This window comes from Sphaerisporangium aureirubrum, assembly GCF_042658925.1.
In the GTDB taxonomy this organism is placed as follows: domain Bacteria; phylum Actinomycetota; class Actinomycetes; order Streptosporangiales; family Streptosporangiaceae; genus Sphaerisporangium; species Sphaerisporangium aureirubrum.
This window is the reverse complement of the sequence record NZ_JBHSRF010000079.1, coordinates 1-42888: the sequence shown is the minus strand read 5'-3', so window position 1 is coordinate 42888 and position 42888 is coordinate 1. Positions and strand designations below refer to the sequence as shown.

At 71.9% G+C, this 42888-nt stretch carries 32 protein-coding genes; 16 read left to right on the top strand and 16 right to left on the bottom strand.

Annotation, left to right across the window (positions count from 1 at the left end; genetic code table 11):
• Window positions 1-109 precede the first annotated feature (109 nt).
• On the top strand, window positions 110-1240 hold the full coding sequence (locus ACFP1K_RS33880; RefSeq protein ID WP_380761141.1) for an MBL fold metallo-hydrolase: 1131 nt from the start codon (window positions 110-112) through the stop codon (window positions 1238-1240).
• 30 nt (window positions 1241-1270) lie between these two features.
• On the opposite strand, the gene nhaA is transcribed toward ACFP1K_RS33880, so the two are convergent.
• A complete protein-coding gene (gene nhaA, locus ACFP1K_RS33875; protein WP_380761139.1) occupies window positions 1271-2566 on the bottom strand; it encodes a Na+/H+ antiporter NhaA in 1296 nt (431 codons plus the stop codon).
• A 109-nt stretch (window positions 2567-2675) separates the two neighbouring features.
• Window positions 2676-3050, bottom strand: coding sequence for a DoxX family protein (locus ACFP1K_RS33870; RefSeq protein WP_380761137.1), 375 nt, complete (start codon window positions 3048-3050; stop codon window positions 2676-2678).
• A gap of 120 nt (window positions 3051-3170) precedes the next feature.
• Between ACFP1K_RS33870 and ACFP1K_RS33865 the strand changes: the two genes are divergently transcribed.
• Window positions 3171-3665, top strand: coding sequence for a MarR family winged helix-turn-helix transcriptional regulator (locus ACFP1K_RS33865; protein WP_380761135.1), 495 nt, complete (start codon window positions 3171-3173; stop codon window positions 3663-3665).
• A gap of 7 nt (window positions 3666-3672) precedes the next feature.
• Here the strand turns inward: ACFP1K_RS33865 and ACFP1K_RS33860 are convergent, their stop codons facing one another.
• Window positions 3673-4176 (bottom strand): hypothetical protein, encoded by a 504-nt coding sequence (locus ACFP1K_RS33860; protein WP_380761133.1) that lies wholly within the window; start codon window positions 4174-4176, stop codon window positions 3673-3675.
• A 204-nt stretch (window positions 4177-4380) separates the two neighbouring features.
• On the opposite strand from ACFP1K_RS33860, the gene ACFP1K_RS33855 reads away from it, so the two are divergent.
• The 6 genes from ACFP1K_RS33855 to ACFP1K_RS33830 all read left to right on the top strand — a co-directional run bounded on the left by ACFP1K_RS33855 (window position 4381) and on the right by ACFP1K_RS33830 (window position 18540).
• Window positions 4381-4800: a hypothetical protein gene (locus ACFP1K_RS33855; RefSeq protein ID WP_380761131.1), complete on the top strand. Its 420-nt coding sequence runs from the start codon at window positions 4381-4383 to the stop codon at window positions 4798-4800.
• A 718-nt stretch (window positions 4801-5518) separates the two neighbouring features.
• Window positions 5519-6463, top strand: coding sequence for a hypothetical protein (locus ACFP1K_RS33850; RefSeq protein ID WP_380761129.1), 945 nt, complete (start codon window positions 5519-5521; stop codon window positions 6461-6463).
• A 70-nt stretch (window positions 6464-6533) separates the two neighbouring features.
• Window positions 6534-15578, top strand: coding sequence for a DUF7927 domain-containing protein (locus ACFP1K_RS33845; RefSeq protein WP_380761127.1), 9045 nt, complete (start codon window positions 6534-6536; stop codon window positions 15576-15578).
• Window positions 15579-15723: 145 nt separating this feature from the next.
• Window positions 15724-16245: a hypothetical protein gene (locus tag ACFP1K_RS33840; protein ID WP_380761125.1), complete on the top strand. Its 522-nt coding sequence runs from the start codon at window positions 15724-15726 to the stop codon at window positions 16243-16245.
• Window positions 16246-16416: 171 nt separating this feature from the next.
• A complete protein-coding gene (locus tag ACFP1K_RS33835) occupies window positions 16417-17061 on the top strand; it encodes a hypothetical protein (protein WP_380761123.1) in 645 nt (214 codons plus the stop codon).
• A gap of 426 nt (window positions 17062-17487) precedes the next feature.
• Complete coding sequence (locus ACFP1K_RS33830) at window positions 17488-18540, top strand: alkaline phosphatase family protein (protein ID WP_380761121.1); 1053 nt, start codon at window positions 17488-17490, stop codon at window positions 18538-18540.
• 6 nt (window positions 18541-18546) lie between these two features.
• Here ACFP1K_RS33830 and ACFP1K_RS33825 read toward each other — a convergent pair whose 3' ends face one another.
• From ACFP1K_RS33825 to ACFP1K_RS33810, 4 genes are read right to left on the bottom strand one after another with little or no spacing between them, the layout of a single operon-like run.
• A complete protein-coding gene (locus ACFP1K_RS33825; RefSeq protein WP_380761119.1) occupies window positions 18547-19752 on the bottom strand; it encodes an MFS transporter in 1206 nt (401 codons plus the stop codon).
• On the bottom strand, window positions 19724-21607 hold the full coding sequence (locus tag ACFP1K_RS33820; protein WP_380761117.1) for a DUF4910 domain-containing protein: 1884 nt from the start codon (window positions 21605-21607) through the stop codon (window positions 19724-19726). Before ACFP1K_RS33820 ends, ACFP1K_RS33825 begins: the two co-directional genes overlap by 29 nt.
• Window positions 21604-23436, bottom strand: a complete 1833-nt coding sequence (locus ACFP1K_RS33815; protein ID WP_380761115.1) for an aminotransferase class I/II-fold pyridoxal phosphate-dependent enzyme — start codon at window positions 23434-23436, stop codon at window positions 21604-21606. Before ACFP1K_RS33815 ends, ACFP1K_RS33820 begins: the two co-directional genes overlap by 4 nt.
• On the bottom strand, window positions 23433-24569 hold the full coding sequence (locus ACFP1K_RS33810; protein ID WP_380761113.1) for a hypothetical protein: 1137 nt from the start codon (window positions 24567-24569) through the stop codon (window positions 23433-23435). Before ACFP1K_RS33810 ends, ACFP1K_RS33815 begins: the two co-directional genes overlap by 4 nt.
• Window positions 24570-24867: 298 nt before the next feature.
• On the opposite strand from ACFP1K_RS33810, the gene ACFP1K_RS33805 reads away from it, so the two are divergent.
• On the top strand, window positions 24868-25767 hold the full coding sequence (locus tag ACFP1K_RS33805; RefSeq protein WP_380761111.1) for a GNAT family N-acetyltransferase: 900 nt from the start codon (window positions 24868-24870) through the stop codon (window positions 25765-25767).
• On the top strand, window positions 25764-26906 hold the full coding sequence (locus tag ACFP1K_RS33800) for a GNAT family N-acetyltransferase (protein WP_380761109.1): 1143 nt from the start codon (window positions 25764-25766) through the stop codon (window positions 26904-26906). Before ACFP1K_RS33805 ends, ACFP1K_RS33800 begins: the two co-directional genes overlap by 4 nt.
• Window positions 26907-26915: 9 nt before the next feature.
• Here ACFP1K_RS33800 and ACFP1K_RS33795 read toward each other — a convergent pair whose 3' ends face one another.
• The 3 genes from ACFP1K_RS33795 to ACFP1K_RS33785 all read right to left on the bottom strand — a co-directional run bounded on the left by ACFP1K_RS33795 (window position 26916) and on the right by ACFP1K_RS33785 (window position 30916).
• Window positions 26916-27782, bottom strand: coding sequence for a nucleoside-diphosphate kinase (locus ACFP1K_RS33795; protein WP_380761107.1), 867 nt, complete (start codon window positions 27780-27782; stop codon window positions 26916-26918).
• A 631-nt stretch (window positions 27783-28413) separates the two neighbouring features.
• Window positions 28414-29640 carry a M16 family metallopeptidase gene (locus tag ACFP1K_RS33790; RefSeq protein WP_380761105.1) on the bottom strand — a complete coding sequence of 409 codons (1227 nt, stop codon included), beginning with the start codon at window positions 29638-29640 and terminating at the stop codon, window positions 28414-28416.
• Window positions 29641-29689: 49 nt separating this feature from the next.
• Window positions 29690-30916 (bottom strand): nucleotidyltransferase family protein, encoded by a 1227-nt coding sequence (locus tag ACFP1K_RS33785; protein WP_380761103.1) that lies wholly within the window; start codon window positions 30914-30916, stop codon window positions 29690-29692.
• Window positions 30917-31076: 160 nt separating this feature from the next.
• On the opposite strand from ACFP1K_RS33785, the gene ACFP1K_RS33780 reads away from it, so the two are divergent.
• Both ACFP1K_RS33780 and ACFP1K_RS33775 read left to right on the top strand, forming a co-directional pair.
• Window positions 31077-33215 (top strand): nuclease-related domain-containing DEAD/DEAH box helicase, encoded by a 2139-nt coding sequence (locus tag ACFP1K_RS33780; protein ID WP_380761101.1) that lies wholly within the window; start codon window positions 31077-31079, stop codon window positions 33213-33215.
• A 53-nt stretch (window positions 33216-33268) separates the two neighbouring features.
• Entirely contained in the window at window positions 33269-33919 is a 651-nt protein-coding gene (locus ACFP1K_RS33775; protein ID WP_380761099.1) for a pentapeptide repeat-containing protein, read from the top strand.
• 27 nt (window positions 33920-33946) lie between these two features.
• Here ACFP1K_RS33775 and ACFP1K_RS33770 read toward each other — a convergent pair whose 3' ends face one another.
• Window positions 33947-35722: a thiamine pyrophosphate-dependent enzyme gene (locus ACFP1K_RS33770; RefSeq protein WP_380761097.1), complete on the bottom strand. Its 1776-nt coding sequence runs from the start codon at window positions 35720-35722 to the stop codon at window positions 33947-33949.
• 64 nt (window positions 35723-35786) lie between these two features.
• Window positions 35787-36014: a hypothetical protein gene (locus ACFP1K_RS33765; protein WP_380761095.1), complete on the bottom strand. Its 228-nt coding sequence runs from the start codon at window positions 36012-36014 to the stop codon at window positions 35787-35789.
• Between the two features lie 284 nt (window positions 36015-36298).
• Here ACFP1K_RS33765 and ACFP1K_RS33760 point away from each other — a divergent pair, with 284 nt between their 5' ends.
• A complete protein-coding gene (locus ACFP1K_RS33760; protein ID WP_380761093.1) occupies window positions 36299-36748 on the top strand; it encodes an SPW repeat protein in 450 nt (149 codons plus the stop codon).
• Between the two features lie 63 nt (window positions 36749-36811).
• Here ACFP1K_RS33760 and ACFP1K_RS33755 read toward each other — a convergent pair whose 3' ends face one another.
• Window positions 36812-37165 carry a helix-turn-helix transcriptional regulator gene (locus tag ACFP1K_RS33755; RefSeq protein ID WP_380761091.1) on the bottom strand — a complete coding sequence of 118 codons (354 nt, stop codon included), beginning with the start codon at window positions 37163-37165 and terminating at the stop codon, window positions 36812-36814.
• Between the two features lie 178 nt (window positions 37166-37343).
• On the opposite strand from ACFP1K_RS33755, the gene ACFP1K_RS33750 reads away from it, so the two are divergent.
• Both ACFP1K_RS33750 and ACFP1K_RS33745 read left to right on the top strand, forming a co-directional pair.
• Entirely contained in the window at window positions 37344-37679 is a 336-nt protein-coding gene (locus ACFP1K_RS33750) for an STAS domain-containing protein (protein WP_380761089.1), read from the top strand.
• A gap of 77 nt (window positions 37680-37756) precedes the next feature.
• Window positions 37757-38785 carry an alpha/beta hydrolase gene (locus ACFP1K_RS33745; RefSeq protein ID WP_380761087.1) on the top strand — a complete coding sequence of 343 codons (1029 nt, stop codon included), beginning with the start codon at window positions 37757-37759 and terminating at the stop codon, window positions 38783-38785.
• Window positions 38786-38845: 60 nt separating this feature from the next.
• Here ACFP1K_RS33745 and ACFP1K_RS33740 read toward each other — a convergent pair whose 3' ends face one another.
• The 3 genes from ACFP1K_RS33740 to ACFP1K_RS33730 all read right to left on the bottom strand — a co-directional run bounded on the left by ACFP1K_RS33740 (window position 38846) and on the right by ACFP1K_RS33730 (window position 40749).
• Window positions 38846-39160 (bottom strand): antibiotic biosynthesis monooxygenase, encoded by a 315-nt coding sequence (locus tag ACFP1K_RS33740; protein WP_380761085.1) that lies wholly within the window; start codon window positions 39158-39160, stop codon window positions 38846-38848.
• 93 nt (window positions 39161-39253) lie between these two features.
• Complete coding sequence (locus ACFP1K_RS33735; protein WP_380761083.1) at window positions 39254-39919, bottom strand: 4'-phosphopantetheinyl transferase family protein; 666 nt, start codon at window positions 39917-39919, stop codon at window positions 39254-39256.
• Complete coding sequence (locus ACFP1K_RS33730; RefSeq protein ID WP_380761143.1) at window positions 39916-40749, bottom strand: metallophosphoesterase family protein; 834 nt, start codon at window positions 40747-40749, stop codon at window positions 39916-39918. Before ACFP1K_RS33730 ends, ACFP1K_RS33735 begins: the two co-directional genes overlap by 4 nt.
• A gap of 90 nt (window positions 40750-40839) precedes the next feature.
• Between ACFP1K_RS33730 and ACFP1K_RS33725 the strand changes: the two genes are divergently transcribed.
• Window positions 40840-42483: an ABC-F family ATP-binding cassette domain-containing protein gene (locus tag ACFP1K_RS33725; protein ID WP_380761081.1), complete on the top strand. Its 1644-nt coding sequence runs from the start codon at window positions 40840-40842 to the stop codon at window positions 42481-42483.
• Window positions 42484-42888: the final 405 nt, after the last annotated feature.

The window sequence follows — 42888 nt, the reverse complement described above, 5'->3', positions numbered from 1 at the left end:
GGGGCGTCGGGGGATAAACCGAGATCTATCGTGTATGTATCTCCTCAGGGGGCATTCGCCGGGTCGGTGGTGGTTCTTACGGGAGCGGACTGCGCGGAGGGTGGGGCGGATGGCGGGGAGACGGGTTCTGCGGCGGGTGCTGGCCGGAGGGGCTTTGCTGGCGGCCGGGTGGGTGTTGCGGGATGTGCCCGCGGAGCTGGGGGTGCGGCCGCTCAAGGCCGGTGGGGCGCGGGCCGAGCGGATGCGGGGGTCGGGGCTGTTCGCGGACGGGGTGTTCGTCAATCCGATGCCGGGGACCACGCGCGCGCCTTCGAAGCCGCCGCCGCGGTTTCTGCGGGATCTGATCATGGATCGGGAGATCCGCCGTCCGGGTGGGACGATACCGCTGCGTGCGCCGTCGTTCGTGGCGGGCGCGGGAGCGGGAGCGGCGGGGCTTCGGGCGGTGTGGCTCGGGCACGCGTCCACGCTTGTGGAGATCGAGGGGCGGAACGTGCTCTTCGATCCGGTCTGGAGCAGGCGGCCGTCGCCCACGCAGCTGGTGGGGCCGAAGCGGCTGCATCCGATGCCGGTGGGGATCGAGGAACTGCCGGAGATCGACGCGATCGTCATCTCGCACGACCATTACGACCATCTGGACCTCACGACGGTGCGGGCGCTGACCCGGGTCAGTGAGGCGCCGTTCCTGGTGCCGCTCGGGATCGGGGCGCACCTGGACCGGTGGGGGGTGCCGCCGGAGCGGGTGGTCGAGCTGGACTGGGAGGAGCAGGCGCACGTCGCCGGGCTGCGGTTCACGGCCACGGCCGCGCGGCACTTCTCGGGGCGGGCGTTCACCCGCAACGACACCCTGTGGGGCTCGTGGGCGGTGGCCGGGGCCGAACGGCGCGTCTTCTACGCGGGGGACTCCGGATACTTCGACGGCTACGCCCGCATCGGCGCCGACCACGGCCCGTTCGACCTGACCATCATGCCCATCGGCGCCTACAGCCCCGCCTGGCCGGACATCCACATGGACCCCGAGGAGGCGGTCAACGCCCACCTCGACCTCGGCGGCGGGGCATTGCTCCCCGTCCACTGGGGCACGTTCACCCTGGCCCTGCACCCCTGGAGCGAGCCCCCGGACCGCCTGTGGCGCGAGGCCAAGGCCCGCGACGTACGCGTCGTGGTGCCGCGACCGGGGGAGACGGTCGACCTGGACGACGCCCCCCTGGTCGACGGCTGGTGGCAGACGCTGGGCGGCTGACCGCGGCTCTTTCCGGCGAGCGCGAAGTCGTCACTCGTATACGTCGGGCACGTCGTCACGGTTCTCGTCGGCGGTCTCGGCGGCGTGGATCCGCCGGTAGGCGCGGTCGCGCAGGCGGAGGACGACGGCGGCCAGCAGTGCCGCGGTCAGGGAGCCGGCCAGGATCGCCACCTTGACGTGGGTGGCGCGGTCACCGCCGGTCCCGAAGGCCAGTTCCCCGATGAGCAGGGACACGGTGAACCCGATGCCCGACAAGATCGCGATCCCGGCCACGTCCACCCAGGCCAGGCCCTCGCCCAGGGTGGCGCGGGTGAAGCGGGCGACCAGCCAGGTCGCGGCCACGATGCCGATGGGCTTGCCGAGCACGAGCCCGACGAGGATGCCTGCCGAGACCGGGTCGGACAGCGCGGTGGCCAGCCCGTCCAGCCCGCCGAGGGTCACCCCGGCGGTCAGCAGGGCGAAGACGGGCACGGCGACCGCGGCGGAGATCGGCCGGAATCGGTGCTCGAAGTGCTCGGCCAGGCCGGGGCCCGTCCCGGGGCCGCCGGTCCGCCGGCGGTGGAGCACGGGCACGGTGGAGGCGAGCAGCACCCCGGCGACGGTCGCGTGCACTCCCGAGGCGTGCACCAGTGTCCACGTCGCGGCGGCCAGTGGCAGCAGCAGCCACCACGCGCGCACCCGGTACCGCACCAGGACGGCGAAGATCGCCAGCGGGACCAGCGCGGCCAGCAGCGGCAGTACCGACAGGTGGGTGGTGTAGAAGACGGCGATGATGACGATGGCCAGCAGGTCGTCGACCACGGCGAGGGTGAGCAGGAACGTGCGCAGCGCCGCCGGCAGGTGCCGGCCGATGACCGCGAGCACGGCCAGCGCGAACGCGATGTCGGTGGCCGTGGGTATCGCCCACCCCCTGGCCGCGCCTCCGCCGGCGCCGGAGGTGACGAGCAGGTAGAGGATGGCGGGGACGGCGACGCCGCCGAGCGCCGTGGCGACCGGTACCGCGGCGCGTCGCACCTCGCGGAGGTCGCCGGCGACGAACTCGCGTTTGAGTTCGAGCCCGGCGACGAAGAAGAAGATCGCCAGCAGCCCGTCGGCGGCCCACGTCGCGAGGTCCAGCTCCAGGTGCAGCGCCCGGGGCCCGATCCGGAACGAGCGGACCGCCTCGTAGGCCGCGGCCCAGGGGGAGTTGGCCCATGCCATCGCCAACGCGGCGCCGGCCAGCAGCAACGCCCCGCCGACGGTTTCCAGCCGCAGGATGTCCGCGACGCGGCGGGCCTCCGCCCACGACATGCGGTCGAACAGCCGTGGGTTCGCGGCGCCGCTCATGTGTGCTCCAGGTTCGAGGCTCGTCGGACACTGCCGACCAGCCTTCCCGGCGCACCGGTACCCACCTTACGGGTGGTTCCACCCGCACCCGGTGGCCGGGATGCTGCTCCTAGAAGGCGTAGTCGCCGAAGCGTCCCCAGGCCACGAACACGCAGAGCACGAGGAGCACGATGTTGAAGGCGACCACCGGGTACTCCTTGCGGCGCGCGTGGACGAACACCGCGCCGACCATGGTCAGGGCCAGGCCGACCGCGGCCAGCGGGACGAGCACGGGTGCGATGCCGGTGATGGCCGGCAGGACCAGCCCGAGGCCGCCGAGGGCGTCCACGGCGCCGATGGCCTTGACCGCGCCGGGGGAGAAGTCCTCGACCCAGCCGAGGCCGGAGGCGGCGAGCTTCTCCTTGGGCTGGATCATCTTCATCACGCCGGCGGCGATGAACAGGAGGGCGAGCAGGCCGGCGACGACCCATAGGGCGATGTTCATCGATATCCGTTTCTTGCTGTTTTGAGTTGAAGGTTCAAGCGCAATCTAGAGGGATGCGACTTGAAGCGTCAAGTCATCAGGACCGCGCGTCACTTGACGGTTCAAGCTAAACTGGAACGCATGGAGGACGCGCCCCCCCAGCCGCGCTGGCTGAACACCGAGGAGATGGACACCTGGCTGGCGCTGGTCGGCGTCATCGTCAGACTGCCCGCCGCACTCGACGGGCAGCTGCAGCGCGACGCGGGCATCAGCCACTTCGAGTACCAGGTGCTGTCCGGCCTGTCGATGAGCCCCGAGCGCACGCTGCGCATGAGCGACCTGGCGACCCTGGCCGAGGGCTCACTGTCCCGGCTGTCCCACACGGTCAGCCGTCTGGAGAGACGCGGCTGGGTCCGCCGCACCCCCGACCCCGACGACGGCCGCTACACCCTGGCCGTCCTCACCGACGACGGCTGGGCCAAGGTGGTGGCCGCCGCCCCCGGCCACGTCGAGGCCGTCCGCACCTACGTCCTGGACTCGCTCACCAAGGCCCAGGCCCGCCAGCTACGCGACATCGGCCACCGCATCATCCACTCCGTCGACCCCGGCGGCATCTGTCCCAGCTCGTGCCCCTGACTCCGGCTCAGTTGGTGCAGAGGGCGTTCGCGGTGACGTTGTAGATGTACCAGGCCCCACCCGGCGCGATGTACACGGTCGAATAGGAGTAGCTCCACCCGGTGCAGGCCACCCCGGCGGCCAGCACGGCGGACCGCGCCGCCGCCGCGCCGTTGCTCTGCGCCGCCGACGACGAGCTCCCGCCCCCCTGCGCGGTGGCCGACCGCGGCACGGTGTACGGCGACGGTGGCGGCGGCGCGCACCACCCCGAGGCCGTGGCGTTGTAGACGTACGCCGACCCGTCCGGCGCCGTGTACACATGAGTGGTCGTCGTCGTGACCGACGGGCACACCTCCCCCGCCGCCGCGGCCTGGCTGTTCAACGCCGCCCGAGCGTTGCCGGCCGCATTGGCCGCCCCCGCCGAATGCGACGGCCCCGACCCACTGCTCGACGCCGTCCGATAGGTGTCGGCGTGCGCCACCGCGGGACTCAGCCCCACCCCCAGCACCAGAGCGGCCAGGACCGCCGTCACCCGTCGTGCCGTCCCCAGAGACCAAGAGCCTTCGCGGTGGTCCATCACCACTCCTTTGCCCGTTTGGCGTCACCATAGGCGGCCCACCACGGCCGCACCAGCATGGGTGAACACCAGGGCACTCCGACGCCGATAGCCCCTCTGAGCTGCTGAAAGTTTCAGCACCCGGCACCCCGATGGCGCGGTCCCCGTCCCGATCCAGCATTGATCGTCCCCGAATATCGCGTCGCGGACCCAGTGGAGACGATCAGCGGATGCCGCAGTCCGTGGGGCAGGGTGTTGTCAGGAATCCGCGCGGGGCGTGCGGCGCTTTTTGCGGGTGGCCATTCTCAGGAGGATTCCGCCGGTGAGCAGGGTCAGGGATCCGGCGCTTATCAGGATGCCGAGTCGCTGGGAGTCGACGCCGGTGAAGGGGAGTTCAACGCTTTCGGCGGGTTTCTGGGGGACGGCGGGGTGGGCGGGCGGGACGGCGGATTCACCGGTCTTTCTGGATTTCCCGGCCGAGGTGTTTGTGTGGTCGTTTCTGTGGTGGCCGTGGCCGGTGGAGTGGCCGTATTCCTCGACGCCGAAGAAGGAGCCGCCGATTACCTCGTGAATACGCTCGCGGCTTCGGCCGTGGTGTGATCCATGGGTCTTTTCCGTACCTGTGCCGGTGCCGGCCGACGGGGAATGGGGGACGGGGGCGGGAGCGGGGGAGGGGGTGGACGGAGGGAGCACCTGGACGCTGATGCCGATGGAGGTGGCCGGGGATTCGGTCTGGTGGGGGACGGGGACGCGGCGCCGAGCGTGTGCGTCGCGGCTGGTGAGACCGGGTGCGGTGGCGGGAGTGGCGGTGAGGGTGGGGGTCGTGGTGGCGGCGAGGGCGGGGGCGGTGGTGAGGGCGCCGCAGGCGCACAGGATGGCGCTGCCTATGAGGGTGGGTGCGAGGCGCTTGAACACTGATGTCCCCCGAAGCTGAAAATAAAGCAGGTTGACCGGCAGGCGACCGTTCCTTGTGGTATCTCGCATTTACCCGTTTCTCGGTCGGTATCACGGCATGATCGACCTCGGCCTGACCGGTGCGCGGCGTCACCCGAGGCCCGGGTATGCCGCCGGTTGAACACATCGTCATGATGTCTAGGAAATCGACGAGGTTAGACGGCCAATGTGGCGGATGTCGCGTTCGGGGTCGTTGTAGAGAAATGTACGTGAGTAGAGTTCTGCTTGGGGAATGGCTGACGAAGTCTTTCGGGTGGTCATTCTTGACACTCCTGGTGATCGGTCAGAGGCTTTCCGCAATTGATCATCAGAGGTGGCGGGGATATATGTGGATAAAAGTACGGCGATTCGGGCGGGCGCCGCGATGACCGGTGCCGTGGTCCGCCGGGTCCGCCGCGGGGCGGGGCTCCTCGGCGTCCTGTGCGTCCTGCTCGGGTCGGTGCCGGCGGGGCGGGCCGAGTCCGCGCCGTCGCCGTCCGGCTTCTCGTTGCAGGTCAGCCCGACCCGGCTGGAGATCCCGGCGGGTACGGTGACCACCAGCCGGTACTTCTTGCTCACCAACCGGGGGAACACCTCGTTCGAGGTGACCGTCGAGAAGGCCGACTTCGTCGCCGACGAGCGCGGGGCGATGAGCTTCCTCCCCGGGGCGCCGTACGCCGCGTCGGAGTGGGTGACCGTCCGCCCGAAGGGCCTGCGGTTGAAGGCGGGGGAGTCGCGCAAGGTGCTGGTACGGCTGGAGGTGCCGGCCGCCCCGGAGCCCGGCGATCACCAGCTCGCGGTGCTTTTCAAGGTGCCGGCCGGCCGGACTGCCGCCAATATCCGAATTAACCGGACAATCGCCACCCCCATTTTCATCACCGTCCCCGGCCCCGTCGACGACTCGGTCGCGGTGACCGACCTGCGTGCCCCTGGCTTCACGCTGGGCGGGCCGGTGGACATCACCACCCGGATCCGTGACTTCGGCACGATTCACCGCGACTTCCGCGGCACCGGGCGGCTGCGCGTCCGGGTCGGCGGCGACGAGGTCCAGTTTCCCGACTTCACCGTGCTGCGCGGCTCCACCCGCGAGGTCGGCGCCCGCTGGAACCCTCCGCTGATCTGCGTCTGCCACGCGACGGTGTCCGTGCCAGGTCCCGGCGGCGGCACACACGCCTCCACACGGATCGTCGTCCTCCCGTTGCACCTGTTGGCGATCCCCCTCGCCGCGCTCACGGCGCTGTCGCCCATCTGGTTCCTGCGGCGCCGTCGCCGGGCAAGAGTGCCCGCCGCCGCCGCTCCCGGCGGCGTTGAGGACGGTCATCATTCCTAGGCGACATCTCCCCGGTACCGGAACCGGGCGCGGCCTCGCGCCGTTCGCACGGGCGTCCCTGCCGCGCCGAGTGGCGGCACGGCTGGCACTGACCGGCCTGCTCTGCGCCACGCTCACCGCCTTCCCGGTGGCGGAGCGGCCCGCGCACGCGGCGGGCACCACGTTGTTCCTGCAGTCCTTCGCGGAGAACACCGTCGATCCGGCGTACCCGGTCAGCATCCCCGCGTTGCCGAGTGGCGCGTCCGGAACCAACACCGTGTGCCTGACCGCCCGGGGCAACAACAGCCTCACGGGCCTGCACAGCTGCCCGACCAACACCGACGCCCCCGGTCAGGGGGCGCTCCGGCTGACCGCGACGTCCACCTTCCAGGAGGGCGGCCTCTTCGGCGCCACCAGCGTCCCTACCGTCCAGGGCCTGGACGTGACGTTCACCGCCTACCAGTACGGGGGAACCGCGGCCGACGGCATGGCCTTCGTGGCCGCGGCGGTGGACCCGGCCAACCCGCTGCCACCGGCCACCATCGGCCAGCCCGGCGGGGCACTCGGGTACACCTCCACCCGCCAGGGCAATCTGGCGGGTCTCGCCAACGCCTATCTCGGCGTCGGACTCGACGTGTTCGGCAACTTCAGCAGCAACACCTACGAGGGGGCCGCCTGCGTCGACCCGCCGTACATCTCCAGCGGCGGAAGGGTGCCCGGCCAGGTGGTGATCCGCGGCCCGGGTCAGGGCACCACGGGGTACTGCGCGGTCAACAGCACCGCCACCACGACCTCGTCCCCGGCGGTCGCGCTCCGCGGCACCAACCGGAGCAACTCCGCCGTACCGGTCGAAGTCGTGATCAATCCCACGGTGGCCAGCTTCGTCACGGCTTCCGGCGTCACGGTCGCCGCGGGCACCTACAAGGTGGTCTTCACCCCGGTCGGCGGCTCGCCGCGGACGCTGCAGGGCACGCTGCCCACCGTCCCGGCCGGCATGTACCCCTCGCCGAGCTGGCTCAACGCCGGCGGCATCCCGCGCCAGCTGGCCTTCGGCTGGGTCGGGTCCACCGGCTCCGTCACCGACTTCCACGAGGTCGCCAACGCCAAGGTGGTCACCTTCAGCGCCGTCCCGCAGCTCGATGTCGCCCAGACCAGCTACAACGGCTCCGCACCCCAGCCGGGTGACCCGGTGAACTACGTCGTCTCGCCGAGGGTGCTGGCCACGGGCGCCAACGAGACCCAGCCGATCTCTGTCACCGAGACGGTGCCCGCCGGGGTCGTCCCGGTCGGCGCGTTCGGCACCGGCTGGGTGTGCGGGGCTCCGTCCGGGCAGAAGATCACCTGTACCAACAGCAGCACGCCGTTCGTGGCCGGGGTGTCGCTGCCGCCCATCAACGTCGTGGGCATCGTCACCGGCAGCAGCGTCACGCCAGCGCTGATCCAGGGGTCGTCCACCGTGACGGCCTCGTCCGTCGACGCCAACCCGGGCATCGCGACGACCACGACGGCGGGCACGGTGCCGGCGACCCCGACCGGCATCACCCTGAGCACCACGTCCAGCACGATCGCCGGGGGCGTCCCCGTCACCGTCAGCGGGACCAACCTTTCGGGCGCGACCGCGATCGAGATCGGCACCACCGCCGAGCAGCAGGCCGGCACGCCGGTCGTGCTGCTGCCCTGCCCGTCCGGTCCGGCGGCCGGGTGTTTCACCGTCAACGGCGACGGATCCCTGCAGATCTCCTCGATGCCGTCCCGCGCGTCGGCCGCGACGGTGACCGTGACGGTGGTGACGCGGGGCGTCGCGGGCGCGGCGGCGTACGTCTACACCGACAAGCCCGCCACCCCGGCCGCGCCCACCGCCACCGCGGGCGTCAGCAGCGCCACGGTGACCTGGACGGCCCCGGCGAGCAACGGCAGCCCCATCACGAGCTACATCGTGACGCCCATCCGCAACGGCGTCGCGCAGGCGCCGCAGACCTTCGACGCCTCCACCACGACCCGCACGCTGACCGGGCTGACCGTGGGGGCGACCTACAGGTTCACCGTCGCCGCAGTGAACGCGATCGGCACGAGCACGACCAGCCCGCAGTCCAACGCGGTGGTGCCCTACACCGTGCCGGGGCAGCCGACCGGCGTCTCGGCCGTCGCCAAGGACCTGTCGGCGGCGCTGACCTGGACGGCGCCCGCCAACGGCAGCAGCCCCATCACGAGCTACATCGTCACGCCCTACATCGGCGGCGTGGCGCAGACCCCGCAGACCTTCACCGGCACCGGGACCACCGCGACCGTCACCGGCCTGACGGCGGGCACCGCTTACACGTTCACCGTGACCGCGGTGAACGCCGCCGGCCCCGGCCCCGCCTCCGCGCAGTCGGCCGCGGTCACGCCCAACGCTTTGCCGGCCCTGACCTTCCCGCCGCCGCCGGGCGGCCAGGTGGGCGTGCCGTACAGCGACCAGCTGACCCGCAGCGGCGGCACCACGCCGATCGTGTGGTCGGTCAGCGCGGGCAGTCTGCCGCCGGGCCTGACCCTGAACGCCTCCACCGGCCTGCTGTCCGGCACACCCACCACCAGCGGCACCTATTCGTTCACCGTCCGGATCGTCGACGCGGAAGGCAACAGCGACACCAGGCCGGTGACGCTGGTCATCGTGGCGAGCCCGACGCTGACCTTCCCGCCGCCCCCGGCCGGGCAGCAGGGGGTGCCCTACAGCACTCAGCTCACCGTGAACGGGGGCACCGCGCCGTTCGTGTGGTCGGTCAGCGCGGGCAGTCTGCCGCCGGGCTTGACCCTGAACGCCTCAACCGGCCTGCTTTCCGGCACGCCCACGACCCTCGGCAGCTATCCGTTCACCGTCCAGGTCACCGACGCCAACAACCAGAGCGCCACCAGGCCGGTGACCCTCGTCATCGGGGCCGGGCCGATCGTCATCACCAAGACGGCGAACACGACGGCCGCCACACCCGGTTCGACGCTCACCTACACGATCACCGTCGCCAACACCGGCACCACTCCCTTCACCGGCGTCACCTTCACCGACCCGCTGACCGACGTGCTGGACGACGCCACCTACAACGGCGACGTCTCCGCGACCTCCGGGACGGCGGCCTTCAGCAGCCCGGACATCACCTGGACCGGTGACCTGGCGGCGGGCGTGACCGCGACGATCACGTATTCGCTGACCGTCAAGCCGGTGGGCTCGGGCAACGGCACCATGGTCAACACGGTCGCCTCCACCACGCTCGGCACCGACTGCGCGGCGGGCAGCACCGACACGCGGTGCAAGGCGACGGTCCAGCTGCTCGCCCTGACGATCGTCAAGACGGCGGACGCCCCGGCCGCCACGCCAGGCACCGTCGTGCAGTACACCGTCACGGTCACCAACAGCGGCGAGTCGGCGTACGCCGCCGCGGCGTTCACCGACTCGCTGGCCGGCTTGCTGGACGACGCGACGTACAACGGCGACGCCACGGCGACCTCGGGCGCGGTGGTGTTCACCAGCCCCGATGTGAGCTGGACCGGCGCCTTGGCGGTCGGCGGTTCGGCCACGATCCGCTACTCGGTGACGGTGCGCGATCCCGATCCGGGGGACAAGACCCTGACCAACGCGGTCACCTCGGCCACCCCGGGGAACAACTGCCCGGCGGGCGGGAGCGACCCGCGGTGCACGGCCACGGTGACCGCCCTGATCCCTCAGCTGACGATCACCAGCACCACCGACAAGAGCACGGCGGTCCCCACCGATGTGGTGCGGTACACCGTGACGGTGGAGAACACCGGGCAGGTGGCGTACACCGGTGCGAACTTCACCTTTGCCCTGGCCGACGCGCTGGACAACGCGACGTACAACAACGACGCGGTGACCAGCTCGGGGGGCCTGACCTTCAACCTCGACGGCACGGTCACCTGGCAGGGTGATTTGGCGATCGGGGAGACGGCGACGCTGACCGCCACGGTGACGGTGAACAACCCGGCCACCGGCGGCCCCACGATGACCAGCTCGATCACCTCCACCACCCCGGGCAACAACTGCCCGGTGGGCGGGAGCGCTCCGGCCTGCTTCACCACCGTGACCATCCTGCAGCCGGAACTGACCATCACCACCACCGCCGACGCGGCGACCATCACGCCGGGCGGGACGCTGACCTACACCGTGCTCATCGCCAACACCGGCCCCACCGCCTACACCGGGGCGAGCGTCGTCACCTCGCTGCAAGGTGTGCTGACCGACGTGGTGTACGGCGGCGACGCCACCGCGACCGCCGGGACGGTGAGCTACACCGCGCCGAACCTGACCTGGACCGGCGACCTGGCGATCGGGGCCACCGCGACCGTGACCTACACCGTGACGGTGCGCGACCCCGACCCCGGGGACAAGGTGCTGATCACCAGGAGCAGTTCGTCCGTGCTGGGAAGCACCTGCCCGACCGGCTCCAGCAATCCCGGATGCACCGCCGTGGTGATCGTCCTGGTGCCGCAGCTCACCATCACCACCGGCGCCGGCGCCGCGAGCGCCGTGCAGGGCGGCACGGTGACCTACACCGTCACCATCGCCAACGCCGGCGAGACTCCCTACACCGGCGCGACGGTGACCACCTCACTGGCCGGGGCGCTGGACGACGCGACGTACGGCGGCGACGCCGGCGCCACCAGCGGCAGCGTGTCCTACACCGCGCCGAACCTGACCTGGACCGGCGACCTGGCCCCCGGCGCCACCGCCACCGTCACCTACACCATGACCGTCCGGAACCCCGACCCAGGCGACGGCCTGATCACCTCCGCCGCCGTCTCCGGCGTCCCGGGCAGCACCTGTCCGGTCGGCGGCACCGACCCGCGCTGCGTCACCACGGTCCGGCTGACCCGGGTCCAGCTCAGCCAGAGCTACGCCGAGTCCACCACCACACCCGGCTCGGTGATCCACCTGTCCGCCACGTTCGTCAACACCGGCCAGACGCCGTACAGCGGGATGAGCGTGTCCGCCAGCAGCCTCGACACGGTGGACGACGCCACCCCCAGCGGCGACCAGGTCGCCAGCTCGGGCACGCTGGTGCTGACCCCCACGGGCATCACCTGGACCGGCGACATCCCGGTCGGTGGCAACGTCACCATCACCGGAACCCTCACCGTGAAGAACCCCGACCCGGGGAACAAGGTGATCACCGGCACGCTGGTCTCGTCCGCCCCCGGCAACAACTGCCCGTCCGGCGGCACCGACCCCCTGTGCACCGCCCGGGTGGAGGTGCTCATCCCGGGGCTCTCCTTCACGGTGACCGCGGACACCGCCACCCAGGTCCCCGGCGGCACCGTCGGCTACACGATCACCGTGAGCAACACCGGGCAGACGCCGTACACCGGCGCGACGATGACCGACGACCTGGCCACGGTGCTGCTGGACTCCACCTACAACGCTGACGCGGCGGCGACCGCCGGCGCCGTCTCCTACTCGGGCACGGTGCTGACCTGGACCGGCGACCTGGCGGTGGGCGCCACGGCGACCATCACCTACAGCGTCACCGTGCTCGATCCGGATCCCGGCGGCAAGTCGCTGGTCACCACGGTCGTCTCCACCGCGGTGGGCAGCACCTGCCCGCCCGCCAGCGGCAACGCGGCGTGCACGTCGGTGGTGGCCGTGCTCACCCCGGCGCTGACCATCGTCAAGACCACCGACCGGGCGACCGCCGTGGCGGGGGAGACCATCGCCTACACGGTCACGGTCACCAACACCGGGCAGACCCCGTACACCGGCGCGACGCTGACCGACGACCTGACCGCCGTGCTGGACGACGCCGCCTACAACGGCGACGCACTCGCGACCGACGGCACGGTCGGCTTCACCACGCCGAATCTCACCTGGACCGGGGATCTCGGCCTCGGCGCGTCGGCCACCATCACCTACACGGCCACGCTGGACAACCCGTCGACCGGTGACGATCAGCTGGTCAACACGGTCACCTCGCCCACCTCCGGCAACAACTGCCCGCCCTCCTCGACCGACGCGCGGTGCGCCGCGACGGTGACCGTCACCCAGGCCACCCTCCTGACGTTCACCAAGTCCGCCCCGGCCGCCTCCACCGTGCGGAGCGGGGTGGTCACCTACACCGTCACCGTCGCCAACGCGGCGGCGACCCCCTACCTCGGGGCGACGTTCACCGACCCGCTCGGAGACGTCCTGGACGACGCGGTGTACGGCGAGGACGCGTCCGCCACCTCCGGCACCGTCTCCTACACCGCGCCGAACCTCACCTGGACGGGTGACGTGCCGGCCACCGGGTCGGTCACCGTGACGTACTCGGTCACCGTCAACGCCGCGGACACCGGTGACGACGAGCTGACCAACACGCTGACCTCCACGTCCCCGGACAGCAACTGCCTGAGCGGGAGCACCGACCCCCGCTGCGCGGTCACGGTCACCGTGTCCGGCCTGACCATCGTCAACAACTCGGACGCCGCCACGACGACGCCGGGTGCGACGGTGCGGTTCACCGCCACCTTCACCAACACCGGCCAGACGCCGTACTTCGGGATCAGCGTGTCCTTCGTCGCCGCGGACCTGCTGGACGATGTCACGCCCAACGGCGACGAGGCCGCGACCTCCGGGGTGATGTCGATCGGACCGGCCGGGCTGACGTGGACCGGGGACATCGCGCCGGGCGCCACGGTCACGCTGTCGTCTTCGTTCACGGTCCACGACCCCGACACCGGGAACCACGACATCGTCTCCGGGACCGTCTCCGACACGCCGGGCAGCAATTGCCCGACCGGCGGCACCGACCCGCAGTGCGTCATCAACGTGCCGGTGCTGATCCCCGAGCTCACCCTCGGCAAGAGCGCGAGCGCGGCGGTCACGGTGCCCGGCGGGACGGTGACCTACACGATCCTGGTGCGGAACACCGGGGAGACGCCGTACACCGGGATCACCGTCACCGACCCGCTGACGGGTGTGCTGGACGACGCGGTGTACAACGACGACGCCACCGCGACCAGCGGGGTCATGTCGTACGCGAGCCCGGTGCTGAGCTGGACCGGTGACGTCGCGGTCGGCGCCGTGGTGACCATCACGTACTCGGTCACCGTGCGCCGCCCGGATCCCGGCGACAAGCTGCTGGTCAACACGCTGTCGTCCACGGCGCCGGGGAGCCTGTGCGCGCTGGAGGGGAGTGTCTCCGCGTGCACCGCCCAGGTCGGCGTGCTCACCCCCGCGCTGACGATCGTCAAGACACCGGGCGCGGCCACGACGACACCGGGGGCCACCGTGACGTACACCATCACGGTCACCAACAGCGGGCAGACCTCCTACACGGGCGCGACGCTGACCGACGACCTGACCGGGGTGCTGGACGACGCCGTCTACAACGGCGACGCCACCGCGACCAGCGGCACCGTCGGCTTCACCTCGCCCGGCCTCACCTGGACCGGGAACCTCGGCCTCGGGGCGTCGGCCGTCATCACCTACACCGTGACGGTGCGGTCGCCGGACCCCGGGGACGAGATCATGACCAACCTGGTCACCTCGGCCACCGTCGGCGCCAACTGCCTCACGGGCGGCACCGACACCCGGTGCGCCGCCACCGTCCGGGTCGCGGTGCTGACGATCACCAGCGTCACCGACAGGAGCACGACGTTCCCCACCGATGTGGTGCGGTACACGGTGACGGTGGTGAACGACGGGCAGGTGCCGTACCCCGACGCGAACTTCACCTTCGGACTGGCCGGGTCGCTGGACAACGCGACGTACAACAACGACGCGTTGACCAGCTCGGGAGGCCTGACCTTCAATCCCGACGGCACGGTCCTCTGGCAGGGCGCCGTACCGGTGGGCGGGACGGTGACGCTGAGCGCGTCGGTGACGGTGAACAACCCGCCGACCGGCGGGGACACCATGACCAGCTCGATCACCTCCACCACCCCGGGCGGCAACTGCCCGGTGGGCGGCACCGACCCGGCCTGTAGTACCACCGTGACGATCCTGATCCCGCAGCTGACCATCACGAACACCGCCGACGCGGCCACCACGACGCCGGGCGGTACGGTCGCCTACACCCTCGTCATCACCAATACCGGGGAGATGCCGTACACCGGGATCAGCGTGGTCGACTCGCTGCAAGGTGTGCTGCCCGACTCGGTGTACAACGGCGACGCCACCGCCACGTCCGGCTCGGTGTCCTACACCGAGCCGAACCTGACCTGGACCGGCGATCTGGCGGTCGGGGCGAGCGCGACCGTGACCTACACGATCACCGTGCGAGACCCCGACCTCGCGGACAAGGTGATGATCAACGTCGCGACGTCAGGCGCGCTCGGCAGCACCTGCCCGACCGGCTCGCCGGGGGCCGGATGCACGGCCGTGGTGCTGGTCCTGGTGCCGCAGCTCACCATCACCGTCGGCGCCGACGCCACCAGCGTCGTGGCCGCCGGCACGGTCCGCTACACCGTGGTCGTGGCCAACACCGGCCAGACGCCGTACACCGGGGCGGTCGTGACGACCTCGCTGGCCGGGGTGCTGGACGACGCGGTGTACAACGGCGACGCCACCGCCACCGCCGGCGCGGTGAGCTACACCGAGCCGGACCTGACCTGGACCGGCGACCTGGCCCTCGGCGCCGTCGCCACCATCTCCTACACCGTCACCGTCCGCAATCCCGACCCGGGAAGCGGGACGCTGACCACCACCGTCGTCTCGGCCGTGCCTGGCAGTACCTGCCCGATCGGTGGCACCGACCCGAACTGCTCGAACTCGGTCACCGCCGTGGCGCAGGCGATCGAGCTGAGCGCGCTCACCGACTCGTTCACGCTCACCGGGCCGCCGGATACCACTGTCCAAGCCGGCGGCGCGGTGATCGTGACGGTCGTCACCAACAGCCCGAACGGCTACACGGTGACGGTGAGCCCCTCCACGGCGGAGCTCACCGCACCCGGCATCGCGGCCACCATCCCGGTCGCCAACCTGAAGGTCCGTAAGGCGGGCACCACGGTGTTCCAGCCGCTGTCGGCGACCACGCCGGTGCTGGTCCACCAGCAGATCATCCCGTCGGCGGCGAACGGGGACGTGCTCGTCAATGACTTTGAGGTGGATATTCCCTATGTCCCATCCGGCAGGTATTCGGGAGTCATTGACTATATTGCCAGCACGCAATGACCGATAATTCCGTCACTTTGCGGGCTCGGGAAATCGGCCAAGATGGGCATTCCGCTTAAAATCCTTGGTGTGCATATTCAGGAGGTTTATCGGGTGGAAAAGCTGGCGATCATCGTGACGAGTTGGTATCGAAACGGGGGGCAATATGTCCAATATCAGATATCCGCGGATCGCGTTCGCGGCATTCGTGCTGACGGCCGGCGGGATGCTCGGACCGGGGGCGCCGGCCGCGCAGGCGGACACCGACACCGGGTCCACGACCGTGAACGTCGAGGTCACCTCGTCGATCACGCTGACGGATCTCACCCCGGAGATCACGCTGACCGGCGCGCCGGGCGAGGTTCCCACGGCCCAGGTGACGATGGTGGTGACCACCAACAACTTCGCCGGATACAACGTCACGGTCGTACCGCGCACGGCCAACCTGACCCCGGCCATCGTCGGGAACACCGACGTCATCCCGGCGTCGAGCCTGCAGGTCTCCGGCCCGGCGCAGACGGGGGCGTTCGTCAACCTCACCCCCGGAACCCCGTTGGTGGTGGCCACCAGCGACGACCCGTCGCCCGCGGGCGGGGACAGCATCACCAACAACTACCGGATCACCGTTCCGTACGTGCGTCCGGACGTCTACAGCGGCATTCTCGACTATGTCGTCACCACTCTGTAGCCGAGATCCCCGCACGGTTTGACACCCAACGAGGATCGGCGGATTCCTGCGGACGTCGCGGCGTGGTGGAGCTGGCCAAAAACCATATGCCGGCTCACCCACGTTCACCGACCGGTCGTCGTACCGGAATCACCCGCCCGCCGGACATCGCCCAGCCGAGGGAACACGCTCATGACCTTCAGCCACACCCCTGTGACGACACCCCTGTCCTCGCTCGCCACGGCCGCGCTGGCCGCCGCCCTGGTGGCGGCCGCCGCCGTGCCGGTGGCCGCGCGCGCCGCCGATCCCGGGCCCGACGCGCCGGAGCGGCCGTACGCGCTGAACATCGCCATCGGCAACGGCCACCAGGCGGTCAAGCGCGGCGACCGCCTCGTCTACACCATCGACGTCGGGAACAGCGGGGCGCACGGCACGCCGTCCCTGCTGCTCAGCCAGACCCTGCCGCCCGGCCTGGCGTTCGTCTCGGCCAAGCCCGAGGGCAAGGTGTCCGGCGGACGAATCTCCTGGCGGCGCACACTGCCCGCGGGCGGATCCGGCCGGTACAGCGTGGTGACCCGCGTGGAGCGGGTGCCCGAGCCCGCCCGGCGCCTGGCCGTCGTCGCCTGCGCCGCGCTCAAGACCGGCCGGCGCCCTCTCGTCTGCGCGACCGACTCCGACGTGCTGCCCGCCGCGGCGCCCGCGGCCGCCGAGACGAGCGCGCCGGGCCAGAGCCTGTGGTACGTGGGCGCCGCCCTCGCCCTGCTGCTGATGGCCTCGCTCGGGCTGCGCCTGCGGCGGCGTGCGCGGCGCGGGCAGGGCGGCGTCGCCGCCGGCTGAACCGGGACACGCAGGCCGGGGGGCATTTTATTCGAGCGTGCGGGGCGGCCGGTTGTTTCATGGTTGACGGCTATCTAGGCATATTTTACGCTATGTTAGCGTTTCGCTAGCGCTGCCGTATATTCCCACGACAGGAGGCTCTAATGACGCCCGAACTGACGCGGACTACGACCGAAACCCCCGTTATGCTCACGCCCGAATTCGTCCAGAAGATGCTGGTGGCCCGGCAGGCCGTCCAGGTCGCGAAGTTCCGTACCACCTGCACCGACTGCGTGCCGAACTACTGATCGACAGTGGTCCTCACCCGGTTGGTCAATGGTTTCCGGCACGGCACCAAAATCGGGTTTTCGGGACCTATCTGGTACACGGGTGAATGACAGCGGGATGGTGTCCGGGGGTGCTGTCCGACCGCATCCCCGGCTATCATTGGGCGCCGTCCCCGGGCACATTCTGGCGGCGCTCGACCGCGCGAACCGCGGCGTCGTCGTGCTCGCGGTGGACGGCCTGTCCTTGCGCGTCGCGACCGACGTGTGGACGTCCGCTCACGTCGCCGCCCTCACCTCGACCTTCCCCAGCACCTCCGCCACGGCGTGGATGACCGCCGTCACCGGCGCGACGGTGCCCGAGCACCTGGTCGTCGGCGCGGTCTACCGTTCCCCCGCCGCGGACGCGATCGTCAACGTGATCACGGGGGACCCCCTGCGGGCCGGGCCCTCCGACGCCCTGCGCGCCCTGCCCACCGTGTTCCAGGCCGCCGCCGCCCGCGCGCGCGCCCTCGTCGTCGGACGGGAACTGGAGACACTCGGCGGCCCCTGGGTGACCGCCCTGCTGCGCGGCGCCGAGAGGGGGCCGAAACCCGACCCCCGCGCGCTGGACGCCGAGGCGGACGACCCGGCGGAACTCGCTGAGGCCGTGGCCCGCGACGTCGAGGACGCCCTGGCCGCCCACCGGGGCGACGAGCCGTTGCTGCTGTGGGTCTACGTCAACCTCGACCTGCACCTGCACCGCCACGGGTACGACGACCGCGCCGTCGACGCCGTACGTTCCCTGGGGCGGCACGCCAGGGCCTGGGCGGCCCGCGGCTGGACCGTGCTCGCGCACTCCGACCACGGCCACGTCAGGTGCGAACCGGACCCCGCGCTGCACGACGCGTGGGCCCGGGTGGACACCCCCGAGCTGTGCGCGCTGCCCGGCGGCGGCGCCGGACGGGTGCGATGGCTGTACCCCCGGGAGGGGCGCCGCGCCGAGGCCGCGGAACGGCTGCGGGACGGGCTGGGCGGCCACGCCATGGTCGTGGACGCGGAGGACCTGCCCGGCCTCGGCCTGATGGACCTCACGCCTGACGTGCGCGAGCGCGTCGGCGGCGTCGTCGCCATCGCGACCTCGCCCCGCTTCCCGCTGCCCGTGCCCGGCCTCGCGTACGAGCACGGGGCGCTCACCGAGGACGAGATGATGGTGCCGCTCGCCACCTGGGGCTGACCGGCGTCAGGCCGTCACGGGCACCCTGCGGCGCGGCGCCAGCACGAACACCGCCACCACCGTGAACGCCAGCGCGCTGAACGCGTACACCAGGCGGTACTCCACGAATTGAATGATGAACGACCCGAGCGCCAGCGACAGGACGAACGGGATGTCGATCAGCGCGTCCATCGCGGTCAGCGCCCGCCCCTGGAGGGCCCCCTCGGTGCGGCGCTGCACCAGCGTGGTGGTGGCCACCATGAAGACCGGGATGGACACCCCGACGAGCACCCCGGCGGCGCACATGCCCACCTCGCTGGTCGGGATGACCAGCAACAGGCCCACGGCGCTGAACAGGAACCCGATCGCGGCCGTGCGCCGCTCGCCGAACCGCCGGATGAGCGTGCCCACCATGAGGCCGCCCGCGATGGACCCCGCGCCCTGGAAGGCGGAGATCACGCCGATGAACGCCGAGGAGCGGTTCAGCCCCTGGTCGACGGCCGCGAACATCGCCGGGTTGATCAGGCCCGCCGCGCCGAGGGACAGCCCGAGCGCGATCACCGCGCCGCGCAGATCGGCGGTGCCGAGCACGTGCCGCACGCCCGCCGTCAGGTCCCGCCACAGATGGGTGGGCTCCCCGTCCCGCGACCGCACCAGGTCCGGCGTGCGCCGCAGCATCAGCAGTATCAGCACCGACACCAGGAACGTCCCGGCGTCCAGCAGGGCCACCGCGCCGAGCCCGACCGTCACGAAGATCCCCGCGCCGAGCAGCGGCCCGAGGATCCGCAACCCCTGCGCGAGCGACCCGAACAACCCGTTGGCGTCGCCCAGCAGCTCCGCGGGCACCATCGAGTGGACGAGCCCGCCCCGCGCCGCGTTGAAGATCGCGTTGGAGATGCCGTACCCCAGCGTCACCGCGAAGACGATCCACAGGTCGCCCTCGTCCCGCACCAGCAGCAGGCACAGCACCAGCGCCGCCGCCACCAGGTCGTTGACGATCAGCGTGGTCCGCCGCGGGAAGCGGTCCACCAGCAGCCCCGTCAGCGGCGCCAGCAGCGACGGCACCGACAGCAGCACGAACACGACACCCGCCAGGGCGTCGGAACCGGTCAGCTCCTTCACCCAGATGGCGAGCACGACCAGCAGCGCCCGGTCCCCGAACATGTTGATCGCCTGACCCGCGAACAACAACATGAACTTCGGATCACGCATGAGCCGGCGCATCGGGCGCATCGGCACCTCCTTCGGCAGCGCCGGTGGCGTCGGCGATCGGACTGACATCCCCGGGGGCGGTCGCCGGGTCGGGAGTGGCGGACTCCCCGGCCCAACCGGCCGCCACCAGCAGGTCCAGGAACTCCTCGGCGAAGGCGGCGTCCACCGGGATCCCCGAGGCGAGCTCCGCGTGCCGCGCCACCCCGGCCCGGTCCCGCACCCCGTCGACGGCGTGCGCGAGGGCCAGCATGAGCGCGTACCCCCGGGACCGGTCGGCGGCGAGCCGCGCGTCCACCCACCGCCGCCCCGCCTCCCCGGCGGCCTCGGCGAACCCCCGCACGTTGAACGGACCCGGCCAGCACCGCCACACGCGGCCCCCTCCGGCCGCGGGGGGCTCGCCGTACGGGAGCCGGGTGCCGATGTGCGCGGCGAGGTCCTCGACCCAGCGGCGGGTGTCCGTGCTTCCCGCCTCCCCGCACAGGTCGTCCAGCCACCCGAGCGCGGCGATCCCCACCTCCGCGCGGTGCCGCAGCAGGGCGGGGGAGGCGGGAAGGCATTCGAGCAGCCGGGCCGCCGTCCACTGGACCGCGATGGTCTCCAGCTCCGGCCGGTCGGCGGGGGTGGCGCCGCTGAGCACGGCGGCCATGGTGGCGGCGACCGTCCCGGTGCGGCGCAGCTCGGCGGGGTCGACCTTGTCCAGGGTGTCGGCCGAGCTGTGGTTGAACCGGTCGGGCCAGTGCCCGAGCGTCACCACGGGTGTGCCGATGGACCGGTCGGCCAGAAGACTGTGATCGGAGGCCCCCGCGAACGGCGTGGCACGCCAGGTCCAGGTGTCGCAGGGCACCGTCCCCGCGTACGAGCGCGACGCCTGGGGCAGCGACGCCACCACGTGCTCGGCGAGCGCGCTCACGAACCCGGGCAGGTGGTCCGGGCACCGCTCCACGATGAGCGGGCCGCCGCACAGGCGCTGGTCCTCCCCGGCCATGTCCACGTTCACCGCGGCGAACGGCGCCCCGGCGGCGATGTCGTGCAGATAGGCGGCCGTCCCGGTGAACTCGGGCCCCCACAGGAACCGCACGCCCCGCCGCCTGCGGACCCCGGCCGGGGCGCCGGCCAGCACCCGGGCCGTCCCGAGCAGCGCCGCCACCCCGCTGGCGTTGTCGTTGGCGCTCGGCCGCGGATGGCACAGGTGGGCGCTCAGCAGGATCTCGTCCGCCTCGTCCCCGGGCAGCACCCCCGTCACCACCGGCATGGTCGCCCCGGGCTCCGCCGTGACGGTCACCCGCGCCCGGCCCCGCGCCATCAGCCGCGCCCCCACCCCGCGCGGCACGCTGAACGCGAAAAGCGGCCCTCCCGCCCGTAACTCCACCCGCCCTGTGCCGCCGCCCGGCGAGACCTGCTCGGTGACCACCCCCACGGCCCCGCGGCTCTCGGCCAGTTCCAGAACGTACCCGAGCCCCACCTCCGGCTCGTCGTGCACGACCAGCGTCCCGGGCCGCGCCTCGGCGGCCCGCACCACAGCCACTTCCACCCCGCCGTCCCCGGTCCCCGCCGAGTAGGCCCCGAGCGTGAACGGCTCCTCCGGGTACCGGACCGCGGCCCCCGCGCCCACCTCGGACAGCACCGCCCGCACCGGGGTCCAGCCCGTCGGCGCGCGGAACGACCACCACCGCCGCTCCCCGTCGGCGGGGAACTCGTGCACCCGCACGTCCTTGAGCCCGGCCTCCTCGGCCCGCCCGGCGACGTACGCGGCGGCCGCCGCGATCCCGGCGGACGCCTGGTACCTGTCGAACCCGCACACCGCCGCGACATCTGCCATGGCGGCGTCGACGTCGAAACCGGAGTGCACCCGGCGGACGACGTTCCGAACGCTCACCGGCCCCCCAGGGCCACGACGGCGGCCCGGCGTCTCGCGCTCAACGGCACACTGATCCGGGTCAGCGCCGCCGCGGTGCCGCCGCCCGCCCCGGGGGCGCCGGACAGCGCGCGGATCGGCTTGCCGGTGATGCCCGGCGGCGGGTCGCCTTCGACGGTCACCCAGGGGAGGGCGGGGTCGCCGGGGTTCACCGTGCGGCCGAGGTGGCGAAGGACGGTGACCAGCTCGGGTTTGGCGGTCTCCAGGGCGGCGCGCAGCGGGGCGAGCACGTCGCCCCGGGCCAGCAGGTGGAGGGCCACCTCGAAGGACAGCGACGAGATCGCGAGGGGCGGGGCGAGCCGCCGGAGCGAAGGTGCCGCGCCGGGGGAGCAGACGGCGAAGCCCGCGCGCAGGCCGCCGGAGCAGTAGCCCTTGGACAGGCTGCGCAGGACGACCAGGCCGGGGACGTGGGCCGTGAGGGGGACGGCGCTGGCGCCGGGCCCCGCGTAGGCGGCGCACGCCTCGTCCAGCACCAGGAGGGCGCCCGCCCGGTGGGCGGCGTGCGCGAGTTCCGCGACGCGATCGGCCGGGAGCAGGTCGCCGAGCACGCCGGGGCGTTCGACGAGGACCAGGGACGGCCGCTCGGCCGCGACGACCTCGGCGGCGTCGCCGGCGGCCGGGTCGAAGATCCGCAGGGTGGCCCCCTGGCGGGCGGCCCAGCCGGGGAGGTCGGGGTGGGCGTACCGGGTGCACAGGACGGTCCCGGGGCCGGCGAGCGCGCTCAGCGTGTGCAGCAGGCCGGTCGTGCCCGCTCCGGCCACCACGCGGTCCGGGGCGATCTCGGTCCCGAAATGCCGGGAAAGGGCGGGTGCGGCACGTTCCCCGCCGTAGGGGTCGCGCAGGGCGTAGTCGCGCGCGAGGTCCAGGACGCCCCATCCGGTGCCGGGCTGCGCGCCGGGCTCGGTGCCCGCCGGGGGGATGCCGGTGACCTCCGTCCAGGCCTCGATGAGGATGTGGCGCACGAAGTCGACCTCGTCGGGGGCCGAGCGAAGGTCGATGGGCGCCGGCGAGGGCCGCGTGTGGTCCAGGACGGCGGGCTGGGGGAGGGGGCGGCGGTGGGCCAGGAACTGGACGTAGCGGGTGTCCAGCCCGACGGGGGCGTCGGGGGTGAAGTCGGCGTCGGCGCGCAGGACGTCGAAGCCGGACTCCGCCAGCAGGGACGCCACCTCGGGCGGGCGGTACAGGCGGACGTCGTCGCGCAGGCGGGCCACGGCGCCGCCGGGGTAGGTGACGCGCAGCTCGCCGCGGCTGCGGCCGGACAGCGTGTCGTAGGTGCGCAGGAAGTCGAAGACCGTGCCCTCGGCCTCGAAGCGGGCGGTGGGCTGGTAGCGCCGCAGGATGGCGTCCACATTGGAGTGGTCGAGGACCAGCAGGCCGCCGGGCACGAGCAGATCCCGCACCCGGCGCAGCAGGCGCGCCTGCTCGGCGTCCTGCCCCCAGCCGAACGCCTGGAGGCAGATCACGGCGTCGACCTCGGGAAGGTCGGCGTGCCCGAGCAGGTCGGCCTCGACGAGCCGCAGCGGCACCCCGGCCTCCGCCGCCGTCTCGGCGGCGCGGTCCAGCGCCCAGCGGCACACGTCGACGCCGGTCACCTCGTAGCCGTGCTCGGCCAGCGGGACCGCGTGCCGTCCGACGCCGCAGCCGAGGTCGAGCACCCGGCGGCCGGGGGCGTGCGCCTCCAGGGTTTTGAGCAGGTACGCCACCTCACCGGCCGTGCGCTCGGCGGTGTACTCGTGCCGGGCGAAGCTCCAGAAGTCGGCGGTGAAGTAGTCGGCGTACCAAGCTGTCACGAGAATTCCTGGCGGCCGAAGAAGTCGCACACGTCGCACAGGTCGGCCGGGTTCGGCACGCCTTCCTGAAGGATGTAGACCCCTTCGCACACGCGGCACTTCTGCTCCACCAGCGGGAACATGTAGCGCTGCATGTTGGCGAACGACTCGAACAGGTAGTAGTCGATTCCCGGCCACAGCCCGTACAGGTGGTCGGCCATGGCGTACGCCATCGACCGCTCCTGCGGCCCGGTGGTGAACCGGCCGGGCGTGCCCTGGCGGTTGAGCTCGGGCGCGACCAGCTCCAGGTAGAGCATGAGCTCCTTCTTGGTGACGCGGTACAGCGGGAAGATGTACCGCAGCCCGCCGAGCTCGCGCACCGGGATGCCGCCCATGCGGTACCCGCTGGTCAGCCAGGTGACCATGCTCGCCACCAGGTCGTCGGCGTTGAAGCCGAACGCCACGGTGCCCGCGCCGATCTCCTGGGCGTGGTTCTCCAGCATGCGCCGCAGCACCTGGTGGCCGACCACCATGTTGAGGTGGCGCATCTCGCCGGACACGACGCTGTTCATGGCCTCCACGAACGGCTTGCGCATCCGGAAGACCCGCTCGATGTCGTCGGCGGTGACGATGACCTGGTCGATGCCGAGGCCGGCCGCCGAGGCGCGGGCCGCGGCGAACGTCGCGGGCTCCTCCCAGTCGGGCAGCCCGGTGATGGTCACCGAGGTCATGTTGAACTTGGGCAGGCGCTCCCCGGTGCGCTCCAGCAGCTTGAGGAACGCCACACTGTCACGGCCGCCGGACAACCCGATCACCACCGAGTCGCCGGCGCGCAGCACGCCGTTGCTGAGGACGCTCTGCACGAACGCCTCCTCGCAGTACCGCACGAAGCCCTCGGCGTCGAACTGCTCGACGCGCTGCTCCAGCTGTCCGTTGACGTCGAACAGCACGGTCTTGGCGTAGATCGGGTCGGAGGTTCCGTAGACGGTGCGGGCGGGACGCCGGGTCACGTCCAGGTCGTAGTGGCGCACCTGGCGGATCTCGATGACGTCGTCCGGGCCGACGGTGGTGGTCTCCTCGGGGACGATCTTCCCGTTGACCGTGGTGAGCACGGCGTTGACCGGAATGCCGTGCGCGGTCAGGACCTCGGTCAACGGTCGGCCGGGTGTCGCGTCCAACGTCTCAGAACCACCGACTTTGTTGTGGAAGACGACGTGGGCCACGACTTTTCTCCCTCGCTAGGGCGGCGACTTCCGCTTAGTATGGGGTCATTTACGGCATTCGCGTCAAGCGTTGGTAGTACCTGAGCGTCGGCCGCGTGAATCTCGGGGGTATGCGTTGAGCTCATCTTTGACGGTCGACGTTCACAAGTCCATCGATGCCGTTGACTCCACCGAATGGGATGAGGTTGTATCGGAGTCTGGCGCGCCCGTTTTTTATCAGGCGCACTATTTGCGTGCGTATGAGCGATTCCCGCTGACCGATGTGGAGTCCTTCTCCTATTTCGTGGTCCGCGACCAGGGCCGCGCCGTGGCGGTGCTGCCCGTCTCCCTGCTGCGCGGCCTGGACCCTCTGCGGCAGTTACGCACCTGCTATCCCCTGAGCGGCGAGGAGCGCGGCCTGCTCAGCCACGTGTGGCACTGCTACGACGCCTGGGTCCCCGGGGCGTCCAGGCCCGAGCACGTCGCGGCGGTGACCGGCGCGATGCGCGAGCTGGCCGCCGAGCTCGGCGCCGCGTGGTACGGCTTCGTCAACGTGCCGTCCGGGTCGTGGCTGGGCGAGACCCTCATGGCCGAGGGGTTCCCCGCCCGGCACATCGAGGACCGCTACCAGGTCGACCTGCGCGGCATGAGCCACGCGGACGAGTTCGTCGCCGGGGCCTCGCCGAGGGGGCGCAAGAACTACCGCCGCAACGGGCGCCGGGCGGCCGACGCGGGGGTGAGCATCCGGGTCGCGCCTCCCTCCGAGACCGACCTCGCGGAGATCACGCAGCTGTGCGCGACCACCGCCGACCGGCACGGCACCGGCTCCTACTACCCCGCCGAGCTGTTCACCGGCTTCGTCACCGCGCTCGGCGACGCCGCCTGCGTCATCGAGGTCCGGGAGGGGCAACGGCTGGTGGGGGTGGCGGTCTCCTTACGGGAGCGCACGCGGTTCCACGCCTGGGCCTGCGGGGTGGACTACGAGGTCGGCGGCAACTACAGCCCCTACCCGCTGCTGTACACCACCTCGGTCGCCCAGGCGCTCGCCGAGGGACGCGACACCCTGGAGGGCGGCCGGGGCAACCACGCCTTCAAGCTGAGGCACGGCCTCACCCCGCTCGCGCTCGACGCCTGCCTGCTGCCCGTATGAGCCACGCGACCGGCACGGCCCGCACGGCACGGGTGTTCGACGCGGTGCCCGGCCGCCCGCCGGAGTGGCCGGAGCTCGCCGCCGACGGCCCGATCTTCGCCACCGAACGCTGGCTCACCGCCATGCGCGGCCGGATTCCCGGCACGGCGTACACCTTCGTGCTCCGCGAGTCCGGCGCCCCGCGCCTGGCCCTGTACGGCACCGTGATCACCGGCGGCGGCCGCGACGAGGTCTTCACCCTGCCGTACGTCCTCACCGGCTCCCCCCGCGAACTCCCGCTCTCCGACGCCACCCGCGCGGCCCGCGCCGCCATGGCCCCGCCACCCGAGGACGGCTGGTATCCCCATCTGGTCGTCATGCTGCCCGGGTACGAGTGCCACCCGCTCGGCCCGCTGGCGGGGGACCGGGGCGCCCTGGACGAGCTGACGGGCGCGATCACCGCCTGGGCGGCGGACCGGTCGCTGCGCGCCGTGGCGTTCCTGTACACCCCGCCCTCGGCGATGCCGCTCCAGGACGTGCTGGCGGGCCGGGGCTTCCACCGCGTCCCGCTGGCGTACTCGTGCGAGCTGGACCCGCCGGGGGACGGCTTCGGCGACTACCTGTCGGCTCTGCCCCGCAAGCGGCGCACCGAGGCCCGCAGGGAGATGCGGCGGCTCGCCGAGGCCGGCGTCACCGTGCGCGCCGTGCAGGTGGACCGGCCGCCGGCCGACGTGGTGGACCTCAAGTGCGGGCACTCCGCCAAGTACAACGGCGCGCCCGCCGACCCGGCCACGGTGCGCGCCCGGCTGGAGGGCCTGTGCGCGGGCTCGGCCCTGCTGTTCCGCGCGGAGATCGCCGGGACCCTCGTCGGCTACGCGCTCTTCATCGGGCACGCCGGCGTCTGGTACTGCGTGAGCACCGCCATGGACTACGACCGCCCCGACGCCCGGCACACCTACTTCGCCACGGTCTTCTACGAGCCCGCGCGGCTCGCGTACGAGTCGGGCGTCCGGCGCCTGCACTACGGCCAGGGAAGCTGGCGCGCCAAGACGTCCCGCGGCTGCCGCGCGGTCGAGCTGCCGGGCTGGGTGCTGCCCCTGGACTCCCGCCTCGCGGCGCCGGTCGCCGAGATCGCCCGCACCACCGTTCTGGCGCCGTAGCTCAGAGGCTCAGGACGTGCGGCGCAGCGGGGGGAAGATCATGGAGGTCTGGAGGACCACGTGTTCCCAGCGGTCCAGGGTGAGGCCGTACACCGCCATGCGGGCCGCCGCCTGCTTGAGGTCGGTCTTCGGATGGTCGGGGAGGAACTCGCAGGCCATCAGCTCCGCGAGCGGGTGGGCCTCGCCGCCGGGGAGCAGTGCGGCGAGCTCGGCGCCGGCGCCGGGGCGGGGGTCGGCGACCAGGCCGGGGGCCAGTTTGCGGCCGAGGACGCTCAGCTCGGGCCACACGGCGGCGATCAGCTTGGAGCGCAGGCCGATCAGCACGTCGTCGTACTCGCGCGTCTCCCTGGGGATGCCCGCCTGGAGCAGGCCCACGAGGTCGCGCAGCTCGGCGAGGCCGCCGGAAAGCGGCCGGCCCAGCTCGGGGCCGAAGAACACCGACGCCTCGTGCTGGGAGTCCTCGGGGCTGTCGGAGGTGTGCACGATGTCGAGCATCACGTTGATGCCGCGTAGGTCGCGGCGGATGGTGCCGGGCGCGGCCTCCGCGGGGTCGCTGGCCCCCTTCAGGGCGCGCAGGCGCGTGTGGCCGGTCCCGGGGGCGTCAGCCGCCCGCCTGTCCTCTACCAGCAGGGCGATGGTCGGTCCCAGGTCGAACACAAGATCGACCTGCCGGTAGAAGTAGGCCTTCCAGACGGAAGTGATGTTGCGTTCCTGCCACGCGTCCTGGCCGGGTGGCCGGTGCCACAGCACCTCGTACCGGATCGGCGAGAAGCCGTGCCGGTCAAGCATGTCCAGGACGGGGGAGCAGAGGTGACGTTCGAGTGCGTCCGGCGGGAAAAGTACGAGAACGGTCCGCTGCCAGTCGATCGTCGTCACCCATCGCTCCCTTTGTCGTTCGTTGTCAGCGCTTGCGCGTACGGATGCGCGGCCTGCGGGCCGCCCTGCCCCTACGGTCCATCGTTACTTGCCGGACCTGCGGACGGTGGGACGGCGGAGGAGACGGCGTGCGCGGTCCATGGTCATCCCTTCTTGGTGTTGCTGATCCGGGGGCGGCGCAGTGCGACGCGTGCACGATCCATGATCAACCCTTCTTCACCTTGGGACGGCGCATGGCGTGGTGTTTTCTGTCCACTATTACCCCTTTTTCGGTCGGCGTAATTTGGGGCGGCGTAACTGTTGCAGGCCGCGGTCCATGGTCAGCCGTTCTTGGGCTTGCGGATTTTCGGACGGCGCAGGCCGACGTAACCGCGGTTCATGCTCTACCCCTTCTTGGGCTTGGACAATTTCGGACGCCGGGACGCGAGTGCGTGACGGTCCATTTTCCACCTCTACTTCGTCTTGGCGATCTTCGGACGGCGCAGTGCCCTCTTGTGACGGTCCATGCTCACCCCCTGCGTGAACCCGTTGATCCCGAGCCCCAGGTGAACAGCAAGGCTCGGGCGTGCCGCCATTCCTCGTACACCCGGCGAATGGCGCTATTTACTGAGTTTTCGGGGCGAGTACCTGATTAGTCAATACCGGCGACCGTCACGACCAACGGGTCGAGCGCCGTCCGCAGACAGGACAGCACTTCATCGGGGGTCACGGCACGGATCGCGTTCACCTGACCACCGAGTGTCCAGGTGGGGTGCCCGGGGATCAGGCCGTAGCGGCCGTAGAACAGCGCCTCCTCAAGGGACTGCTCGATCTCCAGCTGGAGCAGTCCCGCCGTGCGCCGCGTGGCCACGGCGACCTCCTCGGCCGTCCAGCCGCGCTCGGCCCGCTCCCGCAGCAGGGACGTGCCGAGTGCCACCACCTCCTCGGCGTGCTCGGGCGCGGTGGCCACGAACGCCCGCCACACGCCCGTGTCGCGGTAGGCGTTGGTGAAGCCCCACATGTCGTACGCGAGCCCCCGCCGGTTCCTGATCTCCTCGAACAGCAGCGCCGAGCTGGCCCCGGCGACCAGGTCCATCAGCACCTGCCACGCGGGCAGCAGCGGGTGGCCGTACGGCACGGCGGGCCCGCCGAGCACCACCCCTGCCGAGTCGTTGTTCAGCGCCAGGTCGCGCCGCCCGCCGTGCACCCGCGGCGTCGCCCCGTGCCCGGCCGGTTCCAGCGAGGGGGGCAGCGTGCTGAGCGGTCCCGCCTCCAGCACCTTGAGCACGGCCTCGGGGGTCACGTCGCCGCACACGATCACGCCGGCCGACCCGGCGCGCACCCACCGCTCGTGGTAGCTCTTCAGGTCGGCGAGGCTCACCCCTCCGACGCTGTCCGCCGTGCCGCCGACCGGGCGGGCGAGCGGGTGGCCGGCGAAGGCGACGTCGTAGAAGACGTCGTGCACCACGTCGAACGGGTCGCCCGCCGCCAGCCGCAGCTCCTCCTGCACGACCTTGCGCTCGGTGTCCAGCACCTCCTCGGTCATCCCGGGAGCCGCCAGCGCGCGAGCCAGGATCTCCAGCGCGGTCAGCGCCTCGGGGGAGGGCACCCGGGCGTACAGCACCAGGTGGTCCCTGCTGGTGATCGCGTTGGCCTCCCCGCCGAGCCCCTCCAGCAGGTCCACCGGCCGCCCGTCGCCGGGCAGCGGCGCCTGCATCAGGATGTGCTCCAGCAGGTGCGTGCCGCCCGCCACCCGCTCCGATTCGTACCGCGACCCGGTGAGCAGCCACACCGTCACCGTCGTCGCGGTGGCCCCGGGCCGTCCGAGCACCCAGACGGGCACCCCGTTCCCCAGCCTGGCCCGCACCGGCTCCCTCATCGGCCCTCGCTCTCCAGGACGGCCGGCCCCCTCGGGCCCGCCGATCTCGCTACGTCCCCGGTTCGTCCTCCACCGGGCCGTCGTCGCCGCCCCTGGCGACCCTGGCCGCTTCGGTGTCCCCGACGTCGCCGGTGGCCTTGGCGCCCTCCAGTGCCGACTCGTCGATCTCGTCGCCGTGCACGAGGACGAAGCTCCCGACCGGGGTGTCGGCCCACAGCGTGCCGCCGCGCTCGTACAGGGTGGCGCGCTCGGCGAGCCGTCCGGTCTCCACCGGCAGGGCGAACAGCAGCAGGCCCGCCCGGAGCGCGGCGCGGGCGTCCAGCCTGCGCTCGGCCAGGCCCCAGGCCCGCCGGGACAGCACCCCCGAGGTGCCGTTCATCATGCGGTTCTGCAGGTTGGTCAGGGCGAAGTTGAACGGCTGCCGCAGCCCGCCCGCCGCCGTCGCCCGCCGCCGCGCCTGCGCGGCCACGCTGAGCGTCCGCAGGTCGCCCGGCAGCCTCGGCACCTCCAGCGGGGTCTGCTCCAGCAGAGCCACCAGCTCGGCGTACTCGGGCCACAGCGCCAGCTCGTGCACCGCCAGGGCGCACGCCTTCACCGCCGCCGAGGGCGCGCCGTCCAGCAGCACCGCCGCGTCCACCAGGTCGCGGGCGCGGAACGGCTGCTCGAACCGCTCCATCAGCATCATGATCAGGTTCTTGGCCAGCGGCTCCGCGCAGGCCGCGGGCAGCCGCGTCCGGCTCGGCACCCCGATCCGGTCCCCGAGCAGTGCCAGCGTGCCGAGCTCGACGCCGTACGACAGCGCGTAGGGATCCTCGGGGAACCGGCGCATGCTGACGATCAGGTGCAGCCCGCCGTCCTGGCGCATGAACGTGGCGCTGTGCACCGCCCAGCCGTCCTCGATGAGCCACCGGGCGATGCCCCAGAGGCGGTCCTCCTCCGGCACCCAGTAGTCGAGGTCGTTCATGTACCGCATCAACGGCTCCGGGTACCGGTCCGCGATCTCCAGGCCCTTCATCGAGACCGGGTCGCGCCATTCGCTCGCGAGCCGCGCGCGCAGGTCCCGGTAGAAGGCCGTGCGCACCCGCAGCTGCTCCAGCTCGTGCGACAACCCCGGCCCGAGGTCCCGGCCTTCCCCCTCCCAGGCGCTCAGGAGGGTCGCGACGAACGAAGGCTGTGAGCGCCGCGCGACGTGCAGGATCTCGCCCGGTGTCTCCATCTCCTGCCCGGTGACCGACGCAAGGACTTCCTCCAGCTCACCCGACGTCAGCCCGGCCACGCAGACTCCCGCCCTCGGTCATCAACGATCCCTGCCGACTCTGACAGATCCCAATCTTCCCGACAAGCCACCCTTGTCCCACCGTCAGGACTGTCGGTCGGCGGCGAATGTTGCTATCTGTAGGTGGTCGCTGACTTACCCGCAGCCCACGAGAGGCGAAATGGTCGCTGGCGGATCGGCAAGGGCAAGTGCACGGCTCGCACGCGAGCACGCCGTCGAGCTCCTGCGCCGCTACCGCGAGGCGTACCGGCTCGCCGGCAGGTACGAGGCGGCGGCCGAGGCCGAGCGCAAGGTCGCCGCGTCGCTGTTCACGCTGACCGCGCGCGGCTGGCGGCTGCTGGTGGACCGCCACTGGCCCGGCACGCGGGTGGCCAACGTCGACATGATCCTCGTCGGCCCCGGCGGCGTCTTCGTCATCGACGTCAAGACGTGGCGGCCCGCGCCGTCCGTCTCCGGGGAGCACCTGATGGCGGGGACCGAGTGCCGTGACGGCGAGGTCGCGAAGACGCTGGCCATGACCGGGGCGGCCGAGCGGGTGCTCGCCTCCCTCGGCATGTCGCCGATCGCGCTGCGCCCCGTCATGATCTTCACCGGCCACCGCCTCGACACCGCGCTCGGCCGGGTGCGGCTCCTCGGGGACCGCGAGGCGCTGCCCGCCCTGCTGGCCGAGCCCGCGCGGCTGACCGCGCCGATGGTGAAGGTGGTGGCCGCGCAGCTGGAGGAGGCGTATCCGGCGTACGAGACCCCCGCGCTGCCCGCGGTCGAGCCGGACGTCCCCGCGCCGCCCGCCGACGCCCTCTTCGACGTGGCGGAGGTGGAGGACGCGGTGCTGCGGTCGGTGCTCGCCGCGCCGATCGAGCGGTGGATGACGTTCCTGCATCCCGAGCAGGCGGCCATGGCGCGCCGGGACTGGAACGGCCCCGCGCGGATCAGCGGGCCCGCCGGGACCGGGAAGACCGTGGTCGGGCTGCACCGGGCGGCGTACCTCGCCGAGCGCGGCGGGCGGCTGCTGTACGTCACCTTCGCCCGCAACCTGCCGCGGGTGCAGGGGCATCTGTTCCAGCGGATGTCGCCGGGGGCCGCCGGGCGGGTGGAGTTCAGCAGCCTGTACGGCTGGGCGCGGGCCTTCCTGGCCGAACGCGGGCTCGCCTCGTCGCTGAGCGCCGAGCGGGCCGAGACGGCGTTCTCGCTGGCCTGGCTGCGGGCGGGCAAGGACAGCTCGCTGACGGACGTGGAGCCCTCCCCGGCGTACTGGAAGGAGGAGATCGACTACGTCATCAAGGGGCGCGGGGTGGCGTCCATCGAGGAGTACCGCACCGTGCCGAGGCACGGCCGCCGCACGGCGCTGCGGCCGGGGCAGCGGGAGGCGGCGTGGCTGCTGTACGAGGAGTACGAGCTGGCCCGCGCCGAGCGGGGCGTGCACGACTTCAACGACGTGCTCGCGATGGCGCTGGCCGAGGCGCGGGCCCGGCCGGTGCCGCCGCGCTACACCACCGTGATCGTGGACGAGGTGCAGGACCTCACGCTGATCGCGATGAAGCTGCTGTACGCCCTGGTGGGGGACGTGCCGAACGGGCTGCTGCTGATCGGTGACGGCCAGCAGGCGGTGTACCCCGGCGGCTTCCGGCTCGCCGACGCCGAGATCATGGTCAGGGGCCGCGGCGGCGTGCTGCGCACCAACTACCGCAACGCCGCCCCCATCATCACCGCCGCCCTGGAGGTCATCTCCGCCGACCCCTACGACGACCTGGAGGGCACCCGCCCGGACGGCCACCGCGAGGTGGACACCACCTACCACGACGGCCGCGTGGTCCGCGCCGTCGCCCCGGACGCCACCGAGCACGACCGCCTGCTGGTGGAGGCGCTGCGCGGCCTCACCGCGCCCGGCCCGCGGCCGGGGGACGAGCCGCCGGGCCGGCGCGGCGAGCACGGACCCGCCGGGGAGCACGGTGCCGCGGGCGGGCACGGCCCGCTGGCCGACGCCGCGTTGCTGTGCCCCACCCTGCGGCGGCTGGAGCACTACCACCGCATGCTCACCCGGGCGGGCGTGCCGGTGGTCCGCCTGGAGAGCTACGACGGGCGGCCGGTGGAGGCCGTGAAACTCGGCACCTACCGGCGGGCCAAGGGCCTGGAGTTCAAGTACGTCTTCCTCCCGCACCACGACACCGCCGTCCCCGGGGCGCGGGCGGGGAACGCCGCCGACGGGGAACGGTCGGAGATCGCGCGGCGCCAGCTGTTCGTGGCGATGAGCCGTGCCAGGGACCTGCTGTGGCTGGGTTCGGTACGGCCCCACTGCTGACGCCGGTAGGGTCGGGCGTCTGAGAGGCAGGCGCGAAGAGCCGGAGGTTGGCGATGGGTGTCCGCGAGTTCGAGAAGCTGCCGTACGCGGAGTACCTGGAGGACTTCACCGGCCACCTCGCGCGCGAAGGCGACTACGACACCGTCCACCTGCGCGACCGGGAGTTCGACGACCTGGACGCCGGCAACGCCAGGTTCCTGGAGAGCGCGTTCACCTCGGTAACGTTCAACGGCGGCCGTTACCGCCGCAGCCGGTTCAACGACGTGTGGATGCGCTCGGTGCGCTGGGTCGGCGCGGACCTCGGCGAGACCGACTGGCTGCACGCCGACGTCGACGGGGGAGTGCTGGCGGGCGTGCGCCTGGACGGCGCCGTCCTGCGGCGGGTCGTCTTCCAGAACTGCAAGTTCGACTCGGTCAACTTCCGCGCCGCCGAGCTGCGCGAGGTGACGTTCACCGACTGCGTCCTGCGCGCGGCCGACTTCGGCGAGGCCACACTGGCCGGGGTGCGGTTCGACGGCTGCGTCCTCCAGGAGACGCGCGTCGGCAAGGCGAAGATGACGGACGTCGACCTGCGCGGCGTGCGCGAACTCGGGATCGCCGACGGCGTCGCCGCCCTGGACGGCGCCACCATCAGCGGCGCCCAGCTCCTCCAGCTGGCACCCCTGATGGCGGACCTGCTCGGGATCGTCGTCACCGACGAGTGACCGGCCCGTTCCGCGCTAAGGCGTGAGTCACCGCGTCGCCCGCGACCGCAGCTCGCTCAGCTTGTCGCGGGTGACGTTGGCGACGATGGCGGCCTTGTGCGGCTGGCCGCGCAGGAACGCCTCGGTGAACGACTTGGCCTGGTCGTAGCTGACCTTGCCCGGCATCGGCGGCTCGTTCGGGTTGACCGTGCAGTCGACCAGTGCCGGTCCGGGGTGGGCCAGCGCGGCCCGCACCGCGCCCGGCAGGTCGTGCGGGTCGCCGACCTTGCGGCCGAAGGCGCCGCAGCCCCGTGCCCAGGCGGCGAAGTCGGCCTCCGGGGCGTGGTGCCGCACGCCGTACTCGGGGTAGCCGAGGACGATCTGCTCCCACAGGATCTGCCCGTACGAGTTGTTGTTGTTGATCACCACCTTGATCGGCAGCTCGTACCGGACGGCGGTGAGGAACTCGGCCATCAGCATGGCGAACCCGCCGTCGCCGACGAACGCGATCACCTGCCTGCCGGGGAAGGCGAGCTGGATCGCGACGGCGTACGGCAGCCCCGGCGCCATGCTCGCGAGGTTGCCCGACAGGTAGAACCGTCGGCCGCCCCGGATGGTGAAGTGGCGGGCCGCCCAGGTGGCGACGGTGCCGCTGTCGCAGGTCAGCACCGCGTCGTCGTCCGCCGCGCGGTCCACGCAGCACATGAGGTACTGCGGCGCGATCGGGGTGCGCCCGCCGTCGCACAGCGCCGCCATCTCGGCGCGCCAGGCGCGGGCCCTGCGCTGGTAGCGGCGCAGGAACGACCGGTCGCGCGGGGCCAGCATCGGCAGCAGGCTCCGGAGCACCCGGCGGGCGTCGCCGGTCAGCGGTGCCTCCACCGGCAGCCGCAGCCCGATCAGGCTCGGGTCGTGGTCGATCTGCACCACCCGCACCCGGTCCGGGGCGGGCAGGTAGCTCGCGTAGGGGAAGCTGGTGCCGACCATCAGCAGCGTGTCGCACTCCCGCATCAGCTCCTCGCTCGGCCGGGTGCCGAGCAGGCCGAGCCCGCCCGTGGTCAGCGGGTCGTCGTCGTCCACCACGGCCTTGCCGGGCAGCGTCTTGACGATCGGCGCACCGAGCGCCTCGGCGACCGCGCGCACCTCGTCCCCGGCGCCGAGCGCGCCGGCACCCACCAGCACGGCCACCCTGGTGCCCTGGTTGAGCACCCGCGCGGCGGCGCGCAGGTCGGCGTCGGTGGGGTCGGCGGCGGCCCGGACGCCGTCCGGCATGCCGTGCGGCGGCTCGCCGGGCCCGAGGTGCCGGTAGGGGTTCACGCCCGCCGGGGCCACCTGGATGTCGTTGGGCAGGCTGAGGTGCGCCACGCCGCGGCGGGTCAGCGCGGTGCGGACGGCGACGTCCACCACGCCGGGGATCTGCGCGGGGTTGGTCACCATCAGGTTGTACTCGGCCACGTCGGCGAACAGGCGGTCGACGTGCACCTCCTGCTGGTAATAGCTGCCGAGCAGGCCGGTCTCCTGCATGCCGGTCAGCGCCAGCACCGGCGCGTGGTCGAGCTTGGCGTCGTACAGGCCGTTCAGCAGGTGGATGGCGCCGGGCCCCGAGGTCGCCACGCACACCCCGAGCCGTCCGGTCGCCTTGGCGTGGCCGCAGGCCATGAACGCCGCGGCCTCCTCGTGCTGCACCAGGACGAACCGGATGCGGTCCCGGTGACGGCGGAACCCCTCCATCATCCCGTTGATGCCGTCCCCCGGCAGGCCGAAGACCGTGTCCACACCCCAGTCCACCAGCCGCCTGACCAGAGCCTCACCGACGATCGCCGTCATCGCTCCTCCTTCACGCGCCCCGGCATAGCCGCCGGGACGCCCCGCGCGAGCCGGCCCGCCGGGACTACCGCGCGGGTCCGTCCGCGGGGCTCTCCCGCGCGTCCGTGCGGCGGACGGCGCGGCGCCCGAGCCAGTACCCGGTGAGGACGCCCGCCGCCAGCACCCACAGCGTGACGCCGGGGACGCTGGACCGCAGGCGGGCCAGGCCGCCCTTGGGATCGGCCACCATGCCGGCCAGGCTGCCCACCGCCTCGGTCACGGCCTCCCGGGGGTCCTTGCGTGCAGCCGGCATGGTCGCCTCCCGGGTTGTAGCCGTCCCGCGGCTCGCCCTGCCCGGCGGCCCGGCGCGCGAAACCGGAGCGGTCGCCGTACGGCCCCCGGCTTGCCGCAGCCTTCGCCGGGACGTTAACCCGGGTTTTCCGACTTCGTCCCGGTGGGCGGAAGGGGAGACGGCGTAATGCCGGCCGTGCGAGATGGTGGGCCAACCCAAACATTACGAGGTTTATGGTGATTTGCCTGTTTTGTCAGGGTATGCACTATCCGTAAGGACCCGTAGTCGGAAGGGTGGTGGAAGCCATGGTCAGGCCCACGGGCGTGGAACGGCATCCCGACATACAGGAGATGCGGGCGACTCGCGAGCGTGCGGGCTCGATGCCCATCGCACAGGTCACCGAGGGGCTCAGCATCGTAGCCGGCCTCTACCTGGCCATCTCGCCGTGGATCGTCGGCTTCAGCGGGCTGACCCGCCTGACGGTCAACAACCTCATCACCGGCCTGGCGCTGGCCGTCCTGGCCATGGGCTTCGCCTCGGCCTACGGGCGTACGTACGGCCTGAGCTGGATCGCCCCGGTCATCGGTCTCTGGACCATCATCGCGCCCTTTGTCATGCGCTCCGCCACCACCTCGACGGTGTGGAACAACGTGGTGATCGGCGCGATCATCCTGTTGCTCGGCCTCGGCGCCATGGCATTCGGGATGTCCCGCCGCCAGCCCCACAAGTTCGGCGGCAACGGCCACCGGCACTGAGGAGATCGGCGTCCGCGCCCGCGGCGGCCTTCCAGGTCGCCGCGGGCGCCGCCGTGTCCTCGGTCAGGCGGTGGGCTCGGCGGTGTCGCGCTGGGTGAACAACGCGAGCAGGCCCTCGATGCGGTGGTCGGCCTCGGCCGGGTGGCGCAGCCTGCGGGTGGAGTCGATGGTGTAGTGGTTGCGGCGTCCGACCCGGGTGCGCTGCAGGTACCCCGCGGCCTCCAGGTCGTTCACGATGAGCTGGGCCGCGCGCTCGGTGATGCCGGCCCGGGCCGCCATGTCGCGCAGCCGGGCCTGTGGGTCGCGGGCGACCTCGAGGAGGATCCGGGCGTGGTTGGTGAGGAACGTCCAACGGCTTCCCTCCCGGGCGCCCACCCACTCCTCACCCGTGTCCGCGGGCTCTTGGGGATCCTGCATCACTATCTCTCTACGCGAGGGGAGCGTCTCGATGACGACAAGCTATCCTGTCCGCCGGATAGGCGAAACACAATTCACGTATAATAATACCTTTGTAGAACCGGCGGCAGAGGGAGTCGGTGCCAGTCTGCCGTACGCCGGGGTCAAGATCGTCCATTTTTACGGCGGGAGAACCGCGGTGAACGTGCTCTACGAAGATGGGCATCTGCGCATCGCCTGGGCCGGAGGCGGTTGGGTGCGCGTCAGCGGCGAGGTCGACCTCTCCAACAGCGCCATGCTGGCCGGGATGCTGGCCAGGCTCACCGCTGAGCACGGGTCGCTGGATGTCGACGTGGCCGAGCTGGAATTCGTGGATCTGTCCGGATTCCGGTGCCTAGTCCAGCCCTCGGACGCGCAGGAGACGCGCCCGCCCCGGCTCCACAACGTCCCGCCGCACCTGCGCCGCCTGATGGCCCTGCTCGGCTGGCAACAGGCCCACACCACCACCGGATCGGGCTGCTCCACGGTGCCGTAGGGCCGCTCGGCCACGAGAGTCGCGGGGCGGCAGAATGCCGGGGGGACCCCTGTAGTGACACCGATAAGGAGGACACCATGCTTCCCTGGCGGGCCGACCTCGAAGGACGCGTCGACGAACATGTGATCGACAGTGCCCTGCTGCGCGGCAACCCACTGCAGGACCCGCACGAGCGCCCGCTCTGGGTCTACGTTCCGCCGGGCTACGACGACGAGCCCGCCCGTCGATATCCCACGATCTACGTCATCCAGGGGTACACCGGCCACATCGCCATGTGGCGCAACCGCACGCCGTACCGGCGGCCCTTCATCGAGACGGCCGACCAGGTGTTCGCCGACAAGACGGCGCCCCCCGCGATCGTGGTCTACGTGGACGCCTGGACCTCCTACGGCGGCAGCCAGTTCGTCGACTCACCCGGCACCGGGGCGTACCACTCCTACCTGTGCGACGAGGTCGTGCCCTGGGTGGACGAGCGGTACCGCACCCTCGCCGCGCGCGACCACCGCGCGATCACCGGCAAGTCCAGCGGCGGCTTCGGCGCCATGATCACCCCGATGCTCCGCCCCGACCTGTTCGGCGCCCTAGCCACCCACGCCGGCGACAGCCTCTACGAGTACTGCTACCTGTCCGAGTTCGCCAAGGCCGCCCGCCTCCTGCGGGACTACGGCGGCGACATCCAGTGCTGGTGGTCGGAATTCCGCTCCCGCGTGGCGTTCACCCACCCCGCCGACGAGACCCTGCTGATGACCCTGGGCTGCTCCGCCGCCTTCTCCGCCACCCCCGACGGCGTCCCCGAACTCCCCTTCGACCCCGAGACCGGCGCCCCCCTCCCCGAGATCTGGCAACGCTGGCTCGACTGGGACCCCGTCCGCATGGTCCCCGGCCACGCCGAGGCGCTGCGCTCCATGCGCGCCATCTGGATCGACGCCGGCAACCACGACGAGTACTACCTGGACCTCGGCGCCCAGGCCTTCCACAAGGCCCTCCGATCCGCAGGCGTCCCGGAGGAGGTAATCCACTTCGACCTCTTCGACGCCGGCCACGGCGCCATCGACTACCGCTACCCCCTCTCCCTGGCCTGGCTCGCCCAACGCCTCTCCGACTGACCCCGGGCAGCGGTGAGCACCCTCCGGCTCCGGCCGGGGGTGCTCGTCCCGCGCTCCGGGCTACAACGCGCCCACGCCGGGAAGCTTGGCGGCCAGCAGATCGACCTTCTCGATGGTCGGGGGCCGCGTGAACAGCTCGTCCGAGCGGTGGACGAGGGACGCCTGGACCTTGCCGAGGAGATAGGAGCGCCGGCCGAGGTCGCTGTCGAAGGTGTCGAAGATGCCGTAGGTGGCGGTGTCGATACGCAGGGCGAACCAGGCGGCGGAGTCCGTCTCGTCCTCGATCAGACCGATCTCGTCGCGCAGCAGCTCTTCGATCTCTCGTTCCTTGCCGGGCCTCGCGTGCACGCGCACCAGCAGGCCGACGGTCACCATACGCCATCACCTTCTCAGATGACCCGGGACCTCACGTGCCGCCAGACATACCCGCCGGCCAGGTGGGACGAACCCCACTAAAGCCAAACTTACTCAGCTTTGACGCCTGGCCGGGACGACGATCGCGGTGATCAGCAGGCCCTGCCGCGCCAGCCAGCGGCCCGTGAATGAGGTGATCTTGGTGCCGTCCACCACCGGGCCGGGCACCAGCAGCCGGGCCTCGAACGTCTCCCGGGCCGGGTCGATCTCCACCACGGCCTCCTCGAAGCCGAGCCACCGGCCGGTCAGCGGGAACCACGCCTTGTACACCGACTCCTTGACGCAGAACAGCAGACGCTCGAAGGACGGGCCGTCGTCCTGCGCGGCCAGGGCCCGCAGGTGTGCCAGCTCCTCCGGCAGCGCGACCTCGCCCAGGACGCCGGGCGGCAAAGGTCCGTCGGGCTCGGCGTCGATGCCGATCGACGTCACCTGCGCCGACCGGCCCAGTACGGCCGCCCGGTAGCCGTCACAGTGGGTCATGCTGCCCACCACGCCGTCCGGCCACCCCGGCTCGCCGCGCGGGCCGGGGAGCACCGGGGCCGGGGGGACGCCCAGGGCCGCCATGGCGCGCCGCGCGCACAGGCGGGCCGTGGCGAACTCCCGCCGGCGCTTGTCGACGGCCCGGCTGATGACCGCCTCCTCCTCGGGGAACAGATCGGCCGGGGGGTCGTCGAAGAGGTCGACCGCGACGACGTCGGGAGGGAGGATGGCCTCGATCACGCTCCGGCCCCTCCGTCCGCGGCGGGCAGGACGCAGCGCAGGGCCTTGGCGCCGTCGTAGCCGTACATGCGGCGCTCCCGCGGGTAGCCCAGCGACACCTCCTCGAAGCGCACGCCGTCGTACCACGTGGTCCTCGGGATGTGCAGATGGCCGTACACCACGGCGGCGGCGTTGTAGCGCAGGTGCCAGTCGGCGCTCTCGACCGTGCCGCACCACTGGGCGAACTGCGGGTAGCGCAGCACCTCGGTGGGCTGGCGGGTGAGCGGCCAGTGGTTGATCAGCACCGTCGGCAGGTCCGGGTCCCGCGAGTCCAGCCGGATCTCGGTCTCCCGCAGCCGGGCCCGGCACCAGGCGTCCCGCGTCGGGTGCGGATCGGGATGCAGCACGAACTCGTCGGTGCAGACGATGCCCGTCTCGTGCGCCCAGGCCATCGCCTCCTCCTTGGAGAGGTCCGGCGGGCGGAACGTGTAGTCGTACAGCAGGAACAACGGCGCGATCGTCACCGGCCCGCCCGGCCCGTCGTAGACGGGATAGGGATCTTCCGGGGTGACCACGCCGAGCCCCCGGCACATCTCGACCAGGCGGCGATACCGCTCGACGCCCCGCGCCCGCACCGGGTCGTCCCGCACCGTCCACAGCTCGTGGTTGCCCGGCACCCACACGACCTTCGCGAACCGCTCGCTGAGCAGGCGCAACGCCCACTCGATGTCGGCGAAGAACTCCCCGACGTCCCCCGCGACCAGCAGCCAGTCGTGCTCGGACTCGGGGCGCAGCTGCTCCACGATCTCGCGGTTCTCCGGGTAGGCCACATGAAGGTCGCTGATCGCCATCAGCCGTCCGCTGGCCCTGCCGCCGATCGTCACACGGCGATCGTAACCGTGCCCGGCGGGCCGCGCGTGGCGCGGCGGTACCGTTTCCCCATGAGCGCCACCCTCGTCGCCAAGGACCTCGCCGCCGGGCACGGCGACCGATCCCTGTTCTCCGGCCTTGATCTCGTCGTCGCCCCCGGGGACGTGATCGGCCTGGTCGGCGTGAACGGCGCCGGGAAGTCGACGCTGCTGCGCATGCTGGCCGGGCTCGCCGCCCCCGAACACGGCACCGTGCGGCTCACCCCCGCCTCGGCCGCCGTCGGGTACCTGCCGCAGGAGCCCGACCGCCGGCCAGGGGAGAGCGTCGACGCGTTCCTGGCCCGCCGGACGGGCGTCGCCGCCGCCCAGAGCGACCTGGACGCCGCCACCGAGGGCCTGGTGGCGGGCAGCCCCGGCGCCGACGACGCGTACTCGGCGGCACTGGAGCGCTGGCTGGCGCTCGGCGGCGCCGACCTCACCGAGCGGGCCGTCCAGGTGGCCGACGAGCTTGGGCTGGACGTCGGGCTGGACCGCCCCATGACCGCGCTGTCCGGCGGGCAGGCGGCTCGTGCCGGGCTGGCGTCGCTGCTGCTCAGCCGGTACGACGTGTTCCTGCTCGACGAGCCGACCAACGATCTTGACCTCGCCGGGCTGGAACGGCTTGAGCGTTTCGTCACCGGCCTGCGGGCCGGGACGGTGGTCGTCAGCCACGACCGCGAGTTCCTGGCCAGGACCGTGAACTCCGTCGTGGAGATCGACCTCCCGCAGCAGCAGATCAACGTGTTCGGCGGCGGCTACGAGTCGTACCTCACCGAGCGCGAGGTGGCCCGCCGGCACGCCCGCGCCGAGTTCGAGGAGTACGCCGACACCCGCTCCGCGCTGGAGTCCCGGGCACGGACCCAGCGGGCGTGGATGGAGAAGGGCGTCAAGAACGCCCGCCGCAAGGCGCCGGACAACGACAAGGTCGGCAAGCGCTTCCGCACCGAGTCCACCGAGAAGCAGGCCGCCAAGGCGCGCCAGACCGAGCGGATGATCGAACGCCTGGACACCGTCGAGGAGCCCCGCAAGGAATGGGAGCTCCGCATGGAGATCGCCGCCGCTCCCCGCTCGGGCGCGGTCGTGGCTACTCTGCGCGGCGCCGTCGTCCGCCGGGGCACCTTCACCCTCGGCCCGGTGAACCTTGAGATCGGCTGGGCCGAGCGCGTGGCCATCACCGGTGCCAACGGCTCCGGCAAGACCACCCTCCTGGCGGCCCTCCTCGGCCGCATCCCCCTGGACGAAGGCAACTCGGCCCTCGGCCCCGGCGTGATCGTCGGCGAGGTCGACCAGGCCCGCGCCCTCTTCCTGGCCGACACCCCTCTTTTGGACGCCTTCACCGCCGAGGTCCCCGACCTGACCCCCGCCGACGTCCGCACGCTTCTGGCCAAGTTCGCCCTCAGGGCCGACCACGTCCTCCGCCCCGCCGCCACCCTGTCCCCCGGCGAACGCACCCGAGCCGCCCTGGCCCTCCTCCAGTCCCGAGGCGTCAACCTCCTGGTCCTGGACGAACCCACCAACCACCTGGACCTGGCCGCCATCGAACAACTCGAATCCGCCCTGGCCACCTACCCCGGCACCTTGCTCCTGGTAACCCACGACCGCCGCATGCTAAAAGCCGTCCACACCACCCGCCACCTCCACCTAACCACCGGCACCCTAACCGAACCCACCCCCTAACCCCCCAAGCCCTACCGGCCTCCCGTCCCACCCTGTTTCGCTCGTCCCGGCGGCCCCGCCCGCCCGTGCGACTACCCGACGCCCAAATCCGGCGCCGCGACGGCGAGAAGTGGTACGGCGAACCCGGCGCCTCCGTACGGCGAGCAGGTGGACGCGTGACCCCGCGAAACTGGTCCTTGCGGAGGCGCGCTCCGCGCGGAAGCCGCAAGGGCTGTCTTATGTGGGGGCAAGCCCCAATGCCACTTAGCTTAAGTTGATCTTGTTGTGGTGTTGGGTGGTGAGGGCGATCGTTGGTGGTTTTGTGTGGCGTGTGCCGATGTCGTTGTCGCGTTTGGCGTGGTATTGGTTGTGGCGGGTGCGTTTGACCACGCGGGGGTAGGTGCGGTGTCTGCGGGGCGGGTTGAG

Excerpts from the sequence above, each read along its gene's own strand:
- ACFP1K_RS33825 (WP_380761119.1), bottom strand. The coding sequence starts at position 19,752 with ATGCGCCCGATGCGCCGGCTCATGCGTGATCCGAAGTTCATGTTGTTG.
- ACFP1K_RS33870 (WP_380761137.1), bottom strand. The coding sequence starts at position 3,050 with ATGAACATCGCCCTATGGGTCGTCGCCGGCCTGCTCGCCCTCCTGTTC.
- ACFP1K_RS33840 (WP_380761125.1), top strand. The coding sequence starts at position 15,724 with ATGTCCAATATCAGATATCCGCGGATCGCGTTCGCGGCATTCGTGCTG.
- nhaA (WP_380761139.1), bottom strand. The coding sequence starts at position 2,566 with ATGAGCGGCGCCGCGAACCCACGGCTGTTCGACCGCATGTCGTGGGCG.
- ACFP1K_RS33850 (WP_380761129.1), top strand. The coding sequence starts at position 5,519 with ATGACCGGTGCCGTGGTCCGCCGGGTCCGCCGCGGGGCGGGGCTCCTC.
- ACFP1K_RS33880 (WP_380761141.1), top strand. The coding sequence starts at position 110 with ATGGCGGGGAGACGGGTTCTGCGGCGGGTGCTGGCCGGAGGGGCTTTG.
- ACFP1K_RS33800 (WP_380761109.1), top strand. The coding sequence starts at position 25,764 with ATGAGCCACGCGACCGGCACGGCCCGCACGGCACGGGTGTTCGACGCG.
- ACFP1K_RS33755 (WP_380761091.1), bottom strand. The coding sequence starts at position 37,165 with ATGCAGGATCCCCAAGAGCCCGCGGACACGGGTGAGGAGTGGGTGGGC.
- ACFP1K_RS33865 (WP_380761135.1), top strand. The coding sequence starts at position 3,171 with ATGGAGGACGCGCCCCCCCAGCCGCGCTGGCTGAACACCGAGGAGATG.
- ACFP1K_RS33835 (WP_380761123.1), top strand. The coding sequence starts at position 16,417 with ATGACCTTCAGCCACACCCCTGTGACGACACCCCTGTCCTCGCTCGCC.
- ACFP1K_RS33770 (WP_380761097.1), bottom strand. The coding sequence starts at position 35,722 with ATGACGGCGATCGTCGGTGAGGCTCTGGTCAGGCGGCTGGTGGACTGG.
- ACFP1K_RS33760 (WP_380761093.1), top strand. The coding sequence starts at position 36,299 with ATGGTCAGGCCCACGGGCGTGGAACGGCATCCCGACATACAGGAGATG.
- ACFP1K_RS33745 (WP_380761087.1), top strand. The coding sequence starts at position 37,757 with ATGCTTCCCTGGCGGGCCGACCTCGAAGGACGCGTCGACGAACATGTG.
- ACFP1K_RS33775 (WP_380761099.1), top strand. The coding sequence starts at position 33,269 with ATGGGTGTCCGCGAGTTCGAGAAGCTGCCGTACGCGGAGTACCTGGAG.
- ACFP1K_RS33790 (WP_380761105.1), bottom strand. The coding sequence starts at position 29,640 with ATGAGGGAGCCGGTGCGGGCCAGGCTGGGGAACGGGGTGCCCGTCTGG.
- ACFP1K_RS33740 (WP_380761085.1), bottom strand. The coding sequence starts at position 39,160 with ATGGTGACCGTCGGCCTGCTGGTGCGCGTGCACGCGAGGCCCGGCAAG.
- ACFP1K_RS33730 (WP_380761143.1), bottom strand. The coding sequence starts at position 40,749 with ATGGCGATCAGCGACCTTCATGTGGCCTACCCGGAGAACCGCGAGATC.
- ACFP1K_RS33725 (WP_380761081.1), top strand. The coding sequence starts at position 40,840 with ATGAGCGCCACCCTCGTCGCCAAGGACCTCGCCGCCGGGCACGGCGAC.
- ACFP1K_RS33765 (WP_380761095.1), bottom strand. The coding sequence starts at position 36,014 with ATGCCGGCTGCACGCAAGGACCCCCGGGAGGCCGTGACCGAGGCGGTG.
- ACFP1K_RS33780 (WP_380761101.1), top strand. The coding sequence starts at position 31,077 with ATGGTCGCTGGCGGATCGGCAAGGGCAAGTGCACGGCTCGCACGCGAG.